At 70.8% G+C, this 57671-nt stretch carries 51 protein-coding genes and 2 tRNA genes (1 of these 53 cut by a window edge); 19 read left to right on the top strand and 34 right to left on the bottom strand.

Annotated features, from left to right (window positions below; translation table 11 throughout):
• The 6 genes from H9622_RS13080 to H9622_RS13055 all read left to right on the top strand — a co-directional run.
• Nucleotides 1–18 (top strand) — tRNA-Arg (locus H9622_RS13080) (it extends 55 nt beyond the left edge of the window).
• 65 nt (nucleotides 19–83) lie between these two features.
• Nucleotides 84–710 (top strand): oligoribonuclease, encoded by a 627-nt coding sequence (orn, locus tag H9622_RS13075; protein ID WP_191766846.1) that lies wholly within the window; start codon nucleotides 84–86, stop codon nucleotides 708–710.
• Between the two features lie 37 nt (nucleotides 711–747).
• Nucleotides 748–823: transfer RNA gene (locus tag H9622_RS13070), tRNA-His, on the top strand.
• A gap of 25 nt (nucleotides 824–848) precedes the next feature.
• Nucleotides 849–1190: a metallopeptidase family protein gene (locus tag H9622_RS13065; protein ID WP_191766845.1), complete on the top strand. Its 342-nt coding sequence runs from the start codon at nucleotides 849–851 to the stop codon at nucleotides 1188–1190.
• The gene (gene clpS / locus H9622_RS13060) at nucleotides 1181–1489 is read left to right on the top strand and encodes an ATP-dependent Clp protease adapter ClpS (RefSeq protein WP_318247118.1); all 309 of its coding nucleotides are present in this window, start codon (nucleotides 1181–1183) and stop codon (nucleotides 1487–1489) included. The genes H9622_RS13065 and clpS overlap by 10 nt, the downstream gene beginning before the upstream one ends.
• On the top strand, nucleotides 1486–1974 hold the full coding sequence (locus tag H9622_RS13055) for a DUF2017 family protein (protein WP_318247117.1): 489 nt from the start codon (nucleotides 1486–1488) through the stop codon (nucleotides 1972–1974). The genes clpS and H9622_RS13055 overlap by 4 nt, the downstream gene beginning before the upstream one ends.
• Here H9622_RS13055 and H9622_RS13050 read toward each other — a convergent pair whose 3' ends face one another.
• Genes H9622_RS13050 through gatC form a run of 6 tightly spaced genes read right to left on the bottom strand, consistent with a single transcriptional unit; the run spans nucleotide 1975 to nucleotide 7572 of the window.
• On the bottom strand, nucleotides 1975–2568 hold the full coding sequence (locus H9622_RS13050) for a nucleoside/nucleotide kinase family protein (RefSeq protein WP_318247116.1): 594 nt from the start codon (nucleotides 2566–2568) through the stop codon (nucleotides 1975–1977). It lies immediately after the preceding gene.
• Nucleotides 2543–2863 carry a hypothetical protein gene (locus H9622_RS13045; protein WP_191766842.1) on the bottom strand — a complete coding sequence of 107 codons (321 nt, stop codon included), beginning with the start codon at nucleotides 2861–2863 and terminating at the stop codon, nucleotides 2543–2545. The genes H9622_RS13050 and H9622_RS13045 overlap by 26 nt, the downstream gene beginning before the upstream one ends.
• 32 nt (nucleotides 2864–2895) lie before the next feature.
• On the bottom strand, nucleotides 2896–4161 hold the full coding sequence (locus H9622_RS13040) for a DNA polymerase IV (RefSeq protein WP_191766841.1): 1266 nt from the start codon (nucleotides 4159–4161) through the stop codon (nucleotides 2896–2898).
• A gap of 59 nt (nucleotides 4162–4220) precedes the next feature.
• Nucleotides 4221–5738: an Asp-tRNA(Asn)/Glu-tRNA(Gln) amidotransferase subunit GatB gene (gene gatB, locus H9622_RS13035; protein ID WP_191766840.1), complete on the bottom strand. Its 1518-nt coding sequence runs from the start codon at nucleotides 5736–5738 to the stop codon at nucleotides 4221–4223.
• Entirely contained in the window at nucleotides 5738–7264 is a 1527-nt protein-coding gene (gene gatA, locus H9622_RS13030) for an Asp-tRNA(Asn)/Glu-tRNA(Gln) amidotransferase subunit GatA (protein WP_191766839.1), read from the bottom strand. The genes gatB and gatA overlap by 1 nt, the downstream gene beginning before the upstream one ends.
• 8 nt (nucleotides 7265–7272) lie before the next feature.
• A complete protein-coding gene (gatC, locus tag H9622_RS13025) occupies nucleotides 7273–7572 on the bottom strand; it encodes an Asp-tRNA(Asn)/Glu-tRNA(Gln) amidotransferase subunit GatC (protein WP_191766838.1) in 300 nt (99 codons plus the stop codon).
• 68 nt (nucleotides 7573–7640) lie between these two features.
• Here gatC and H9622_RS13020 point away from each other — a divergent pair, with 68 nt between their 5' ends.
• Nucleotides 7641–9341, top strand: coding sequence for a long-chain-fatty-acid--CoA ligase (locus tag H9622_RS13020; protein WP_191766837.1), 1701 nt, complete (start codon nucleotides 7641–7643; stop codon nucleotides 9339–9341).
• Here the strand turns inward: H9622_RS13020 and H9622_RS16125 are convergent.
• On the bottom strand, nucleotides 9325–12186 hold the full coding sequence (locus H9622_RS16125; protein WP_191766836.1) for a helix-turn-helix transcriptional regulator: 2862 nt from the start codon (nucleotides 12184–12186) through the stop codon (nucleotides 9325–9327). The two genes, H9622_RS13020 and H9622_RS16125, sit on opposite strands and share 17 nt — an antisense overlap.
• A gap of 143 nt (nucleotides 12187–12329) precedes the next feature.
• On the opposite strand from H9622_RS16125, the gene H9622_RS13010 reads away from it, so the two are divergent.
• Nucleotides 12330–12563, top strand: a complete 234-nt coding sequence (locus H9622_RS13010) for a hypothetical protein (RefSeq protein ID WP_191766835.1) — start codon at nucleotides 12330–12332, stop codon at nucleotides 12561–12563.
• Between the two features lie 18 nt (nucleotides 12564–12581).
• Here the strand turns inward: H9622_RS13010 and ligA are convergent, their stop codons facing one another.
• From ligA to H9622_RS12995, 3 genes are all read right to left on the bottom strand, one after another.
• Nucleotides 12582–14852, bottom strand: a complete 2271-nt coding sequence (gene ligA, locus H9622_RS13005; protein WP_225222101.1) for an NAD-dependent DNA ligase LigA — start codon at nucleotides 14850–14852, stop codon at nucleotides 12582–12584.
• A 179-nt stretch (nucleotides 14853–15031) separates the two neighbouring features.
• Nucleotides 15032–16129 (bottom strand): tRNA 2-thiouridine(34) synthase MnmA, encoded by a 1098-nt coding sequence (gene mnmA, locus H9622_RS13000; RefSeq protein WP_191766833.1) that lies wholly within the window; start codon nucleotides 16127–16129, stop codon nucleotides 15032–15034.
• A gap of 10 nt (nucleotides 16130–16139) precedes the next feature.
• Nucleotides 16140–17327 (bottom strand): cysteine desulfurase family protein, encoded by a 1188-nt coding sequence (locus tag H9622_RS12995; RefSeq protein ID WP_191766832.1) that lies wholly within the window; start codon nucleotides 17325–17327, stop codon nucleotides 16140–16142.
• A 110-nt stretch (nucleotides 17328–17437) separates the two neighbouring features.
• Here H9622_RS12995 and glgX (H9622_RS12990) point away from each other — a divergent pair, with 110 nt between their 5' ends.
• The 3 genes from glgX (H9622_RS12990) to glgB all read left to right on the top strand — a co-directional run bounded on the left by glgX (H9622_RS12990) (nucleotide 17438) and on the right by glgB (nucleotide 23849).
• On the top strand, nucleotides 17438–19522 hold the full coding sequence (gene glgX, locus H9622_RS12990) for a glycogen debranching protein GlgX (RefSeq protein WP_191766831.1): 2085 nt from the start codon (nucleotides 17438–17440) through the stop codon (nucleotides 19520–19522).
• Between the two features lie 167 nt (nucleotides 19523–19689).
• Entirely contained in the window at nucleotides 19690–21675 is a 1986-nt protein-coding gene (locus tag H9622_RS12985; protein ID WP_191766943.1) for an alpha-1,4-glucan--maltose-1-phosphate maltosyltransferase, read from the top strand.
• Nucleotides 21672–23849 (top strand): 1,4-alpha-glucan branching protein GlgB, encoded by a 2178-nt coding sequence (gene glgB, locus H9622_RS12980; RefSeq protein ID WP_191766830.1) that lies wholly within the window; start codon nucleotides 21672–21674, stop codon nucleotides 23847–23849. The genes H9622_RS12985 and glgB overlap by 4 nt, the downstream gene beginning before the upstream one ends.
• Before the next feature lie 19 nt (nucleotides 23850–23868).
• Here the strand turns inward: glgB and H9622_RS12975 are convergent, their stop codons facing one another.
• Nucleotides 23869–24813 (bottom strand): tetratricopeptide repeat protein, encoded by a 945-nt coding sequence (locus tag H9622_RS12975; RefSeq protein WP_191766829.1) that lies wholly within the window; start codon nucleotides 24811–24813, stop codon nucleotides 23869–23871.
• Nucleotides 24810–26675 (bottom strand): glycosyl transferase, encoded by a 1866-nt coding sequence (locus tag H9622_RS12970; protein WP_191766828.1) that lies wholly within the window; start codon nucleotides 26673–26675, stop codon nucleotides 24810–24812. The genes H9622_RS12975 and H9622_RS12970 overlap by 4 nt, the downstream gene beginning before the upstream one ends.
• Before the next feature lie 178 nt (nucleotides 26676–26853).
• Here H9622_RS12970 and H9622_RS12965 point away from each other — a divergent pair, with 178 nt between their 5' ends.
• Entirely contained in the window at nucleotides 26854–27915 is a 1062-nt protein-coding gene (locus tag H9622_RS12965) for an AI-2E family transporter (RefSeq protein WP_191766827.1), read from the top strand.
• 36 nt (nucleotides 27916–27951) lie between these two features.
• On the opposite strand, the gene H9622_RS12960 is transcribed toward H9622_RS12965, so the two are convergent.
• The 9 genes from H9622_RS12960 to rpsB form a co-directional block, all read right to left on the bottom strand.
• Nucleotides 27952–28680 (bottom strand): alpha/beta hydrolase, encoded by a 729-nt coding sequence (locus H9622_RS12960; RefSeq protein ID WP_191766826.1) that lies wholly within the window; start codon nucleotides 28678–28680, stop codon nucleotides 27952–27954.
• A 26-nt stretch (nucleotides 28681–28706) separates the two neighbouring features.
• Nucleotides 28707–28991, bottom strand: a complete 285-nt coding sequence (locus H9622_RS12955) for a hypothetical protein (protein WP_191766825.1) — start codon at nucleotides 28989–28991, stop codon at nucleotides 28707–28709.
• 5 nt (nucleotides 28992–28996) lie between these two features.
• On the bottom strand, nucleotides 28997–29737 hold the full coding sequence (locus tag H9622_RS12950; protein WP_404802872.1) for an aggregation-promoting factor C-terminal-like domain-containing protein: 741 nt from the start codon (nucleotides 29735–29737) through the stop codon (nucleotides 28997–28999).
• A gap of 58 nt (nucleotides 29738–29795) precedes the next feature.
• Complete coding sequence (locus H9622_RS12945) at nucleotides 29796–30359, bottom strand: DivIVA domain-containing protein (protein WP_191766824.1); 564 nt, start codon at nucleotides 30357–30359, stop codon at nucleotides 29796–29798.
• Nucleotides 30356–31495, bottom strand: coding sequence for a phosphatidate cytidylyltransferase (locus H9622_RS12940; protein ID WP_191766823.1), 1140 nt, complete (start codon nucleotides 31493–31495; stop codon nucleotides 30356–30358). Before H9622_RS12940 ends, H9622_RS12945 begins: the two co-directional genes overlap by 4 nt.
• A gap of 5 nt (nucleotides 31496–31500) precedes the next feature.
• Nucleotides 31501–32055, bottom strand: coding sequence for a ribosome recycling factor (frr, locus tag H9622_RS12935; RefSeq protein ID WP_191766822.1), 555 nt, complete (start codon nucleotides 32053–32055; stop codon nucleotides 31501–31503).
• Between the two features lie 51 nt (nucleotides 32056–32106).
• Complete coding sequence (gene pyrH / locus H9622_RS12930) at nucleotides 32107–32826, bottom strand: UMP kinase (RefSeq protein ID WP_055965392.1); 720 nt, start codon at nucleotides 32824–32826, stop codon at nucleotides 32107–32109.
• 83 nt (nucleotides 32827–32909) lie between these two features.
• Entirely contained in the window at nucleotides 32910–33737 is an 828-nt protein-coding gene (tsf, locus tag H9622_RS12925; protein ID WP_191766821.1) for a translation elongation factor Ts, read from the bottom strand.
• A gap of 112 nt (nucleotides 33738–33849) precedes the next feature.
• Complete coding sequence (gene rpsB / locus H9622_RS12920) at nucleotides 33850–34794, bottom strand: 30S ribosomal protein S2 (protein ID WP_191766820.1); 945 nt, start codon at nucleotides 34792–34794, stop codon at nucleotides 33850–33852.
• Nucleotides 34795–35100: 306 nt separating this feature from the next.
• Between rpsB and H9622_RS12915 the strand changes: the two genes are divergently transcribed.
• Nucleotides 35101–35649, top strand: coding sequence for a murein hydrolase activator EnvC family protein (locus H9622_RS12915; protein ID WP_318247115.1), 549 nt, complete (start codon nucleotides 35101–35103; stop codon nucleotides 35647–35649).
• A 111-nt stretch (nucleotides 35650–35760) separates the two neighbouring features.
• On the opposite strand, the gene H9622_RS12910 is transcribed toward H9622_RS12915, so the two are convergent.
• From H9622_RS12910 to H9622_RS12870, 9 genes are all read right to left on the bottom strand, one after another.
• On the bottom strand, nucleotides 35761–36672 hold the full coding sequence (locus tag H9622_RS12910; RefSeq protein ID WP_191766819.1) for a tyrosine recombinase XerC: 912 nt from the start codon (nucleotides 36670–36672) through the stop codon (nucleotides 35761–35763).
• A 101-nt stretch (nucleotides 36673–36773) separates the two neighbouring features.
• A complete protein-coding gene (gene dprA / locus H9622_RS12905; RefSeq protein ID WP_191766818.1) occupies nucleotides 36774–37964 on the bottom strand; it encodes a DNA-processing protein DprA in 1191 nt (396 codons plus the stop codon).
• Complete coding sequence (locus tag H9622_RS12900) at nucleotides 37961–39487, bottom strand: YifB family Mg chelatase-like AAA ATPase (RefSeq protein ID WP_191766817.1); 1527 nt, start codon at nucleotides 39485–39487, stop codon at nucleotides 37961–37963. Before H9622_RS12900 ends, dprA begins: the two co-directional genes overlap by 4 nt.
• Nucleotides 39484–39852 carry a YraN family protein gene (locus tag H9622_RS12895; protein ID WP_191766816.1) on the bottom strand — a complete coding sequence of 123 codons (369 nt, stop codon included), beginning with the start codon at nucleotides 39850–39852 and terminating at the stop codon, nucleotides 39484–39486. The genes H9622_RS12900 and H9622_RS12895 overlap by 4 nt, the downstream gene beginning before the upstream one ends.
• A 101-nt stretch (nucleotides 39853–39953) precedes the next feature.
• Nucleotides 39954–40277 (bottom strand): DUF2469 family protein, encoded by a 324-nt coding sequence (locus tag H9622_RS12890; RefSeq protein ID WP_191766815.1) that lies wholly within the window; start codon nucleotides 40275–40277, stop codon nucleotides 39954–39956.
• A 65-nt stretch (nucleotides 40278–40342) separates the two neighbouring features.
• On the bottom strand, nucleotides 40343–41002 hold the full coding sequence (locus H9622_RS12885) for a ribonuclease HII (RefSeq protein WP_191766814.1): 660 nt from the start codon (nucleotides 41000–41002) through the stop codon (nucleotides 40343–40345).
• Nucleotides 40999–41781 (bottom strand): signal peptidase I, encoded by a 783-nt coding sequence (gene lepB, locus H9622_RS12880; protein ID WP_191766813.1) that lies wholly within the window; start codon nucleotides 41779–41781, stop codon nucleotides 40999–41001. The genes H9622_RS12885 and lepB overlap by 4 nt, the downstream gene beginning before the upstream one ends.
• Nucleotides 41782–41955: 174 nt before the next feature.
• Complete coding sequence (rplS, locus tag H9622_RS12875) at nucleotides 41956–42303, bottom strand: 50S ribosomal protein L19 (RefSeq protein ID WP_109210763.1); 348 nt, start codon at nucleotides 42301–42303, stop codon at nucleotides 41956–41958.
• Nucleotides 42304–42472: 169 nt separating this feature from the next.
• Nucleotides 42473–42964, bottom strand: a complete 492-nt coding sequence (locus tag H9622_RS12870; RefSeq protein WP_191766812.1) for an MFS transporter permease — start codon at nucleotides 42962–42964, stop codon at nucleotides 42473–42475.
• A gap of 118 nt (nucleotides 42965–43082) precedes the next feature.
• Here H9622_RS12870 and map point away from each other — a divergent pair, with 118 nt between their 5' ends.
• Complete coding sequence (gene map, locus H9622_RS12865; RefSeq protein WP_191766811.1) at nucleotides 43083–43865, top strand: type I methionyl aminopeptidase; 783 nt, start codon at nucleotides 43083–43085, stop codon at nucleotides 43863–43865.
• An 11-nt stretch (nucleotides 43866–43876) separates the two neighbouring features.
• Here map and treZ read toward each other — a convergent pair whose 3' ends face one another.
• Genes treZ through glgX (H9622_RS12850) form a run of 3 tightly spaced genes read right to left on the bottom strand, consistent with a single transcriptional unit; the run spans nucleotide 43877 to nucleotide 50170 of the window.
• Nucleotides 43877–45610: a malto-oligosyltrehalose trehalohydrolase gene (treZ, locus tag H9622_RS12860; protein WP_191766810.1), complete on the bottom strand. Its 1734-nt coding sequence runs from the start codon at nucleotides 45608–45610 to the stop codon at nucleotides 43877–43879.
• Nucleotides 45607–48000, bottom strand: coding sequence for a malto-oligosyltrehalose synthase (treY, locus tag H9622_RS12855; RefSeq protein WP_191766809.1), 2394 nt, complete (start codon nucleotides 47998–48000; stop codon nucleotides 45607–45609). The genes treZ and treY overlap by 4 nt, the downstream gene beginning before the upstream one ends.
• Complete coding sequence (gene glgX / locus H9622_RS12850) at nucleotides 47957–50170, bottom strand: glycogen debranching protein GlgX (RefSeq protein ID WP_191766808.1); 2214 nt, start codon at nucleotides 50168–50170, stop codon at nucleotides 47957–47959. The genes treY and glgX (H9622_RS12850) overlap by 44 nt, the downstream gene beginning before the upstream one ends.
• 332 nt (nucleotides 50171–50502) lie before the next feature.
• Here glgX (H9622_RS12850) and nirB point away from each other — a divergent pair, with 332 nt between their 5' ends.
• The 4 genes from nirB to H9622_RS12830 are packed head-to-tail and all read left to right on the top strand — an operon-like array spanning nucleotide 50503 to nucleotide 55363.
• Nucleotides 50503–53082: a nitrite reductase large subunit NirB gene (nirB, locus tag H9622_RS12845; RefSeq protein ID WP_225222057.1), complete on the top strand. Its 2580-nt coding sequence runs from the start codon at nucleotides 50503–50505 to the stop codon at nucleotides 53080–53082.
• Nucleotides 53079–53462: a nitrite reductase small subunit NirD gene (nirD, locus tag H9622_RS12840; RefSeq protein WP_191766806.1), complete on the top strand. Its 384-nt coding sequence runs from the start codon at nucleotides 53079–53081 to the stop codon at nucleotides 53460–53462. Before nirB ends, nirD begins: the two co-directional genes overlap by 4 nt.
• Nucleotides 53459–54214, top strand: coding sequence for a uroporphyrinogen-III C-methyltransferase (cobA, locus tag H9622_RS12835; protein WP_318247114.1), 756 nt, complete (start codon nucleotides 53459–53461; stop codon nucleotides 54212–54214). The genes nirD and cobA overlap by 4 nt, the downstream gene beginning before the upstream one ends.
• Before the next feature lie 3 nt (nucleotides 54215–54217).
• Complete coding sequence (locus H9622_RS12830; RefSeq protein WP_191766804.1) at nucleotides 54218–55363, top strand: uroporphyrinogen-III synthase; 1146 nt, start codon at nucleotides 54218–54220, stop codon at nucleotides 55361–55363.
• Between the two features lie 9 nt (nucleotides 55364–55372).
• Here H9622_RS12830 and trmD read toward each other — a convergent pair whose 3' ends face one another.
• The gene (gene trmD, locus H9622_RS12825; protein ID WP_191766803.1) at nucleotides 55373–56050 is read right to left on the bottom strand and encodes a tRNA (guanosine(37)-N1)-methyltransferase TrmD; all 678 of its coding nucleotides are present in this window, start codon (nucleotides 56048–56050) and stop codon (nucleotides 55373–55375) included.
• A 165-nt stretch (nucleotides 56051–56215) separates the two neighbouring features.
• Between trmD and H9622_RS12820 the strand changes: the two genes are divergently transcribed.
• Nucleotides 56216–57637 (top strand): MFS transporter, encoded by a 1422-nt coding sequence (locus H9622_RS12820; protein ID WP_191766802.1) that lies wholly within the window; start codon nucleotides 56216–56218, stop codon nucleotides 57635–57637.
• Nucleotides 57638–57671 lie beyond the last annotated feature (34 nt).

Here is a 57671-nt window from a genome sequence, read left to right as displayed (position 1 = left end):
CGAATCCTCCCGGAGGGGCGAGCACGGGCGTCGGCGCCGAGGCCCGTGCATCGGCGTCTGGGGCCGTCAATAGGATGGAGCGCATGGTGGGGGCATCCGAGAACGATCGACTTGTCTGGATCGACTGCGAGATGACAGGACTCGACCTCGCGGTCGACGAGCTCGTCGAGATCGCGGTCGTCGTGACCGACTTCGAGCTGCGACCGCTCGACGCCGGCTTCCAGGTGGTGATCAAGCCCGACGCCTCCGCGCTCGCCAACATGAGCGAGTTCGTCACAAAGATGCACGAGAAGTCCGGGCTGCTCGACGAGATCCCCAGCGGCCTGAGCGTCGCCGACGCCGAGTTCCAGGCGCTCGAGTACATCCAGCGGTTCGTCCCGCTCGAGGGCAAGGCGCCGCTCGCCGGCAACACCATCGGCACCGACCGCATGTTCCTGGCGAAGTACATGCCGCGCATCGACCACTGGCTGCACTACCGCAACGTAGACGTGTCCAGCATCAAAGAGCTCGCCCGCCGCTGGTACCCGCGTGCCTACATCCACGCGCCCGCGAAAGACGGCGGCCACCGTGCCCTCGCCGACATCCTCGAGTCCATCCGCGAACTCGCGTACTACCGCCAGGCGGTCTTCGTACCCGAGCCCGGACCGACCAGCGACGGGGCACGCGCCGCGGCTGCCGCCGCCGTGTCGCTGTTCGCCCCAGAGGTGTGAGAGAATCGTCTGGTTGCCCGCGCAGGCGGGAGACATGGTGGGTATAGCTCAGTTGGTAGAGCGCTGGCTTGTGGTGCCGGATGTCGCGGGTTCGAGTCCCGTTACTCACCCCACGCACATCGAGGCATCATGATGGAGATGGATGCCGCGACCTTCGAGCAGCTCGTCGTCGACGAGCTCGATCTCCTCCCCGACGACATGGTCGAGGGGCTCGACAACGTCGTGTTCGTCGTGGAAGACCGCGCCGAGGACGGCACTCTCGACCTGCTCGGACTCTACGACGGCTGGGCGCTGACCGAGCGGGATCGCTACGGCGTCGGCGAGCTCCCCGATCGGATCATCGTGTACCGCGAGGCGCATCTGGCCGTCTGCGACGACCTCGACGAACTGCGCGACGAGCTCCACACGACCCTCGTGCACGAGATCGCGCACTTCTATGGCATCGACGACGATCGCCTGCATGAACTGGGGTGGGCGTGATGACGCCGCTCTCGACACCCGACCTCGACGAGCGGGTCGACGTCGGTGAACACCTCGCCGCCGACCGGCCGTGGCAGACCGTCGTCTGGGACGACCCCGTGAACCTCATGAGCTATGTCACCCACGTGTTCCGCGAGTACTTCGGCTACCCCAAGTCGCAGGCGCACTCGCTCATGCTGGCGGTGCACACCAACGGCCATGCCGTCGTAGCGGAGGGCGCACGGGAGCAGATGGAGCTCCACACCCGCGCGATGCACGACTACGGCCTGTGGGCCACCGTTCGAAAGGCCCCGGAGTGACCCGTCGCCTGGTGATCCTCGAGCTCACCCGACTCGAGGCGGCGCACCTCGCCGGCCTCGTCACCCAGTTCGCCGAGCTCGTGGACGGCGCCGCGACCGACGACGGCGATCCCGCCATCGCGCGGCTCGCGCCCGACGCCTACGACGAACCGGGCGCGGCCGACGAGTTCCGACGGCTGACCGAGGCCGATCTCCTCGACCGGCGCCGTGACGACGCTCAGATCGTCCTCGCCTCGCTGGCCGACGCGGCGCAGATCCCCGACGACCCCGACGACCCGGCTCTGCTCGAGACGGTTCCCGTCGAACTCGCGCCCGAGGCGACCGGCGCGTGGCTGCGCACGCTCGCCGCGATCCGGCTGGTGCTGGCCACCCGGCTCGGAATCACGGAGGAGGATCACCACTCCCCCGAGGATCCGCGGTTCGGCATCTATGACTGGCTGGGCTACCGGCTCGACGGGCTCGTGTCGGCGGTCGAGGGGGACTGATCAGGGCACGGCGAACACATGCGTCGCCAGCCGGCTCGGCTGGTCGCGCGTGATGTGGCGGTCTTCCTGACGCGCCCAGCGCTCCCAGTGCGGGCGATACGCGTCGCCGTCGCGCTGGAGCGCGCGCGCCTTGCGCGACGACGCCGGCGAATCCACCCAGACGCGCACGTCACTCAACCGCGCCGTCACCGGGGTGAGGATGCCCGCCCCTTCGACGACGAGCGGCAGGGAGGGGTCCACGGCGTGGGCCTCCGCAGGGGCCCCGGCATCCCAATCCCATCTCTGCCACACGCCGATGAGGCCGCGCGCGTGCGGGACCAGGATCTGCTCGCGCGCCAGGTCGACGCCATCATCGAGCCCGTCCCAGCCGGGGTATACCGAGTCGAGCGCGACCAGCTGCACCCGGCCGGTGAGCGGCCAGCGCGCGACCAGGGACCTGGCGAGCGAGGTCTTGCCGGCTCCGCTGCATCCGTCGATGAGTACGACCGGGTTCGTCGCCGACAGCGCCGTGACGGCGTCGACGATCGCCGCCGTCGCAGCCTCGAGGGCGCGGGAGACCGAGTCGGAGCTACTTCTTGAGGGCGCGGATGACACGGCTGAGGGCGCGCCCGGCGAAGAACACGAACGGGATGGCGACAGCGAGGAGCGAGACGATGTTCGGCTCGAATCGCAGGTCGTCGCCCCGGCGGATGTACGCGCCGACCGGGACTGCCCAGCCACCGCCGCCCCCACCGCCGTTGCCGGACTCGTCGGAGCCGCCGCCGAAACCCGACCACGTCAGCGCGACCGGGATGACGCGGATGCCGTCGACATCCTGCTGCTCGCCGTAGGCGCTCTTGACGCCGAAGTTCGCGGATTGCTTGCCGAGCTCGAGTGCGATGTTGGGCATGACCCCACGCTACCGGCCGCGCGGCGCCGGTGTCAGCCCTGATCCGGCTTCGGCGGGAGCGGGCTCGAGGGAAGACTGCCGCCGCCGCGTGCCTTGCCGAGCAGCGTGCCGCGCGTGACTGCGCCGCGGCCGAACTTCGCCGCGGCTCCGTCCAGGGCGTCTTCGATGCGTCGCCACTCGGCGTCGTCGTCCCACAGTGCGAGCGGTGCCGAGCCTGCTGCGCGCAGCTTCTCGGCCCGAACCCCGATCAGCCGCACGGGCAGATGCCGCTCTACCGCGTCGAACAGCTCATGTGCCGCGTCGCCGATCCGCTGGCCGACCGCGGTGGGCTCGGGCAGGGTCTGCGAGCGGGAGATCGTGGTGAAGTCGGCGAAGCGCACCTTGATCGCGATCGTGGACGCCTCCCACCCGCCGCTGCGCAGGCGCGCACCCACGCGGTCGGCGAGCCGCCGCAGCTCGGTGCGCAGGATGCGCGGATCGGCGATGTCTTCGTGGAACGTCTCTTCGTGGCCGACGCTCTTCTCGACGCGTTCGGTGTCGACCGACCGCGCATCGATGCCCCGTGCGAGATACCAGACCCGCTCGCCCATGGCGGGCCCGAGAGCGCGATCGAGCACGTCGCGCGGGGTGTCGATGATGTCGCCGATCGTGCGGATGCCGCGCCCCTCGAGCGCCTCGGCGGCCTTCGGGCCGACTCCCCACAGCGCCCGCACCGACCGCGGCGCAAGGAACGCCGCCGTGTCGGCCTCGGCGACGACGAGCAGGCCGTCGGGCTTGCTGATGGTCGAGGCCATCTTCGCGACGTGCTTCGTCGCCGCGACCCCGATGCTGCACGTCAGACCGGTTTCGGCCCGGACGCGCGTCCGCAGCTCGCGCGCGATCATCGCAGGACTCCCCCACAGCCGTCGCACGCCGCGCACGTCGAGGAACGCCTCATCGATCGACAGCGGCTCGACCAGCGGGGTGACATCGCGGAAGATGCGCATGACCTGGCCCGACAGCGCGAGGTAGCGGTCGAAGTGGGGCGGCACGACGATCGCCGTGGGGCACAGCCGCAGCGCCTGCCCGACGGGCATCGCCGACCGCACGCCGAAGCGGCGTGCCTCGTACGAGGCGCTCGAGACCACCGAGCGGCTGTCGGGAGCGCCGATGATGATCGGCTTGCCCACCAGCGACGGGTCGTCGAGCTGCTCGACCGACGCGTAGAACGCATCCATGTCGACATGGAGGATGCCGGTGCCGCTGTCGTCGGCTCCGTCGGGCGACACGAGCCGCCCGGTGCCGTCGCCACGTCCCATGGTCCGATCCTCCCCCTTCCCTCCGACGTCGCGCCCGGCGACGCCGGAGGGTGCGGGTCTCAGTCTGCGGCGGCGCGCTCCAGCACCAGCTCGCGTACGCGGGCGGCGTCGGCCTGCCCCTTCATCGCCTTCATCACGGCGCCGATGACGGCGCCGGCGGCCTGCACCTTGCCGTCGCGGATCTTGGCGAGCACGTCGGGCTGCGACGCCAGCGCCTCGTCGATGGCGGCGATCAGCGCACCGTCGTCCGAGACGACGGCGAGTCCGCGCGCGTCGACGACCTCCTGCGGCGCGCCTTCGCCGGCGATGACGCCTTCCAGCACCTGGCGCGCGAGCTTGTCGTTGAGCGACCCTGCGTCGACGAGCGACTGCAGGGCGGCGACATCGGCCGGCGTCACGAGGTCGGAGGCCTCGCGCCCCTGGGCGTTGGCGACCCGGGTGATCTCACCTGTCCACCACTTGCGTGCGGCAGCCGGCGCGGCACCGGCGGCGACGGTGGCCTCGACCTCGGCGAGCAGGCCGCCGTTGACGACGTCCTGGAACTCGAGGTCGGTGAAGCCCCAGTCCGCCTTCAGGCGACGCCGGCGCGCGGCCGGCGGCTCGGGCAGTGCGGCCCGGAGCTCCTCGATCAGGGCCGACGCAGGTGCGACAGGCAGCAGGTCGGGCTCGGGGAAGTAGCGGTAGTCGTCAGCGTCCGACTTCGGCCGCCCCGGCGAGGTGGTGCCGGTGTCCTCGTGCCAGTGGCGCGTCTCCTGGATGATCGAGCCGCCGACGGCGAGGATGGCCGCCTGACGCTGGATCTCGTAGCGGACAGCGCGCTCGACCGACCGCATCGAGTTGACGTTCTTCGTCTCGGTGCGGGTGCCGAGCTTCTCCTGGCCGCGCGGGCGGAGCGAGACGTTCGCATCGCAGCGGAGGTTGCCCCGCTCCATGCGCGCCTCCGAGATGCCCAGCGAGATCACGATGTCACGGATCGTCTGCACGTAGGCCTTCGCGATCTCGGGCGCGCGGTGCTCGGCGCCGAAGATCGGCTTGGTGACGATCTCGACGAGGGGCACACCGGCGCGGTTGTAGTCGACGAGCGAGTACTCCGCCCCCTGGATGCGCCCGGTCGAGCCGCCGACGTGCGTGAGCTTGCCGGCATCCTCCTCCATGTGCGCGCGCTCGATCGGCACCGTGACGATCGACCCGTCGGAGAGCTCGACGTCGACCTGACCCTCGAAAGCGATGGGCTCGTCGTACTGCGAGATCTGGTAGTTCTTGCCGAGATCGGGGTAGAAGTAGTTCTTCCGTGCGAACCGGCTCGACGGCGCGATCGAGCAGCCCAGGGCGAGGCCCAGGCTGATCGAGTACTTCACGGCCTCGGCGTTCACCGTCGGCAGCGAGCCCGGCAGGCCCATGTCGACCGGCGCGACGAGCGTGTTCGGCTCGGCGCCGTGGTTGTCGGCGTGGGCCGGGTTGGCGGCGCCCGAGAACATCTTGGTCTTGGTGTTGAGCTCGACGTGCACCTCGAAGCCGAGCACCGGCTCGTACAGCTCGAGGGCCTCGTCGAAGTCCATCAGCGTGTCCTTGGCCATCAGAGTGCCCCTCCCTGCGTCGAGTCGCCGAGCTGCGGTGCGCGCTCCAGCAGCGACGCGCCCCACGAGTCCACCAGCAGCGCCTCGAGCGCCGCGCCGACGCGATAGAGGCGCGCGTCCTCGCGAGCCGGAGCGAGGAACTGGATGCCGACGGGCAGGCCGTCCTCGTCGGCGAGACCCGACGGGATCGAGATGCCGGGAACGCCTGCGAGGTTTGCGGGGATCGTCGTCACATCGTTGAGGTACATCTGCATCGGGTCGTCGATCTTCTCGCCCAGACGGAACGCCGTGGTCGGCGCGGACGGCGTGGCGATGACGTCGACCGACGCGAACGCCGAGTCGAAGTCCTGCTGGATGAGCGTGCGCACCTTCTGCGCCGAGCCGTAATAGGCGTCGTAGTAGCCCGCCGAGAGCGCGTACGTGCCCAGGATGATGCGGCGCTTGACCTCGTCGCCGAACCCGACGTCGCGCGTGCGCGCCATGACGTCCTCGACCGTGCCGCCCGGCACGTCGACGCGCAGGCCGAAGCGCACGGAGTCGAACTTGGCCAGATTGCTGGATGCCTCGGCGGGCAGGATCAGGTAGTACGCCGCGACCCCGTACTCGAAGTGCGGCGCGCTGATCTCGACGATCTCGGCGCCCTGCGCCTCCATCGCGGCGAGGGCGCTTCGGAAGGACGCCGAGACGCCCGGCTGGAAGCCGGCGTCGGGCAGCTCCTTGATCACGCCGACCTTGAGCCCCTTGAGGACATCGCCGCGTGCGCCCTCACGGGCGGCCTCGGCGAACGAGGGCCAGGCGTCGGACAGCGACGTCGAGTCGTGAGGGTCGTGGCCGCCGATCACGTCATGCAGCAGCCCCGCGTCGAGGACCGTGCGGGTGACGGGACCCACCTGGTCGAGGCTGGACGCCAGGGCGATCGCCCCGTAGCGGCTGACGCCGCCGTACGTCGGCTTGAGTCCGACGGTGCCGGTGACGTGCGCAGGCTGGCGGATCGAGCCGCCGGTGTCGGAGCCGAGGGCGAGCGGCGCCTCGAACGCGGCCACGGCAGCGGCGGACCCGCCGCCCGAACCGCCGGGGATGCGGTCGAGATCCCACGGGTTGCGTGTCGGGCCGTACGCCGAGTGCTCGGTGGACGATCCCATGGCGAACTCGTCCATGTTCGTCTTGCCGAGGGGCACCAGCCCGGCGGCGCGCGACCGCGCGACGACCGTGGCGTCGTAGGGCGACATGTAGCCCTCGAGGATCTTCGATCCGCTCGTGGACGGCATGTCCGTCGTCACGAGCACGTCCTTGATCGCGAGCGGGACGCCGGCGACCGGGCCGAGCGCCTCGCCTGCCGCGCGGCGGCGATCGATGCCGGCGGCCACCTCGAGCGCATGGTCGCTCACATGGAGGAAGGCGTGGACGTCGCCGTCGACGGCGGCGATCCGGTCGAGGTGCGCCCGCGTCGCCTCGACGCTGGAGATCTCGCCGGCGGTGAGCTTGTCAGCGAGCGCGGCGGCGCTCAGCTTGGTCAGATCGGTCACAGGGGTCCTTACTGCTCTTCGCCGAGGATCGCGGTCACGCGGAAACGGCCGTCCGCGGCATCCGGAGCATTCTGCAGAACCTCCGCCGGCGTGAGCTGGTCGCCCACGACGTCGGGGCGGAAGATGTTCTCCAGCGGGATCGGGTGGCTCGTCGCGGCCACCTCGGGGGTGGCGACCTCCGAGACCTTCGCGATGTTGTCGACGATCACGTCGAGCTGCCCGGTCAGGCGCTCGACCTCCTCATCGGACAGCTGGATCCGGGCGAGCACACCAAGATGGCGCACGAGATCGGGGGTGATTTCAGACACCACGACAGTCTAGTTCGACCGCAGCACCGGCCCGTGGTCACCCCAGCCCGGAGGCGTAGGCTGGCGACGTGACGACCTATGACCCGCCTCGCCCGTGGATCGCCAGCTACGCCGAAGGCGTGCCGCAGGACCTCGAACCCGTCAGCGGTTCGCTCGTCGACATCGTCGAGGAGTCCGCGAAGGACTATCCGGATGCCGCGGCCCTGCAGTTCTTCGGACGGGAGACTTCGTACCGGTCGCTGCACGAGCAGATCGAGCGCGCCGCCGCCGGACTGCGGGCGCTGGGCGTGCGGGCGGGGGATCCGGTGGCGATCGTGCTGCCGAACTGCCCCCAGCACATCGTCGCCTTCTACGCGATCCTGCGGCTGGGCGCCGTCGTCATCGAGCACAACCCGCTCTACACCCCGCGCGAGCTGCGCAAGCAGTTCGAGGATCACGGGGCGAAGCACGCGATCGTGTGGTCGAAGGTCGTCAAGACGGTGCAGGAGTTCCCCGCCGATCTCGCGGTCACGTCGGTGATCTCGGTCGACATCACCCGCGCCATGCCGTTCACGACGCGTCTCGCGCTGCGCCTTCCGCTGTCGAAGGCACGCGAGGCGCGCAGCGCGCTCACGGACCGCGTCAGCGGCGCCATCGCGTGGGAGGACGTCGTCGGCTCGGAGCCGCTGCCGGCGACGCATCCGAAGCCGGCTACGGACGACCTCGCGCTCATCCAGTACACGAGCGGCACGACCGGCTCGCCGAAGGGCGCGTCGCTGACGCACCGCAACCTGCTGTCGAACGCGGCGCAGTCCCGCGCGTGGGTGCCGTCGATCGTGCGCGGCGAGGGATGCGTGGTCTACGCCGTGCTGCCGATGTTCCACGCGTACGGGCTCACGCTCTGTCTCACATTCGCGATGTCGATGGGCGCCCGCCTCGTGCTCTTCCCGCGCTTCGACCCCGACATGGTGCTCGAGGTCACGAAGAAGCATCCGGCCACCTTCCTCCCGCTCGTGCCGCCGATCGCCGATCGGCTGCTCAAGGCCGCGCGCGAGAAGGGCGTGTCGCTCCAGGGGACGCAGGTGGCGATCTCGGGTGCCATGGCACTCCCCCACGAACTCGTCGTGCCGTTCGAGGCCGCCTCGGGCGGCTACCTGGTCGAGGGCTACGGTCTGAGCGAGTGCTCCCCTGTGCTGATGGCCAACCCGGTGGCCGACAACCGCGTGCCCGGAACGGTCGGGCTGCCGCTGCCGGGCACCGAGTGCCGCGTGGTCGACCCCGACGACCCGACCCAGGACGTGCCGAAGGGCGAACGCGGTGAGCTCATCGTGCGCGGGCCGCAGGTGTTCGGCGGCTACTACGGCAAGCCGGAGGAGACCGAGGCGGTCTTCACCGACGGCTGGTTCCGCACCGGCGACATCGTCATGATCGACGACGCCGGCTTCGTGAGGGTCGTCGATCGCATCAAGGAGCTCATCATCACGGGCGGGTTCAACGTCGCCCCGACCGAAGTCGAGAACGCCCTGCGTCAGCATCCCCAGGTCGAGGATGCCGCGGTCGTCGGCCTGCCGAGCGAGCACAGCGGCGAAGAGGTGGTCGCGGCGGTCGTGCTCGTCCCCGGCGAGGAGATCGACGTCGAGGCCGTGCGCGAGTTCGCGCGCGGCATCTTGACCCCGTACAAGGTGCCGCGGCGAATCTTCGTCGTGGACGAGCTGCCGAAGTCGCTCATCGGCAAGGTTCTCCGCCGTCAGGTGCGGGACCGCCTGCTCACGCTCACGACGGGGGCATGACTGCCGCGGCCCGGCGCGCCAGGTCGATGCGATTCGCCGCCCCGGTCTTTCGCAGCACGTTCGAGATATGCGAGCTGACGGTCTTCTCGCTCACGAACAGCTCTCCCGCGATCTCACGGTAGGTGCGTCCGGCGACCACGAGTCGGACGATCTCGATCTCGCGCGGAGTCAGGCCGTCGATGAAGAGCGGAAGAGGGCGAGCGGATGCCTCGTCCCCGGCGCCGGACCCGGGCAGCGGGATCCGCGCCGAAAGCGCGAGCTGCCGCAGCGATGCCCCCAACGGCCGCGCCCCGAGTCGGTCCGTGATGGCCAAACCTCGCCGCAGCGGCTCCGCGGCGCGGGCGCGATCCGGACGCACCGCGATGAGCAGCGCCTCCGCCGCCTTCTCACAGCAGTAGGCCTCTTCCCAGGGCAGGTCCGCACCGGCGCACGCCTCGGCTGCCTCCAGCCAGCGGTCCGCCGAATCGTCGACCGATCCGGCACGCGCGAGCTCCGCGCGCTGCAGCCGCTCCCAGACGGGCGCGTACTCGCGTCCGTCGATCATCGTGTCGGCGGTCCTGTCGGTCGGAAGCTCGCGCCGCGCCAGGTCGCGAACCGCGGCCGGCAGCGTCGCCTCCGGCGCGCCGGACCGCACATGATCGGCGAGGACGCGCGCGGCCACGGGCACCAGCTCCTTGGCCTCGCGCCGTGAGGAGGCCTCGTCGACCAGCCTCGCAGCCGCGCCGGTGTCGCCCAGGGCGAGCTCCAGCTCGGCCCTCGCGATCACGTCGTCCGGTGAGACGACGAGTTCTCCCTCGGCGATGAGCTCGTCCGCGCGGGCGAAGTGCGTCCGCGCGCGTTCCGCGCGTCCCTGCCGCACGGCCAGCCAGCCTGCGACAGCGCGGCTGGCGACGTCGACGGGGCGACCCGGATACTCGCTCAAGGTGGAGCGCAGCGCGGCCCTGCACCGGTCCCACCGCCCCAGCAGAAACCAATCTGTCGCCTCCCACATCCCCAGCCATCCGACGTAGGGGCTCGGAAGCGTCCCGGAAGCGGTGACCCTCGCGCGGTGGATCGCATCGGCGAATTCATCCGGCCTCCCCGGGTGCGACGCCGTGGCGGCGATGTTCACCGCCATGTTGTGGGCGAGTCCGTCGCGGATGCGCACAGCCGCCCGCAGCGCCTCCGGCGCGAGCCGGCGGATCTGCGCCGTGTCGCCGACGCGCTCCGCGCTGTGGACGGACGCGGTCAGCGACCATGCCAGGGCGACATCATGGTCGGTCGCGCGGGCCAGTCCGAGCGCGTCATGCGCGGTGACTGCTGCGTCGGCGGCGGGCATCCACAGCGACGCGACCGCCAGCGCGAACGCGTCCTCCCAGTCGGCATGCTCGGCGCGGACCCGCGCGCACAGCGCGCCGACCTCGTGCTCGGTCGGCTCGGAGAGCTGGCCGGCGGCGCGCAGCAGGAGGCGGCGCGCATCCAGTTCGAGGCGCAGCCGCCGCTCCTCGGGCTCGACACTGCGCAGCAGGCTCTCGACGGTCTCGAGTTCCGCCTCACCGTCGCCGGCATCGGCGGCGGCCCGCCGACGCAGCTCGAGCAGCTCCCGCTGCGACTCCGCGGGCGCATCCACGCGAGGGTGCCACTGCAGTGCGCGGTCCGCGAATCGGAGCGCCTGCGCGAAGCTGCCCCCGACCAGCGCGGCACGGCAGGCGGCCACCGTCCAGCGGTACGCGTCGTCGGCGTCGCCCGACTCCTCGGCGTGATCGGCGAGCCGGATGACGTCCTCGAACGACGCCCCCTCCGTCGATCGGACCTCCGCGCGGCGGACGAAGGCGGCGTGCCACGCGGTGCGCTCGCGCTCAGCCAGCTCCGCGGCGAGCATCTCCGCGGAGAGCGGATGCCGGAACCAATACGAGCCGTGTGCTCCGACGCCCACGATGCCCGCCTCCGCCGCAGTGGCCAGTGCGTTCTCGATATCGGCGGGACGGGGGCCCGGTGCCCGCTCCACCGCGGCGACGACCTCGTGAAGCTCGTTCGCCGTCAGCGGTCTGCCCCCGACTGCGAGCACGCGCAGCACCCCCGCGACAGCCTCGCCGAGCTCATGCGCGGGGGCCAGCACCGCTTCGGCCAGGCGTGAGGGCAGCGCCGGGGGAAGACGACGCGCATCGGGATCGATGCCCTCGACTGTCAGGGCGGTGAAGTAGGGAAAGCCCCTCGTGTGCGCCCACACCTCCTCGACGAGGGTCTGATGCGGGGAACGCCCCAGCAGGGCGGCGAGCTGCTCCGTCGTCCCGGCGCGGTCGAGCGGCTCCACCGCGACGACCTCGCACGACTCGACGTGGCGCGCGTTGGACAGCCAGCGGTCCACCGGTCGGGGCGCCGTCGTCGACTCGTCGCGAACCGTCGCGATGATGCTCAGCCTGCGCGCCGGCGGCCCGGACATCAGGTACAGCAACGCGTCGAGCATCGCGCTGTCGGCCCATTGCAGGTCGTCGACGAGCAGCACGACGCGCTGGTCAGCGGTCTGCTCGTCCAGCCAGGCATCCAGCTGAAGGAGCGCGCTCGCGGGTGCGGCATCGAAGTCCGCCACCGAGTCCGCACCGACCAGCCGGAACATCGAGCGGAACGCCAGCATCGGAACCGAAACGGTGGACAGCGGAAGGCAGGAGCCTGCGAACACGGCGGCGTCGGCGAGCCTCGCGACCGCGTCCTTGGCGAGGGTCGTCTTTCCTACGCCCGGCTCACCCGTGAGGATCACCGAGCCGCACCCGCCCGGTCCCGGTGGAGCCAGGCGCGCGAGGACCCGCCGCCGGACGTCGTCCCGCCCGACGATCTGAGGGGTTGCGCCCGCCTCGCCTGGGCCCACCTCTCCAGTGTGACAGCGTCTGGCGCATCACGCCGCGGATCTGAGGGTGGAGGACGCCGATCCGAGGGGTCGTCCCCGATGTGCGGATGAGCGCGGTGGACGCACCGTGGAGGCATCCATCCGCAACAACGAAAGGTCAGTTCATGGACAGCGCACTCCGCACCTCGCGCAACGCGATCGTGCTGCTCGCCGCGGGAGCCGTCGGCGCCCTGCTGGGTTCCTCCTCGGTGGCGATCGCCGCCCCCGGGGGGCCGTTGAAAGACCCTCCCACGTCGACGTGCGTGTTCACGCCCGAGACGGACGTCGTCACCGACCCGCTTACGGCGCCGTCGGACTTCCTGCGCGGCGCGGGGCGTCTCGCGCCGACCCCCCACTGACCGTCGGCCTGGACGCGCTCACCCGGCGTCGGGTGCGAGCGCGTCGAGCGCCGCCGGACCCTCGGTGACCAGGATGCGGAACTGCGCCGCGTCGAGGATCCGCACGCCCAGTTCCTCGGCCTTGGCCAGCTTGGACCCCGCGCCCGGCCCCGCGGCGACGAAGTCGGTCTTCTTGGAGACGCTCGACGCCGCCTTGCCGCCGGCCTGGATGATCGCCTCCTGAGCGCCCTCGCGGGTGTATCCATCGAGAGCGCCGGTGGCGACGACGGTGAGGCCGTCGAGCACCCCGCCGGCAGCCTGCGCCGCTCCGGGCCCGGGATGTCCTGGAGTGGCGAGCTGTGCTCCTGCGGTGGCCCACTTCTCGACGATCTCCTGGTGCCAGTCCACGGCGAACCACTCGTCGAGCGAGTCGGCGATGATCCCGCCCACGCCTTCGACCGCGGCGAGCTCGTCTCGAGAGGCCGCCCGGATCGCTTCGACGGAACCGAACCACTGCGCGAGGGCGCGCGCGGCGACCGGACCGACGTGGCGGATGTTGAGCGCGACGAGGAAGCGCCAGAGCTCTTTCGTCTTCGCGCGCTCGAGCTGATCGATCAGCGTGAGCGCCTGCGCCGACGGCTGCGGACCAGTGGCCCCGGACTTCTTCTCGGCGGCGCTCGGGTTGCGCCGGAACGGCGCCCGTCGCACCGGTTCGCCCGTCTTCTCGTCGATGCGGGGCTCGCCCGTCTCGGCGTCGCGCACGACGACCTCGATCGGCACCAGCTGGTCGATCGTGAGGTCGAACAGCGTCGCCTCCGTCTGCAGCGGCGGGACCTCGGGCACCGACGGCTGCGTCAATGCAGCGGCGGTCACCTCGCCGAGCGCCTCGATGTCGAGTGCGCCGCGCGAGCCGATGTGCTCGACGCGACCCCGCACCTGCGCCGGGCAGGCGCGCGTGTTGGGGCACCGGAGGTCGATGTCGCCTTCCTTCGCCGGTGCGAGCGGGAAGCCGCACTCGGGACATTCCGCCGGCATCACGAACTCGCGCTCCGTACCGTCGCGCAGCTCGACGACCGGGCCGAGGACCTCGGGGATGACATCGCCCGCTTTGCGCAGCACGACGGTGTCGCCGATGAGCACGCCCTTCGCGCGCACGACGTCTTGGTTGTGCAGGGTCGCCTGGCGCACGACCGAGCCCGCCACCCGTGCGGGGGCCATCACCGCGAACGGGGTCGCGCGCCCGGTGCGGCCCACCGAGACCACGATGTCGAGCAGCTTCGTGTTCACCTGCTCGGGCGGGTACTTGTAGGCGATCGCCCAGCGCGGCGCGCGGCTGGTCGCTCCGAGCTCGTCATGCAGCGCGAGCTCGTCGACCTTGACCACGACGCCGTCGATCTCGTGCTCGACGTCGTGCCGGTGATCGCCGTAGTGCGCGACGAAGTCGAGCACGCCGTCGATGTCGTCGGAGGTGCGGAAGTACGGGCTCGCGGGCAGACCCCACTCGGCGAGGAGGCCGTAGATCTCGCTCTGCGACTCGACCGGCGGCCGCTCCCAGGCGCCGATGCCGTGCACGAAGAGCCGCAGCGAATCGAGACGCGCCTGGCCCGCCTCGCGCTCGAGCCCGTCTTTCTTGTCGAGCTGCTGGCGCAGACCGCCCGACGCCGCGTTGCGCGGGTTCGCGAACGACGGGAACCGCCGCTCGGCGCTCGCCCGCGCCTTCGCCTCGTCGAACGCGCGGCCGCGTGCACGGCTCCCGGCGACGGCGCGGTCGCGCATGTCGGCCTGGAGCTCGTTGAGCTTCGCGAACGCCGCAACCGGGATGAACACCTCGCCGCGCACCTCGACGATGTCGGGGTGGCCCGTGCCGCTGAGCCTCTGCGGGATGCCCGGCACCCGCACCGCATTCACCGTGACGTCTTCGCCGGTGCGCCCGTCGCCGCGCGTCGCCGCGGAGGTCAGCAGACCGCGCTCGTAGCGGAGGCTGATGGCGAGGCCGTCGATCTTGAGCTCGGTGAGCCAGCGCACCGTGCGTCCGGCTCCGGCCTCGGCTTTCGCACACCATTCGCGAAGCTCGTCGAGGCTGAACACGTTGTCGAGGCTGAGCATGCGCTCGGCGTGCTCGACGGGAGCGAACATCGAGCTCTCGGCCGCGCCGACCGTCTGGGTGGGCGAATCCTGCCCCTGCAGCTCGGGGTGCAGCCTCTCGAGCTCTTCGAGCCGATGCATCCAGCCGTCGTAGGTGGCGTCATCGACGATCTCGGCGTTGCGGCCGTAGTACGCGTCGCGTGCGCCGAGAATCTGCTCCGTCAGGTCCGCGGCCTCGGCGCGGGCGGCGTGGAGGCCGGGATCGGCGGGGAGAGCGGCCGTGGCATCGCTCGAAGTGGAGGCGGGCGTAGCGAGCTCAGCGTCATCCGTCACGCCGCCAGTCTAGGAGCGGCCACGGACAGCAGAAGGGGCTGGACGCTCGGCGCCGGGGTGCGGCATCCGCTCTACGCGTCGACCGGAACGGCGGACACGGTGCGGTCGATCGTGAACTGGCCGATGACCCGCGTGCCGTCGTAGAGGACCGCCGTCTGCCCCGGCGCGACGCCGTCGAAGGGCGTCTCGGGCACGACGGTCAGACGCCCATCGGCGAGCGTCGCCCGGGCGGGGACCGGATCGGCGTGCGCGCGGATCTGCACATCGCAGCCGAACTCGCCGGGCGCCTGCGGGCGCCCGGCCCAGGAGTGGCGCTCCCCCGAGATCTCGGCGGTCGCGAGCGCCTCCTTGGGGCCGACGACCACGGTGTTCGTGACAGGCCGCACCTCGAGCACGAAGCGAGGCTTGCCGTCGGGTGCGGGGACGCCGAGCGACAGCCCGCGCCGCTGACCGACGGTAAAGGCGTGCGCGCCCTCGTGGCGGCCCACCACCGCACCCGTGCGGTCGACGACGTCGCCCTGCGCTGTGCCCACCTTCTCGGCGAGCCAGCCGCGTGTGTCGCCGTCGGGGATGAAGCAGATGTCGTGGCTGTCGGGCTTGTGCGCGACCGTCAGTCCGCGAGCCTCGGCCTCTGCCCGCACGACCGCCTTCGACGGTGTCGAGCCGAGCGGGAAGTACGTGTGCGCGAGCTGCTCGGCCGTGAGCACGCCGAGCACGTAGGACTGGTCCTTCGCGGCATCGGAGGCCCGGTGCAGCTCCAGCCCCTCGCCGGTCTCGACCAGCGTGGCGTAGTGGCCCGTGCAGACGGCATCGAAACCGAGCTCGATCGCGCGCTCGAGCAGGGCGGCGAACTTGATCTTCTCGTTGCACCGCATGCAGGGGTTCGGCGTGCGTCCCGCGCGGTACTCCGACACGAAGTCCTCGATCACGTCGTCGCGGAAGCGCTCCGAGAAGTCCCACACGTAGAACGGGATTCCGATCAGATCGGCGGCCCGGCGCGCGTCCATCGCGTCCTCGATCGTGCAGCAGCCCCGGCTGCCGGTCCGCAGCGTGCCGCCGGCCCGCGAGAGCGCCAGGTGCACGCCGACGACGTCGTGCCCGGCCTCCGCGGCCCGCGCCGCCGCGACGGCGGAATCGACGCCACCGCTCATCGCCGCAAGGATCCGCATGGACTCCAGTCTACGAGCGGGCGCCTGAGGACGACCCGGATGCCGCCCGCGCACGCTCCACCGCAGCCGGGAGCGCCGCGAGCACCCGATCGACGTCGGCGTCGACCGTCGTGCGCCCGAGAGTGAGCCGCAGCACCTGGCGGGCTTCGGCATCCGACCGCCCGAGCGCCTGCACGACGTGCGACGGCTCGGGGATGCCGGCCTGGCATGCCGACCCCGTCGACACCGCGATACCCGCCTGATCCAGCAGGAACAGCAGGGTCTCGCCCGAGGCGCCCGGGAACAGCACGTGGGCGTTCCCGGGGATGCGGTCGTCCGGATCGCCGAGCAGCTCGGCCTCGGCGACGGTGGACAGGATGCCGCGCACCAGCCGTTCGCGAAGCGCGGCGAGCCGCTCCGCCTCGGCCTCGCGCTCGGCTTCGGCCAGCTCCGCCGCCACCGCGAACGCCGCGGCGCCCGCGACGTCCTGGGTTCCCGCGCGCAGGCCACGCTGCTGTCCGCCGCCGTGGACGAGCGGAGCCAGGCGCGCGTGCCGCGATACGACCAGGGCGCCGACCCCGGCCGGCCCGCCGACCTTGTGCGCCGACACGCTCATCGCACACAGGCCCGTGTGGCCCGCGGCATCCGCTCGCCATCCTCGGAAGCTCACCGGGAGGTGCCCGAACGCGGCCACGGCGTCGACGTGCAGGGGAACACGGGCCTCCCGCGCCGCCGCGGCGAGCCGGAGGACGTCGTTCACGGTGCCGACCTCGTTGTTCGCGGCCAGAGCCGTCGCGAACGCGGCACCGTCGAGGCTGGCGGCGAAGGCCGCCGGCGGGATCGCGCCGCGGGCATCGAGCGCGACGTGGCGTACCGTCGCGCCCTCGGTCGCGTGAAGCCACTCGATCGCGTCGAGGGTCGCGTGGTGCTCACCGTCGGGCAGGACGACCGCGTCGGCTGCGGCGTCCCGCGCCCACCACAGCCCCTTGACCGCGAGGTTGACCGCCTCCGTGCCGCCCGACGTGAAGACCACCTCGATCGGGTCGCAGTCGAGCACCTGCGACAGCCGCTCGCGCGATTCCTCCAGGAGCCTCCGCGCGGACTGGCCGTAGCCGTGGATCGAGGACGCGTTGCCGACGTCGGCGGTCGCACGCAGCCATGCATCGCGCGCTTCCGGCCGCAGCGGCGTCGTCGCGGCGTGGTCGAGGTAGACCTGCATCGTCCGCCCCTTCCTGCGCCGGCGGAGCGACCCGGCGCGACTGCGTCTCAAGCTCGCGGGAACCGGGTGCCGTAACACCGTCGACTCACGCGCTTACTACTGTAGGTCGCATGTCTTCCCCTCCGTCCGCCGGGCCGGCCCTGTCCGCAGGTCTGCACAGCACCGACTTCGACGACCTCGGCGTCACGCTCGGGCCCGACGGCGGGCGGCTGCGCATCTGGTCGGGCGCAGCGGAGGCGATGGAGCTCGTCGTGTTCGACGACACCGACCTCGACTGGGCCACCGACATCCTTCCGCTCGAGCCTGTCGGGGACGGTGTGTGGGAGGTCACCACCCACCTGCTGCGCGCGGGTACGCGCTACGCCGTGCGCGTCGACGGGCCGCATGCCCCGGGAAACACCTTCAACCGCGGCACCCTGCTGGTCGAGCCCTACTCGCGCGGGCTCGCTCGCGGTGGGTACGACGATTGGCGCTCGGTCGTCGTGGACGGTTCGTTCGACTGGGGCGGCGTGGACAAGCCGGGAGTCCCGCTCGACCGCACGGTGCTGTACGAGGGCCATGTGAAGGGCCTCTCGAAGCGGCATCCGGGAGTCCCGCCCGCCCTTCACGGCACGTACGCCGGGCTCGCGCACCCTGCCATGATCGAGCACTTCCTCGCGCTCGGCGTGACCAGCATCGAACTGCTCCCCGTACACGCGTTCGCCACCGAGCCGCGCCTGCTGCAGCACGGCCTGTCGAACTACTGGGGCTACAACAGTCTCAACTTCTTCACACCGCACGCGCCGTATGCGACCGAGCAGTCGCGGCGCGAAGGTCCTGAAGCCGTCCTGCGCGAGTTCAAGGGCATGGTGCGCCTGCTCCACGAGGCGGGCCTCGAGGTGATCCTGGACGTGGTGTACAACCACACCGCGGAGGAGGGCATCGGCGGTCCGCGGTCGAGCCTGCGCGGCATCGACAACCGCGCCTACTACCGGCAGCAGGACGACGGGGCCTACATCGATGTCACCGGCTGCGGCAACTCGGTGAACACGTCGACGGATGCCGGGGCCCGGCTGATCCTGGATTCGCTGCGCTACTGGGCGAACGACGTGCAGATCGACGGCTTCCGCTTCGACCTGGCTGCGACGCTCGGCCGCGACGCCGACCACCATTTCACCCCCGACCACCCGCTGCTGCGCGCGATCATCGACGACCCGGCCCTCGCCCGCGTCAAGAAGATCTCGGAGCCGTGGGATGTCGGGATGGGGGGCTGGCAGACGGGGAACTTCGGCGAGGGCTGGAGCGAGTGGAACGACCGCTACCGCGACCGCGTGCGCAACTTCTGGCTGAGCGACGTCGACTACGCCCGGCGCGCGTCCGCCGCCCCGGTCGGCATCGGCGGCTTCGCGACGCGGCTCGCCGGGTCGGCGAACACCTTCTCGCAGGAGCGCGGGCCGCTGGCGAGCGTGAACTTCGTGACCGCGCACGACGGCTTCACGCTGCGCGACCTGGTGTCGTACGACGTCAAGCACAACCTGGGCAACGGCGAGCAGAATCGCGACGGCGCCGACACCAACCGCTCGTTCAACCACGGCGCGGAGGGCCCCACCGACGACGAGGGCATCCTCGCCACACGCCGCAAGGCGATGCGGAATCTGCTCGGGACGCTGCTGCTCTCCGCTGGCATCCCGATGCTGACAGCCGGTGACGAATTCGGCCGCACCCAGCGCGGGAACAACAACGCGTACTGCCACGACTCGCCCCTGACGTGGCTCTCGTGGGAGCACGCCGACTGGCAGCGCGACCTGTTCACCCACGTGCAGCGCCTCACCGCGCTCCGCCGCGAGAACCCGGCGCTGCGCCCCATCCGGTTCGCGCGGCTCGACGAGCACACGCCGTCCGCTTCGGTCATGGAGTGGTTCGACGAGCACGGCGAGACGATGTCGGGCGAACGCTGGACGAGCCCCTCGCACCGCACCCTCCAGTACGTGGCGGCCTCCACGCCCGAGGTGGAGGAGTTCAACCGCATCCTCCTCATCGTGCACGGCACCGAGCGCGACACCGAGGTCACGCTTCCCGAGATCGACGGCGTCACGCGGTATGTCTCGCTGTGGTCGAGCGTCGAGGAGACCCCCGCCGACGATCGCGACGACCACGCGCCGGGCGACGTCGTCGCGGTGCCGGGAACCTCGATGCATCTCTTCCGCGCGGAGTGAGCATCCACGGAATGCGACCCGGGCGCAAGCTCCTATCGAGCCGTCATCACGGCCGGTAGGTTCGAATCGTGGCATCACCAACGCGTCCGACTCCCCCACGTCCGTGGCGGAGCCTCTCCGCCCTTCCCGTCCGTCCCGCGCCGGTGGGCGAATCGCACGTCGCGACGATGACCGGGCGCATCCCTCTCACCAAGCCTTCGCCGTCGATCCCCGGCGAGCCGTACCGGGCGAAAGCCTTCAACGGAGAGGCCGTGCCGTTCGGGGTGACCGCCTTCCGCGAGGGCCACGACCGGATCGGCGTCCACCTGCGGCTCTTCTCACCGTCGGGCGACGAGTCGCTACACGGCGTGACGCCGCTCGAGAACGGCCTGGACCGCTGGATGACCACCGTGGCTCTGCTCGAGGACGGCCTGTGGACGTTCCGGTTCGAGGCCTTCGGCGACGACTTCCTCACGTGGCAGCACGCCGCCGACGTCAAGATCGCCGCGGGCGTCGACGTGGAGCTGATGCGTGAGATGGGCGCCCTGCTCTTCGACCGTGCGCGCATCGAGGAGGACCGCTCCCCCGCCGAGCGCAAGGCGCTCGCCGGCGCCGCAGCCGTCCTCCGCGACCCGAAGATCGACAGCGACGGAGCGCTCGCCGTCGTGCGGGATGCCGCCATCACCGGCTTCTTCGCCCAGCGTCCGCTGATGTCGATCGCGTCGAGCGGACCCATCCTCGAGCTGCTCGTCGAGCGCGAGCGCGCCGGCGTGGGCGCCTGGTACGAGTTCTTCCCCCGCTCCGAGGGCGCGAAGCGCCTGAAGGACGGGCGCGTGAAACCCGGCAACCTGCGCACCGCCCGTGCCCGCATGCCCGCGGTGCGCGACATGGGCTTCGATGTGCTGTACATCCCGCCGGTGCATCCGATCGGCACCACCAACCGCAAGGGCCGCAACAACACCCTCACGGCCGAACCGGGAGACCCGGGCTCGCCATACGGGATCGGATCCGCCGACGGCGGCCACGACGCGGTCAGCCCCGAGCTCGGCTCGATGGCGGACTTCCGCGCCTTCGTGCGGGCGGCCCGTGAGAACGGGCTGGAGGTCGCGCTCGACCTCGCGCTCAACGCCTCCCCCGACCACCCCTGGGTCATCGAGCACCCGGAGTGGTTCGTCACCCTCCCGGACGGCACCATCGCCTACGCGGAGAACCCGCCGAAGAAGTACCAGGACATCTACCCGGTCTACTTCGACAACGACCCAGAGGGCATCTACGCCGAGGTGCTGCGCGTGGTGCGCCACTGGATCGCCCAGGGCGTGACGATCTTCCGCGTCGACAACCCGCACACCAAGCCGCTGGAGTTCTGGGAGTGGCTCATCGCAACGGTGAACGCGGATCGCCCCGACGTCATCTTCCTCGCAGAGGCTTTCTCGCGTCCGGAGGTCATGCAGACTCTCGCGAAGGCCGGCTTCCAGCAGAGCTACTCGTATTACACGTGGCGCAACACCAAGCAGGAGCTCGAGGAGTTCTTCACGTCGATCGCCACCGAGACGGCCGACTTCATGCGGCCGAACCTGTTCGTGAACACCCACGACATCCTGACGGAGTACCTCCAGTTCGGCGGACGTCCGGCCTACGTCATCCGGGCGGCGCTCGCGGCCACGGCCGCGCCGACGTGGGGCGTGTACGCGGGCTACGAGCTGTTCGAGAACGTGGCCCGGCCCGGGTCCGAGGAGAACATCGACAACGAGAAGTACGAGATCAAGGTGCGCGACTGGGAGGGCGCCGAAGCGCGCGGCGACTCGCTCGCCCCGTGGCTCCGGCGGCTCAACGAGATCCGCCGCGATCACCCGGCGCTGCGCCAGCTCCGCAACATCACCATCCACTGGAGCGACGACGATGCGATCCTCGTCTACGCGAAGCACCTGCCGGCGGCCCTGTCGCCGACCGGCGCGAGCGACACGATCATCGTCGTGGTCAACACCGATCCGCACTCGGTGCGCCAGACGATGATCCACCTCGACACCCGCGTGTGGGGCGTGCAGCCCGGTGACCCGTACGAGGTCGAGGACCTCGTCACAGGCGCGCGCTGGACCTGGTCCGACCACAACTTCGTCCAGCTGGACGCCTTCCGCGAGCCCGTTCACATCCTGCACGTCAAGGAGACGCGATGACGACGACCGATGAGGTGCTCGACGCGATCGCCGGGGGCGCCCACCACGACCCGCACAGCGTGCTCGGCATCCACCCCGGCCAGGACGCCGAGGGCGGCACCCTCTGGACCGTCCGTGCACGCCGTCCGCTCGCCCGCAGCGTGACCGCGGTGTTCGTCGACGGCACCCGCGTGCCGCTCGAGCACGTTCGCGCGGGGATCTGGGAGGGCACCCGATCCGGCCCCCTGCGTCGCTACGAGCTCGTGACCGCGTACGACGACGGTCCCGACTACGTCGCCGACGACCCCTATCGCTTCCCGCCGTCGATCGGCGAGCTCGACCTCCACCTCGTCGGCGAGGGCCGCCATGAGGAGCTCTGGCGCGTCCTCGGCGCTCACGTTCGCGAGTTCGAGGGCACGAGCGGCACCGCCTTCGCGGTGTGGGCGCCGAACGCGCGCGCCGTGCGGATCGTCGGCTCGTTCAACGACTGGGACGGCCAGGGCCATGCCATGCGCTCCATGGGAGGCAGCGGGGTGTGGGAGCTGTTCGTGCCCGGCGTGGGCGCCGGGGAGACCTACAAGTTCGAGCTGCTGAGCCGTGCAGGCGGATGGGTCACCAAGGCCGACCCGATGGCCCGCTTCGCCGAGGTTCCGCCGGCCACCGCGTCGGTCGTGACGCAGTCGTCGTACCGCTGGGCGGACGACGAGTGGATGAAGCGCCGGGCGAAGTCGACCCCTGTCTCATCGCCCATGTCGGTCTACGAGCTCCACCTCGGCTCCTGGCGACCGGGTCTGTCCTATCGCGAGGCCGCCGACCAGATCATCGAGTACGTCGGCGCGCAGGGCTTCACACACGTCGAGTTCCTGCCGCTGTCCGAGCATCCCTTCGGCGGCTCGTGGGGCTACCAGGTCACCGGGTACTACGCGCCGACGAGCAGGTTCGGCCATCCCGACGACCTCCGCTACCTGATCGACCGCCTGCACGGCGCAGGCATCGGCGTGATCATGGACTGGGTTCCGGGGCATTTTCCGAAGGATGCCTTCGCCCTCGCCCGCTTCGACGGCGAGGCGCTGTACGAGCACCCCGACCCGCGACGCGGCGAGCACCGCGACTGGGGCACGTACATCTTCGACTACGGGCGCAACGAGGTGCGCAACTTCCTCGTCGCGAACGCGCTGTACTGGTTCGAGGAGTTCCACGTCGACGGCCTGCGGGTCGACGCCGTGGCGTCGATGCTGTACCTCGACTACTCGCGCGAAGACGGCGAGTGGGTCCCCAACGTGCACGGCGGCAGGGAGAACCTCGAGGCCATCCGCTTCCTCCAGGAGGTCAACGCCACCGCCTACAAGCGCTACCCGGGCATCGCGATGATCGCCGAGGAGTCCACGAGCTTCCCCGGGGTCACCGCTCCGACGAGTCAGGCCGGCCTGGGCTTCGGGTTCAAGTGGAACATGGGCTGGATGAACGACTCGCTGCAGTACATCAAGCGCGACCCGATGTACCGCTCCCACCACGAGGGCGAGCTGTCGTTCTCGTTCGTCTACGCGTTCAGCGAGAACTTCGTGCTGCCGATCAGCCACGACGAGGTCGTGCACGGCAAGGGCAGTCTCATCGGGCGCATGCCGGGCGACCACTGGCAGCAGCTCGCGAACATGCGCGCGTTCCTCGCCTACATGTGGGGTCACCCGGGCAAGCAGCTGCTGTTCATGGGCCAGGAGTTCGGCCAGCTCTCCGAGTGGTCGGAGGGACGCTCGCTGGACTGGTGGCTGCTCGATCAGCCCTCGCACGCGCAGCTGCACTCGTTCGTCGCGACCCTCAACCGCGTGTACCGCGATCATTCCGCCCTGTGGGCGCGCGACAGCGACGGCGCAGCTTTCGTGCGGCTGGGGGCGCCGATGTGGAACCCCAACGTCATCGCCTTCGCGCGCCGCGACTGGCACGGCAACTCCATCGCCGTCGTCTGCAACTTCTCCGGCGAGCCGATCACGTCCTACGAGCTGGATCTGCCCGAGCGCGGCGTCTGGCATGAAGTGCTCAACACGGATGCCGCGGCCTTCGGCGGCTCGGGCGTCGGGAACCTCGGCGTGGTCCATGCCGGCGAGGGCGGACGCGCGAAGCTCGTGCTGCCGCCGCTCGGCGTGCTGTGGCTCCGGCACGATCCGCAGGCGCACATCCCCTCACCCACGCAGGGATGACGGGCGCTGCGGGAGATCTCTAGAAGAGAAGCGAGGCGAGCCGCGCGCGAGCGTGCGTGACACGCGGGTCGGCGTCGCCGACGAGCGCGAACAGCTCGAGCAGGCGCTCGCGCACCGGCGCGCGCTGGTCGGACGGGAGCTGGGCGAACAGGTCGAGCAGACGGTCGAACGCGTCGTCGACGTGTCCGCCGGCGATGTCGAGGTCGGCCACGGCGAACTGCGCCTCGACGTCGGTCGGCGCGGCAGCGGCCGCGGCGCGGGCGGCCTGCAGGTCGGCACCCTGCACACGGTCCAGCAGACGGACCTGACCCAGCCCGGCGCGGGCATCCGCGTCACGCGGGTTCTCTGTCAGCGCCTTCTCGTACGCGGCGATCGCGCGCGGATAGTCGCCCGCCTCGATGGCCTCGAACGCCTCGGCGTGCAGCGGCGGCAGCGGAGGCTCGACAGGTTCGGGAGCCTCGGCCGCGGCATCCTCCGACACGCTCACCGTGCCGGTCACGCCGTTCTGCGCCGCGAGCTGGAGCAGCTGGGCGAAGACCTCCCGCACCTGCTGCTCGGGAACCGCGCCGGTGAACATCGGCACGGGCTGGCCGGCCACCAGGGCGACCACCATCGGGATCGACTGCGCCCGGAAGGCCTGCGACAGCTGCGGGTTCGCGTCGACGTCGACCTTCGCCAGCACCAGGCGGCCGCCGAGCTCGGTGACCACGCGCTCGAGCACCGGGCTGAGCTGCTTGCAGGGTCCGCACCACTCGGCCCACAGGTCGATGACGACCGGGACGGTGCGCGAGAGCTCGAGCACCTGCGCGAAGGTGTCGTCCGTGACGTCCATCACCAGCGACGGCACCGAGCCGCCCGGAGCCGCCGGCGCCTCCTGCCCCGCGGGCGGGGTGGCGGGACGATTGCGCAGAGCCGAAAGGTCCACAGCGCCGCGCAGCGCGGCGCCCGAGGTGGGGTCAGTCACTTGATCACCTTCGCGTCGAGGATGTCGGAGGAGTAGCCGAGCAGACGGATCTTGTCGGTCGAGCCCTGCCCGGGAACGTAGAAGAACACCTGGTCGGTGAACGTGGTCGTGAAGCCGCTCGCCGACTGATCGGCGCCGGCGAGGGTCTTCACCGTCGGGTTGTCGGGCAGCTTGATGACCGCGCCCGGGTCCGTCGGCTTCACCGTATCGACCTCGATGAGGCTCACCGCGACGATCGCCCCGCTCTCCACCGTGGCGAGGGCGAGCGGTCCGAACTGGCCGGGGCCCGACGAGAACGTGAGGCTGCCGGTCTTGGATGCCGTCTCGTTGAAGGACTCGAGGCGACGCTGGCGGTCGGCGGCGATGCTCGCGCGGAGCTGGTCGCCCTCCGCCTCGAACATGTCGTAGTGCACGCTCTCTTCGCCCTTGTTGATGATGTCGGCATAGGCCGCGGCGAGGTCTTCGGGTGCCATGATCAGGAACGGCGAGTCGGCGGCGGGCTCGACCGCGCCGATGTAGTACGGCGCGAGATCGGGCATCTCCGTCGACGCCTCGAGCCCGGCCGAGTACGACAGCTTGTAGGGAGACCAGGCGTCCTGCTGGGTGAGCACCATGATGCTCGACGTCTTGCTCTCCTGGTCGTCGACGACGGCCATGACCGATCGCGGCCACGCGTCGTTCGACTCGGGCAGCACGATTTCGAGCGGCTTCGTGAGGATCGGGGCGGGAGCCGCGTAGTCGGCGATGGCGGCGCGCAGCGTGTAGTTGGTCGTGCGCGCCGCGAGGGCGGCCCCGTCGAGACGTGTGGCCGCGAGATCCTTGTCCTTCGACTCGTCCGCCTCCGCCACGGTGGCGGCGATGCGGGAGAGGATGCGCTCGGCCTGCGGCTTGGTGACGGCGGGCGCCTGCTGGCCCTCCTGCTCGATCACCGTAGCGGTCGGCGTCGGGGTCGGCGTTGCCCCGAACTGCGGCCAGGCGTCGGCGGAGCAGCCGCTGAACATCAGGGCCGACACGGCGACCACTGGCAGCACCGCGAACGCGCGACGGCCGCGGGTCACGGCGCGGCGCGTGGGGGGCGTCGAGCTGATGACGCCCTTGTCGGCGCCGTCGATCGCGAGATCGATGGGCTCGGTGACGGGCATCGGGAGGCCCTTGCGGCGGGGGCCGCGCGACCGGCGCGCATGGCGGATGCCCAGGATGTACAGGAACACGCCGACGGCCATCAGGATGCCGCCGCCCACGATGAGCGGTCCGGCCCACGGCGTCGAGTTGGTGATCGGCCACGAGACCGACACGTTCGAGGGGGCCGGCAGGGTTCCGTCCGTCGCGACCAGCACACTCATCTCTGACGGCAGCTGGAGGGGCGCGATCAGGATGTCGCTCTGCTGGAACTCGTCGAGCCACAGGTCGGAGCCGACGGGAGAGCGCCCGGGAACCTCGGTAGCCGTCTCCTCGGCGGCGGCCTCGCCCTCGGTGGCGGCGTCGTCCTCGGTCGCCGCCTCGCCCTCGGCAGGCGCCTCGTTCTCGGCCGCAGGAGCCTCGGGCTCCACCAGCTCGGTCACGATCTCGCCCTCGTCATCGAGGGTCGCGACGTTGTAGGAGGTGTCGGCGAGCCACGCCTGCATGTCGGCGGTGCGCCCGTAGGCGGCGAAGATGTTGCCGTCGCCCTGGGCGCGCAGCGTCTGCGCGCCGGGGATCTCGTTGAGGACCGTGCCGTCGATGACGAGGTACGGGGCGTCGTCGTCGACCGAGATGGCGGCGATGTCGTTCTCGGGTCCCTGGAAGATCGTTCGCTGCGCGATGCCGGCCCCGATCATCACGGCTGCGAGCACGAAAGCCGCGACGGCCCAAACGAAACGCACGAATAACACCTCTCCCAGGCCCGCCCGGACGGCGGAGGCCCTCGATTCGACATTTCAGACTAGCGAAGTCGACCTGAAAGGGGCCCGGGAGGGGCCAATCGCGGGGCTGGGCGTCGGCAGTGCGTATCCTGACGGAACGGAAGTCCGGCGACCGCGCCGGCTGCGTCGGGAGGGCCGCATGAAGGTGCACAATCCGTTCCGGGTGGCGTTCGTCGCAACCCTGGGCGTCGGACTCGGGCTGGTGCTGATCGGCAGCATCCAGACCCTGTCGACGATCCTCCTCTACGTCGGGACGGCGCTGTTCCTCTCACTGGGCCTGGACCCCATCGTGGCGTGGCTCGAGCGCCGCAAGCTCCCCCGGTGGGCGGCGGTGCTCATCACGATCCTGGCGGTCCTGGGCGTCTTCGCAGGCATCCTCGTCATGATCGTCCCGATCATCGTCGGCCAGATCACTCAGCTGGTCTCCGACATCCAGGACCTCATCGAGAAGGGGTGGAACCCGGTCGCCGAGGCGAAGACCTGGATGACGGAGACGTTCCCGAACCTCAACGTCGACGACGTCTTCACCTACCTCAACGACTGGTTCGAGTCGCTCGACGTCGGGGCCATCGGCGAGCAGATCGGCGGCGGTCTCATCGTGATCGGCGGCGCGGTGCTCGCCGGCTTCGCGGGCGCCTTCATCGTGCTGATCCTCACGATCTACTTCACGGCCTCCACGCCGAACCTGAAGCGTGCGGTGTACCAGCTGGTCCCGGCGTCGAAGCGGGCGCGGTTCATCGACCTCGGCGAGCAGATCACCGACTCCGTGGGCTACTACGTCATCGGGCAGCTCAGCCTCGGCGTGATCAACGGTGTGCTCAGCGCGATCTTCCTGTCGATCATCGAGGCGCCGTTCCCCGCCGTGCTCGCGGTGATCGCGTTCTTCTTCTCGCTCATCCCGCTGGTCGGAACGCTCACCGGCTCGACGATCATCGTGCTGTTCTGCCTCGGACTGGGCTCGCCCACGACCGCCCTCATCGCGGCGATCTACTACCTGATCTACATGCAGATCGAGGCGTACGTGATCTCGCCGCGCATCATGGGCCGTGCCGTCTCGGTGCCGGGCGCCGTCGTCGTGATCGCCGCCCTCGCGGGCGGTGCACTGCTCGGCCTGCTCGGCGCCCTCGTCGCGATCCCGGTCGCGGCGAGCATCCTGATCATCTACCGCCAGGTGGTCATCCCACGTCAGAACGAGCGGTGAGCGGATGCCGCGTCCCGCCGGCCGTCGGGTGCGGCGTCAGGACTCGCCGACCAGCGCGCCGTCCCACTCGGTCGGGAGCGGGAGCGCGTCGGGATTGACGGCGGCCACGATCTCGGTGAGCACCCGGCGCGTCTGGTTCTCGCCGACCCACAGGTGCTTGCCCCCCTCGACGGGAATCAGCACCGCGTGCGGCACACTCGCGAAGCGCTCTGCCGCGGCATCCGGTCGCAGATAGTCGTCGAACTCGGGAACGAGCACCACCATTCGCCGGCCGTCGGCGGCCCACGCCGCCACCTCGGCGTCGGTGGCGCGGTGCAGCGGCGGCGAGAGGAGCACGACCCCCTCGACGTCGTGGTCGCGGCCGTACTTGAGCGCGAGCTCGGTGCCGAACGACCAGCCGACGAGCCAGGGTGTGGGCAGGCCGCGCTCGCGCACGAAATCCATCGCCGCGGCGACGTCGAACGCCTCGGCCCGTCCGCCATCGAACGCGCCGTCGCTCGTGCCGCGCTGCGACGTCGTGCCGCGCGTGTTGAACCGGAGGACGGCCAGGTCGGCGAGGGCGGGCAGCCGGCCCGCCGCTTTGCGGAAGATGTGCGAGTCCATGAACCCGCCTGCCGTCGGCAGCGGGTGCAGCGTCACGAGGGTGGCGACGGGATCGCGGCCCTCGGGCAGGGCGAGTTCGCCGACGAGCGTCAGCCCGTCGAGCGTCTCGAATTCGATGTCTTCCCGACGAGCGGGCAGGATCACGGGTCCACGGATCTCCATCTCAACCGATCCTCACGCGTGGGCCGTCAGGCCACTTTCCAACAATGCTGATGCCAGTGCCGGCGCGCGGCGAGATCGGCGCTGTCGCCGAGCACCCCGTCGGCGCGCCACGCCACCAGGTGGGCGACGCCGGCGTCGATCAACCGACCGCATCCGGGGCACACGTAGCTCTTCTGCGCCTGTGCGGCCGAGACCGGCTGCACCGTCCATTCCACGCCCCGACGCACCTCGGTGCGCTTCCAGCCGGCGAGCAGGCGCTCGAAGGACTCGTCGCCGCTCGATCCGGGGCGACGCCTGTTGGACCGCGGCATCGCGGTCAGTACCACCCGACGCGCTGCGAGTGGCCCCACGCGCCGCAGGGCGTGCCGTAACGGCCGCCGATGTAGCCCAGGCCCCACGAGATCTGCGTGGCGGGGTTGGTCTCCCAGTCGGCGCCGGCGCTGCCCATCTTGCTGCCGGGGAGAGCCTGCGGGATGCCGTAGGCGCCGCTCGAGGCATTGTAGGCGTTGACCCGCCAGCCGGACTCCTTGTTCCACAGCGCCACCAGGCACGAGAACTCGCCGTCGCCCCAGCCGCGGGCCGTGACCATGGTGTACGCGATGGCCTGCGCACTGCCGGGGTCCGGCGTCACGAAAGGCGGGGCCCAGCCGGTGGACGAGGTCGATCCGGTAGCCGTCTCGACGGGCTTGGGCTTCGGCTTGGGCTTGACGTAGACCGTGTAGCCGCCGCGATCGAGCGAGCGGGGCTCTTCCTCGGCGTCGTCCGTCTCGACGACGGCCCGGGTCTGGATGTCGCCCAGCGAGCTCGCGTAGAGGGTGATGGGCGCGGCTTCCTGCGCGTTCGCCTGCGACATCGCCATGCCGGTGGGTCCGATGTAGGCCACCACGAACCCGATCGCCGCGAAGCCGGCGAACACTCCGAGGACGCCGCGACGGCGCGACCAGCGCGGCGTCGGAGCCGCCGGACGACGGGGCGCGACGACGCGTGCTTCCGCGACGGTCGACACGGACTGACGACGGGAGCGCCGAGTCGGGATCAGGTCGTTTCCGGAAGTCACAGTTCCCCGAGTCTAGCGATCGTCATCGGCAGGTGCCATCCGAGATCGGTGCGCGGCGTCACGTCACCGCGAGCATGATCTCGACGACGGAGTCGAGCACGGCATCGACCTGCGTCTCGCGGTAGCCGCCGCGCTGCATGCGGAACGCCACCGATCGCACCTGCTCGACCGTCACCGACTCCCCCGACTCGATGAAGCGCGACACCTTGTCGGCGACGAGATCCACCTCGTCGACACGGTAGCCGTAGCGCAGCATCGACACACGATCGAAGCGTCGACCGCGAGGGCGGGACAGCCGGTCGAGGACGACCTGTGCGGTCTCGCGGGTCTTGCCGACCCAGGCGTGAGCGCCGAGGTCGGACACCGCCGTCTCGCGCTCGCGGGCGGCGAACGCGTCTTCGATGCGCCCGAGGGCGGCGTCGACCGACGAGATCACGTAGCCGCGACGGACGAGCGGGAAGGCGACACGGCGCACGTCGGCCGCGGTGAGCGGCTCTCCCCCGGCCTCGAATGCCGTGCGGGCGCGGGCGAGGAATTCGTCGACGGCCTTCTTGTCGTACCCCTTCTCGCGTCCACGCGCCTCCGGGAACGCCGCCGGAGGGCCGGCAGGCTCTGTCGTCATGATGCCACCAGGGGGGAGAAGAGGTAATAGAGGGCCAGCGCGGCGGCCGCCGACGGCAGGATCGAGTCGAGTCGATCGAGCACACCGCCGTGACCGGGCAGCCAGGAGCTCATGTCCTTGATGCCGAGGTCGCGCTTGATCATCGATTCTCCCAGGTCGCCGGCGGTGGCCGTTCCCAGGATGACGACGCCGATGATGATGCCCGCCCACCAGTTGAGCCCGAGCATGAAGATGCCCAGCAGCACACCGGCGATGATGACGGCGACGACCGCACCGGCGAAGCCCTCCCAGGTCTTCTTGGGGCTGATGCGCGGCGCCATCGGGTGCTTGCCGAACATGATGCCGGCGGCGTAGGCGCCCGTGTCGGCGGCGACCACGACCGCGATGAACGCCAGCACCCACCACTCTCCGCCGTCCTGGGCGAGAAGCACCACGCAGAGGCTCGCCAGGAACGGGACGTAGAGCTGGATGAATCCGCCGATCAGCACATCGCCCAGCACCGCGCCGTACGTGCGGCCGTCGCGCGCGGTCATCTGAGCGAGGAGCCGCCACACGACGACGAGCGCGATCGCGACGAAGACGACGACCCAGTGCAGCCACAGCTCGAGGAAGTAGCCCGACACCACGATGATCCCGCCCGCGACGAGCTGCGGGACCAGATCGATCTTGCGGCCGGCCGCGACGAGCGCCCGCGAGAACTCGAAGACGCCCAGAAGCACGGCGGCGAGGGCGAACACCACGAACAGCTGCTTCACGAAGATCAGCGAGCCGATGAGCACGGCTCCCGCAGCCACGCCGATGAGCGTGGCCAGGATGAGATCGCGGCCGGTGCGCGCCTTGATGCGCTCGTTGGCCTCTTCGAACTCGGCGCGCGCATGCGCTACCTGTGTCTCGAACTCGGCCCTCGCGTGGGCCACCTGCGTCTCGAACTCCGAGCGCTTGGCGCGGGGGTGCGACGGGGAGACAGGCCCGGACTCGGCGGACTCGGACGCAACCGCCTCGCCCGGCGCTGGGGCGGCCGGTGCGGCGACGTCGGTTTCGGTGTCTCGGCGGGCCTCAGCCGCCTCGCGACGGGTCAGCGGAGCCGCGGGCAGTGACGAGTCACCCCCCGCGGGCCCTCCGGGTGCATCGGACATCGGGTTCAGACCTCGAGCAGCTCGGCTTCTTTGCGCTTGAGCGCCTCGTCGATGGCGTCGACGTGCGCCCGCGTGATGACGTCGAGCTCCTTCTCGGCGCGATTGAGCTCGTCCTCGCCGAACTCGCTCTTGAGGGCGTCGATATCATCCTTCGACTTGCGACGGATGCCGCGCAGGTGCACCTTGTGGTCTTCACCCTTCGAGCGCACGAGCTTGACGTATTCCTTGCGGCGCTCCTCGGTGAGCTCGGGCATCGTGACGCGCACGAGGTTGCCGTCGTTCGTGGGGTTCACGCCGAGGTTCGGGATGTCGCGGATGGCCTGCTCGATCGCCTTCAGCGCGGACTTGTCGTACGGCGTGATGATGAGCGAGCGCGCTTCGGGGTTGTTGATCGACGCCAGCTGCGCGAGCGGCGTCGGGGTGCCGTAGTAGTCCACCAGCACCTTCTGGAAGAGCTGAGGGTTCGCACGTCCGGTTCGAACCGTGGCGAAGTCATCCTTCGCGGCTTCGACGGCACGGTCCATGCGTGCTCCGGCATCGGCCAAGACGTCCGCGATCACTGTGTCTCCTTCATCGGGGTGGGGCCTGATCAGTCTACTCAGCGGCGGGATTCACGCCGTGACGAGCGTGCCGATGGACTCACCGAGCAGCGCGCGTGTGACATTGCCTGCAGGCTCCATGCCGAAGACCCGCATGTCCATCTTGTTGTCCATGCACAGGCTGAACGCGGTCGAGTCGACCACCTTGAGGCCGCGCTGGAGCGCGTCGAGGTAGGTGATGCGGTCGATCTTGGTGGCCGAGGCATCCTTCTTCGGATCTGCCGTGTAGACGCCGTCGACGCCGTTCTTGGCGACCAGCACCTCCTGGGCGTCGATCTCGAGGGCACGCTGGGCGGCGACGGTGTCGGTGGAGAAGTAGGGCAGGCCCGCGCCGGCCCCGAAGATCACGACGCGGCCCTTCTCCATGTGACGCTCCGCACGCCGCGGGATGTAGGGCTCGGCGACCTGGGTCATCGAGATCGCCGATTGCACGCGGGTGGCGGCACCCGCCTGCTCGAGGAAGTCCTGCAGCGCGAGGGCGTTCATCACCGTGCCGAGCATGCCCATGTAGTCGGCCCGGCCGCGGTCCATGCCGCGCTGGCTCAGCTCCGCGCCGCGGAAGAAGTTCCCGCCGCCGACGACGACGGCGATCTCGACGCGGTCGACGGCTGCGGCGATCTCACGGGCCATCTGGCTGACGACGTCGGGGTTCACGCCCAGCTGCCCGCCGCCGAAGGCCTCTCCGGACAGCTTCAGGAGGACGCGGCGGCGCCCGGTGGTCTCAGTGATCACGACGATCCTCTCGTTGGGGACAAACTACCGAAGGGCATGAGAAAAGGCCCGCATCGGTGTTCGATGCGGGCCTTCTCGAGATGTTACGCGCCGACCTTGAAGCGGGCGAAGCCCGTGAGGGTCAGACCGGCGTCCTTGGCGACCTGGGCCACGGACAGCTTGTTGTCCTTGGCGTAGTCCTGGTCGAGCAGGGAGACCTGCTTGAAGAACGCGTTCACGCGGCCTTCGACGATCTTCGGGAGGGCGGCCTCGGGCTTGCCCTCGTTGCGGGAGATCTCGGTGACGATCTCGCGCTCCTTCTCGACGTCGGCCTCGGGGACCTCGTCGCGCGAGAGGTACGACGGGTTCGCGAACGAGATGTGCTGCGCCAGGCTGCGCGCGGTCTCCGCGTCGTCGCCCGAGTACGCCAGCACCACGCCGACCTGCGGGGGCAGGTCCTTGCTGGTCTTGTGCAGGTAGACCTCGAACTTGTCGCCGGTCAGCGTGCGCACGCGGCGCAGTTCGACCTTCTCGCCGATGATCGCGGCCTCGTCGTCGATGAGCTCGGCGACGGTCTGCGAGCCGGCGGGCGCCGCCAGAGCGGCCTCGACCGAGTCGGCGGACGCGGCGGCAGCAGCATCGGCGACCTTGTCGGCCAGTGCGATGAAGCGGTCGTTCTTCGCCACGAAGTCGGTCTCGCACGCGAGCTCGATCAGGGTGACCTTGCCGTCCTGCTCGCGAGCGGTGACGAGACCCTCGCTGGTGGAACGGTCGGCGCGCTTGGCGTTGCCCTTCGCGCCCTTGAGACGCAGGATCTCGACGGCCTTCTCGACGTCGCCGTCGGCCTCTTCGAGAGCCTTCTTCGTGTCGACCATGCCCGTGCCGAGCTGGTCGCGCAGCGCCTTGATGTCGGCGATCGTGAAGTTTGCCATGGGTGGCGGCTCCTTGATTGTGGTGGGTGCTGAGGATGCCTCGGCGGGACCGGCCTGAGCGCGGTGGCTCAGTCCGATCCCGCCGTGGCGGAGTTCATGCGGCGGTGCCGAATTACTTGGCGGCCTCGGCGTCGGCCTCGGCGCCCTCGGCGTCGGCTGCGCCCTCGGCGTCGGCGGCGGACTCGGTCGCGGCCTCGCCCTCGACGGCCTGCTCGGCCTCGACGGCCTCAGCCAGGTCGGCGGCGGCGATCGTCTCGTCGGCGACCTTCTCGGTCTCGGCGGACGACTGCTCCGGCGCGCCCTGCTCGAGCAGCTCGCGCTCCCAGTCGGCGAGGGGCTCGGCGTCGGCCGACTCGTCGGTCGGCTGGTGACGCTGAATGAGGCCCTCGGCGGCGGCGTCGGCGATGATGCGCGTGAGCAGGCTCACTGAGCGGATCGCGTCGTCGTTGCCGGGGATCGGGTACTGGAACTCGTCCGGGTCGGCGTTCGTGTCGAGGATGCCGATGACCGGGATGCCGAGCTTCGTGGCCTCGTCGACCGCGAGGTGCTCGCGCTTGGCGTCGATGACCCAGATGGCCGACGGGGTCTTCTGGAGGTTGCGGATGCCGCCGAGCGACTTGTGGAGCTTGTCGAGCTCGCGCTTCTTGATCAGCAGCTCCTTCTTGGTGAAGCCGCTCGCAGCCGGGTCGTCGAAGTTGAGCTCTTCGAGCTCCTTCATCCGCGCGAGGCGCTTGGACACCGTCTGGAAGTTGGTGAGGAGGCCACCGAGCCAGCGCTGGTTCACGTAGGGCTGGCCGACGCGGGTCGCCTGCTCGGCGACGATCTCCTGAGCCTGCTTCTTCGTGCCGACGAAGAGGATGGTGCCGCCGTGGGCGACGGTCTCCTTGACGAAGTCGTACGCCTTGTCGATGTACGTCAGCGACTGCTGCAGGTCGATGATGTGAATGCCCGAGCGCTCCGTGAGGATGAAGCGCTTGACCTTCGGATTCCACCGGCGGGTCTGGTGTCCGAAGTGGACGCCGCTGTCGAGCAGCTGGCGAATGGTGACGACGGCCATGGCCGTTCTCCTGTTCTGGCGCTCACGCGCCTCTTGCGGTTGTGTTCTGCCGGCGGAAGCCGGCGAGCCTGGTGCCCGGCACACGCCCGCTCGCAGAAGCTCTGTGAGACCGTTGGGAGTGGATGCCGCGCCGCGGGATCGGGTGGATCGCCGCCGCGCTCTGGGCACGCGGAGTCATCCCGACAAGCGGGATGCAGGGTCCAGTGTAACAGCAGCCCCTTCTCCCCCGCGCGCGTGAGACCCGCCCTCTCCACCGGCATGTCCGACGGTCATCACGCCCGTCGCTGCGCGCGCCATCGTCGAGGGGTGCGCACCCCGACCTCCGCTCCGTTCCGCCGACGACGTGCGGTCGCCGTGCTCGCCGTCGCGATCGCGCTGACGTCGCCCGCCGTCTCCGCGCAGGCGGTGCCCGATGCCGTGGCTGCCCGGCACGCCGTGGCGCTCGCGGACCGCGGGTGGGTGTGGCCCAGCACGCCGCTCCGCCTCGTCCGGCCGTTCCATGCGCCGGCCCACGCCTACGGCGCGGGACACCGCGGGATCGACCTCGAGGCCGTGCACTCGCTCGAGTTGCGGTCGCCCGCCGCGGGCACGGTGGCCTTCGTCGGCCCGGTCGCCGGGCGTGGCATTCTGACCATCGACCACGGCGACGGGCTGGCGACGACGCTCGAGCCCATCGACACCGACCTGCGACCGGGCGCAATGCTCAGGGCAGGCGACGCCGTCGGCACGGTCGCGCTCGGCGGGCACGCCGCGGCGGGCGTCGTGCACTTCGGGGTGCGGCTGCACGGCGAGTACATCAACCCGATGCTGCTCCTCGGCGGCGTGCCGCGCGCGGTCCTCCTCCCCTGCTGCTGATGCCGGGCCAACCCACGGTTCGTGCGTCGCACCGTCGGGCGCGCACGCCGTCCCTGCCGTCACGCTGCGCGAGCGGGTCCGGACCGTCAGACGCGCCGGCAGGTCCTGCGGTCAGGCGCGGGGGTGCGCGAGCCGATAGGTCGCCGACAGCCGCTCGCTCGAGACGTGCGTGTAGATCTGCGTCGTGCCGAGGCTGGCGTGGCCGAGGATCTCCTGCACCGCGCGCAGATCCGCGCCGCCGTCGAGGAGGTGCGTCGCGGCGGAGTGCCGGAGCGCGTGTGGCCCGACGGCGGCGCCGAGCTCGGGGCCGAGCACGCGCGAGACGACGTCGTAGACGGCGCGCGTGCCCAAGCGCCCGCCCCGCACCCCGAGGAACACCGCGGCGGTCGCCGGTGCACGGCCGTCCGCCGCACGAGCGAGCAGCGCGGGGCGAGCGCGGACGAGATACGCGTCGAGAGCGCGACCGGCGGGGCCGCCGAATGGCACCACCCGCTCCTTCGAGCCCTTGCCCAGCACGCGGACCGTGCGTCGCTGCGCGTCGATGTCGTCGAGGTCGAGCCCGCACAGCTCGGAGACGCGCACGGCCGCTCCGTACAGCAGCTCGAGCAGCGCGTGGTCGCGAAGGGCAACCGGGTCCCCGTCCGCCGCGGACTCGCGCAGCAGGTCGAGCAGAGCGGTGAGCGAATCGGATGCCGCGACCTTCGGCAGCGTGCGCCCACGCTTGGGGGCGACCAGGCGCAGGCTGGGATCGGTCTCGAGGAGGTGCTCCTCGACCGCCCACGCGAAGAACCCGCGCGCCGTCGACGTGCGGCGTGCGATCGTCGACCGAGCGTCGCCGCGCTGCGTCGCCCGCCACAGCCAGTCCCGGAGCTGCTCGAGGTCGATGTCGGCCAGCTCCACATCCTCACTGGCCGCCCTGAGGTCGGCGAGGTCGGCGCCGTACGCGCGAACGGTCGCGGGCGCGAGCCGACGCACGTCGGCGAGGTGCGTGACGTACGCCTCGGCTGCCCCGCTGATCCTCACTCGTCCAGCTTGCCCCGACCCGCGCCGACCGGCGCCGCGGCGCACCGCGCCGGCGTCGAGCGCCGGTGCGAGGTGCACGCACGAGGCGTCAGCGCGGGGCGTCACACACGGGGGCCGGCGTGGCGCCAGCCGCCGGGACCCCGGGTGACGCTCCCCTCGAGGTTCAGCAGCCCGAGAATCGCTTCGACCTCCTCGGGCACCATTCCGGCCCGCCGCGCCACGTCGTCCGTCTCGCGCCATGCCCGAGCGCTGAGCGCGTCGCGGACCCGGGTGGTGTCGTCGGTGCGCCCGCGTACGTCGAGCACTCCGCCGACCGTCGCAGGACCATCGAGGCCGATCATCTCGCGGACGTCGGCGGCGCTCGTGATGCAGTGGGCGCCGTACTCGCGCAGCAGCCGGTGCGTGCCCGCCGACGCCGCCGAGGTGATCGGTCCGGGAACCGCCCCCAACGGGCGTGACAGGGCCGCCGCATGGCCCGCCGTGTTCAGCGAGCCGCTGCGCCACCCGGCCTCGACGACCACCGTGGCGTCGGCGAGAGCCGCGATGAGCCGATTGCGCTGAAGGAACCGCCACTTCGTCGGCGCCGAGCCGCAGGGGACTTCGCTCACTACGACACCGGACCCTGCGATGCGATCGATCAGACCCGCGTTCCCCGCGGGGTAGGCACGGTCGACGCCGCCCGCGAGCAAGGCGACCGTCATCCCGCCGACGCTCAGCGTCGCCCGGTGTGCGGCACCGTCTATGCCGTACGCGCCGCCCGAGACGACCGCGATCCCACTGCCGGCCAGGTCGGCGGCGAGCTCGATCGCGACATGCTCACCGTACGATGTCGCCGCCCGGGCGCCCACGACGGCGACGGAGGGACGCAGCCCGCTGAGCCGGCCCGCCGCGCCGCGCACCCACAGGCAGACCGGAGCGTGCACGCCGAGGTCGTCGACCTGATCCGGCCATTCGGGATCGCCTCGAGTGACCAGCTGCACCCCTGCCTTCGCCGCGCTGCGAAGCCCATCGTGGATGCGATCGAGGGAGAGCCGCGGCATCCAGCGCTTCCGAGCCGTCGCGAGCTCCGCCTCGGTGATGAGCGCGGTGGTGCGGTCGTCGACTGCGAGTCGCAGCGACTCCGACGGGCCGAGGCCCGCGATGAGCCGCCCGGCGACCGAGTCGCCCGGCTCGAGAAGGTGGCACCACACGACGGTCGCCCAACGGTCCACCACCGCCGCATCGTCGCCGGCGCCCGCGAACGGCCCGAGCAGTGCGCGAGCCGTCGCCGGCGTGAGATCGAGCGCGGTCACAGGGCGATCCCCTTCTTCAGGTACAGCGCACGGCCGATGTGCTCGGTGCCGAGCTGCGGGCTCGCGTCGAGGTCGGCCAACGACCACGCGATCCGCAAGACCCTGTCGTAGCCGCGCAGGGTGAGGGCACCGCGATGGAGCGCCGCGTCGAGCGGCCGACGCACCGCCGGCGGAGGTGCCAGCGGGCCATCGCGCAGCCAGGCTCCAGACACCTCCGCGTTGAGCCGCCATGGCGTGCCGGCCAGCCGGCGCCCTGTGCGGTCGCGGGCCTCGGCCACCCGCTGTCGCGCGGTCGCCGTGGTGAGCGCGCCCGTCGACTGCTCGCGCTGCGCCACCGACACCCGGGCGAGCGTCAGCTCGATGTCGATGCGGTCGAGCAGCGGGCCGGAGAGTCGCCCGAGGTAGCGGCGGATGGCTGCGGGCGGGCAGGTGCATGTTCCGCCGCGGATGCCGTAGTCGCCGCAGGGACACGGATTGGTCGCCATCACGAGCTGGAACCGGGCGGGGAACTCGGCAGTCGCGCTCGCGCGATGGATCGTGATGGACCCGTTCTCGAGGGGCTGCCGGAGCGCATCGAGTGCGCTGGCCTGGAACTCCCCCGCCTCGTCGAGGAACAGGATGCCCTCGGTCGCGCGGGCGATCGCCCCGGGCCTCACGGTGCGGGTTCCGCCGCCGACCAGCGCAGCGACGCTCGCGCTGTGGTGCGGCGCCTCGAACGGAGGCGTACGCGAGAGCTCCACGACACGCGCCCCGGACAGGCTCCGGATCGACGCGCTGGTGAGCGCCGCCCGGTCGTCGAGCTCCGGGAGGATCCCCGGCAGCCGCCGCGCGAGCATCGTCTTGCCCGCCCCTGGCGGCCCGCACATGAGCAGATGGTGTCCGCCCGCCGCCGCGACCACCAGCGCGTCGACCGCCTCCCGCTGGCCGATGACGTCGGCGAGGTCGGGCTGTTCGGTTTCGGACACCTCATCGTCGGGCAGTTCGACAGGCTCCTCGTCGGGCACGATCACGTCTGCGCCGTGCCACGACGCCACCTGCGCGAGGTTCACGGCGGCGATGACCTCGATCCCCTCGACCAGGCCCGCTTCGTCGCGGTTCGCCCACGGCACGATCACGGTGCGATGCCCGGCACGGGCGGCGGCCAGGACCGCCGGCAGGACGCCGGGGATGGGGCGCAGGCGGCCGTCGAGCCCGAGCTCTCCCAGGTGCACCGTCGAGGCGACGGACGCGGCATCCATCGGCACCTCCGTCGCCAAGGCGGCCACCGCGATCGCGAGATCGAACCCCGACCCCTGCTTTGGCAGGCTCGCCGGCGAGAGGTTCACGGTCAGCCGCCGGCGCGGCAGCGGGATGCCGCTGTTGGCGCACGCGTTGTGCACGCGCTGCACCGCTTCGGCCAGCGCCTTGTCGGGGAGTCCGATGATCTTGAACTCCGGTGTCTGCTTCGACAGATCCGCCTCGACCTCGACCCGCTCGCCCGCGGCGCCGACGAGCGCGACCGCCCACGTGCGCGCGACGCTCACGGCACCTCGACGTCGACGAGGTGCTCCAAGCGCGCCGTGCGCGGATCGGCGCCCGTCAGGCCGATCGCGTCGATGCGCAGCCGACGGCCCTGCACGCTGTCGCGATGGGCCGCCGTCCAGGCGACCGCCAGCCGCCACAGCCGCGCCCGCTTGCGGGCATCGATCGCCTCGAACGGGTGCCCGAACCCCTCGCCGCGGCGGGTCTTGACCTCGACCACGACGATGTCGCCGCCGCGGGCGACGACGAGATCGATCTCGCCTTCGCGGCACCGCCAGTTGCGTGCGAGGACGGCGTAGCCATGCTCTTCGAAGTAGCGGGCGGCGCGGTCCTCGCCCGCCCGGCCCAGGACGTCCTTCTCTGCCATGAAGGGATCGTCGCGCGCGAGGCGATCCGCCTCACGCCGGCGCGGAGCATCCGTTCACTGCTGCCAGCCGATCATGGCTGGGGAGGAACCGGCGCAGCCGATCAGGTGTCGAGCGACAGCTCTTCCGGGAGATGGAAGTCGCGGCGCTGGAGCTCTTCGACGTTGACGTCTTTGAACGTCAGCACGCGGACTGCCTTGACGAAGCGGTCGGCGCGGTAGATGTCCCACACCCAGACGTCGGCCATCGAGATCTCGAAGTAGAAATCGTGCTCGGTGTCTCGGCGCACGACATTGACCTCGTTGGCGAGATAGAAGCGCCGCTCGGTCTCGATCACATACTGGAACTGCGAGACGACGTCGCGGTACTCGCGGTAAAGGGCGAGTTCCAGCTCACGGTCGTAGTCCTCGAAGACTTCGTCATCCATGGTGAGTCCATCCTATGGGCGAGAGCGGATGCCGCGCCCCGCGTCCGCCGGTGGCGGACGCCCGGTCAGAAGAGAGTCGGGGCGTCTGCGATCGACCAGGACGCCCGATGGTGCGCGCTGATCCCGTGCTCGCGGATCGCCTCGCGGTGATCGGGGCTCGCGTAGCCCTTGTTGCGTGCCCAGTTGTAGGCGGGCAGCTGATCGTGCAGCTGCGTCATGAGCGCGTCGCGGGCGACCTTGGCGATGACGGATGCCGCGGCCGCCGACGCGCAGTCGCGGTCGGCCTTGATGACCGGTGTCACCCGCAGGCCGTTCGCGCCTGCCGCTGTGATGTAGTCGTAGTTGCCGTCGAGGAGGACGATGGCGTCCTCGGGGACGACGCCGTGCGCGCGCAGATCTGCCAGGGCGCGGATCGACGCGAGGCCGAGGGCGCGCATGATGCCGATCTCGTCGATCTCGGCGGAGCTCGCCCAGCCGACGGCGCTCGCCGACACCCAGGAAGCGGCGCGAGCGGCCACCTCGGCTCGCCGCGGCTCGGGAACGAGCTTGGAGTCGCGCAGCCCCTGCGGGATGCGCTTGCGCGACCGGGGTGCGTCGATCACGGCCGCGCCGACCGCGACGGGCCCGGCGAGAGCGCCGCGGCCGACCTCGTCGCAGGCGATGACGAGCGCGTGTTCACGCAGGAGCCGCCGCTCGAGCGTAAGGCGCGGCTGGGCCACCGTCATGGCGCGGGCTCCTCCTCGGAGGGCGCGGGGACACCGGCGAAGTCGTCGTGGTGGAAGTCGAGCGTCCCGAAGCGGTCGAGCGGCCAGGTCACCAGGAACGCGCGCCCCACGACGTTGTCGATGGGGACGAACCCGTCGCCCGGCTGGTCCTGGTTGTAGCGCGAGTCCTTCGACTGGTACCGGTTGTCGCCGAGCACCCACAGGCTGTCGGCCGGCACGGTGATGTCGAAGGTGTCGCCGGACGCCGCCGACTCCCCCGTCGGCACGGCGATGTAGTCGGTCTCGTCGATGGGCACGCCGTTGACGGTGATCTGGCCGAGGGCATTGCAGCACACGACGTGGTCGCCCGGCATCCCGATGATGCGCTTGACGAGGTGGTCGTCGCTGTCGGGCGCCGAGAGCCCGACGAGGGCCAGCACCCAGTCGAGCGCCTCGACGACGGGCGGGCGGGCGGGGTCGGTGCTCGGCGGGAGCCAGCCGCCCGGGTCCTGGAACACGACGACGTCGCCGCGTGCGTAGCCGCCGAAACGGGGCGTGATCTCGTCGACCAGGATGCGGTCGTCGATGTGCAGAGTCTCCTTCATCGATCCCGAGGGGATGTAGAACGAGCGCACCAGGAACGTCTTGACGAGGAACGAGACCAGCACCGCGATCAGGATGATCACGACGACATCGCGCATGAACGTCAGCCAGCCGCGCCGGCGAGGGTGGATAGCGGCGTCGCCTCCCGACCCGGAAGAGGGGGCCGGTTCGGCCTCAGCCGTCTTCTCGGTGGTCATGCACGTTCCTTCACCCGGCACGCCGTGGATCGGAGGGCCTCCATAAAGGTTCCCACATTCCGCGGCGCACGACATGCCGGGGTCGACGCTTCGGGGGACGTTTCCAGGCAAGCAGGACGCCCCGGAAGACGACGAAGCCCCGGACCGCAGGTCCGGGGCTTCGTGACGGAGAACTCAGTTCTCGCGCTTCTCCTTGATCTTGGCCTTCTTGCCACGGAGGTTGCGCAGGTAGTAGAGCTTCGCGCGGCGGACGTCACCGCGGGTGACGACCTCGATGTGGTCGATCACCGGGCTGTGGACGGGGAACGTGCGCTCGACGCCGACCTGGAAGCTGATCTTGCGGACCGTGAAGGTCTCGCGGACACCATCGCCCGAGCGGCCGATGACGACGCCCTGGAAGACCTGGATACGCGAGCGGTTGCCCTCGGTGATGTTGACGTGCACCTTGACGGTGTCACCGGGAGCGAAGGCGGGGATGTCGGAGCGGAGCGAGGCCGCGTCGACGGCGTCGAGGATCTGCATGATCGTTTCTCTCTGCGGCCGCCACAGGTCGACCGCGGGAAGTGTTGGAAAGGATGTCGTGTGCCCGAGGCCACCGACTGAGAGCCGAACGGCGGATTCCCCTGAGGCAGAACCTGGTCAGGGCACAAACAGCCATTCTGCCATGAATGCGACGCCCCACCAAAACGGATCAGGGCACCGGGGGCCGCTGCTTCTCGGCGACGACGATGATGTCCTGCACGGATGCCTCGGCGCGCTCCTCCGCGGGCGGGATGTACGCCATGCCCTCCGAGGTGCGCAGGATCATCCGCGACGGCTTCGCCTCGCTCCACAGCTGCCACAGCGCGAGCCAGAACAGCGCCACTCCGACGAGGACCGTGAGGATCATCAGCGGCGTCCACCACGCCTGGTTGTAGAAGCCGAGCGAGATGATCATCAGGTGCCACACCGTGAGGCCGAGCACGTCCCACCACGACACGGCCCGGTGGGCGCGCACCGTGCCCCGCGCGCGCACGAGCAGAGAGATGAGCAGCTGCCAGAGGAAGACGCCGGGAATCGCGAAGATCATCCACAGGAAGGCCCACCCGCCGGCGCCCGCGATGAGCCAGCCGACGAACAGCCACAGCGGCAGGACGAAGGCGGCGGGGATGAGCCAGCCGAAGAAACCGCGTCGCAGCCACATGCTCTGAATGGTACGCCGCTCGAGCGCGGCGCGGCACGGGGTCGCCGAGGTGCGGAGCATCCTCCCAGCCCCGTGCGTCCAGGTCAGACAGAATGGATGCAGACGAAAGGGAACACGGATGATCGAGCTGCGCACACCCGCCGAGATCGAGGCGATGAGGCCGGCAGGGCGATTCGTCGCCGAGACGCTGGCGACGCTGCGCGACGAGACGAAGGTCGGCACGAACCTGCTCTCGATCGATCGCCGCGCGCACGACATGATCCGGCGCGCCGGGGCCGAGTCCTGCTACATCGACTACCACCCGTCGTTCGGCGCGAGCCCGTTCGGCAAAGTGATCTGCACCTCCGTGAACGACGCCGTCCTGCACGGCCTCCCCTTCGACTACGTGCTGCGCGACGGCGACCTGGTGTCGCTCGACTTCGCGGTGTCGGTCGACGGCTGGGTGGCCGACTCGGCGGTGTCGTTCGTGGTCGGCACGCCCCGTGACGAAGACCTCGCGCTGATCGACACGACGGAGCGGGCATTGGATGCCGCGATCCGGGCCGCGACGGTCGACCACCGCATCGGCGACATCTCCGCCGCGATCGCGGCCGTCGCCCACGCCGACGGCTACTCGATCAACACCGACTTCGGTGGCCACGGCGTCGGACGCATCATGCACGGCGACCCCCACGTGCCCAACGACGGCAAGCCCGGCCGTGGCTACCCGCTGCGCGCGGGTCTCGTCGTGGCGCTCGAGCCCTGGTTCCTCCAGACGACCGACCGACTGGTGACCGACCCCGACGGGTGGACGCTCCGCTCGGTCGACGGCTCACGCGGCGCGCACTCCGAGCACACCATCGCGATCACCGAGGACGGCCCGATCGTGCTCACCGACCGGTCCTGGCTCGGCGTGGCCTGATCGCGCGGGAATCACCCTCCGGAGGGCACGAGCACGGCCGCCGATCGTGCCGGCAGGCGCACGACCCCGCCGGTCGCGACTGTCCTGCCGTCCGTCGCGAGCGCGATCTCAGCCGACGCGTCGATCGGAAAGACGACGTCCGCCGACGCGAAGTTCACGACGATCTCCGACGACGCGCGCCGCAGCCGGAACCACCGCCGCTCCTCGTCGGCGTCCGCGCTCAGCGACCGGAAGTCGGGGTCGGTGAAGTCGGCGACCCTCCGGCGCAGCGCGAGGAGATCGCGGTAAAGCGCCAGCAGGCCGGCGTGGGGCGCAGCATCCCGCTCCTCCCATCGCAGGACGGACCGCTCGAACGTCGCCGGATCCTGGGGGTCGGGCACGACGGACTCGTCCCAGCCCATCCGGGCGAACTCGGCCTTGCGGCCACGCGCAGTGGCCTCGCCCAGCTCCTGCTCGGGGTGCGACGTGAAGAACTGCCACGGCGTGGACGCTGCCCACTCCTCCCCCATGAAGAGCATCGGCGTGAACGGCGCGAGCACCGTGAGCACCGCGGCGATCGCGAGGCCGCCCGCATCGAGGGACTGCGAGAGGCGGTCCCCGGCGGCGCGGTTGCCGATCTGATCGTGGTCCTGTGCGAACGCCACGAGCCGCCAGGTCGGAAGGCGCGGGTCGATGGGGCTCCCGTGTCGACGGCCGCGGAACGACGAGAAGGTTCCGTCGTGGAAGAACCCCTGCGTCGAGGCTTTGACGAGCGCCGACAACGGGGCGAAATCCGCGTAGTACCCGTCCGTCTCCCCCGTGAGCGCGACGTGGAGCGCATGATGGTAGTCGTCGCTCCACTGCGCGGTGAGCCCGAAGCCGCCGGCCTCCCGGGCGCTGACGAGGCGGGCGTCGTTCAGATCGCTCTCTGCGATGAGCGTCAGCGGCCGGCCCACGTGCGCGCTCAGCGCGTCGACCGATTCGGCCAGTTCCTGCAGGATGTGCGTCGCTGACCGGTCGTGGAGCGCGTGGACGGCGTCGAGCCGCAGACCGTCCACGTGGAGATCGCGCAGCCACATGAGGGCGTTGTCGACGATGTAGCGCCGCACCTCGGTCTCGTCGAGGTCGACCGACGAGCCCCACGCGGTGGCCTCGGCGTCACGCAGGTACGGCCCGAACTCGGGCAGGTAGTTGCCACTCGGTCCGAGGTGGTTGTAGACCACGTCCTGGATCACGCCGAGCCCTGCGCGATGGCACGCGTCGACGAAGCGCTGGTACGCGGCGGGTCCGCCGTACGGCTCGTGCACCGCGTACCAGAGCACCCCGTCGTACCCCCAGTTGTGCACGCCGTTGAACGCGTTGACGGGAAGAAGCTCCACGAAGTCCACCCCGAGGTCGACGAGGTGATCGAGGCGCCGGGCCGCGGCATCCAGAGTCCCCTCCTTCGTGAAGGTGCCCACGTGGAGCTCGTAGACGACCCCGCCGGCCAGCTGGCGTCCCGTCCAGTCGCTGTCCTGCCACGCATGGCGGGAGGGATCGAAGGCCGCACTCAGGTCATGGACGCCGCGCGGCTGCCACCGCGAGCGTGGATCGGGCCGGGCCGAATCGGAGTCGCCCAGCACGAAGCCGTACTCCTCGCCGTGGTCGAGCGACAGCGGCGCGTGCCACCACCCGTCGTCGCCGCGTCGCATCCTCACGTCGGCTCCTCGCGCGGGCACGCGGAGTGCGACGTGCTCCGCGCGCGGCGCCCACACCGAAGGGGTCATGGCGTGTCCGCCGTCAGGAGCGCGACCGGATACACGGCGAGGAGCTCCGCCAGCGGGATCTCCCCGCCCTGGTAGGTGCGGCCGGTGAAGACGTCGGTCGTGGGGCCGGCGTGGCGCAGCAGCGCGGTGTCGTCCCAGGGGGATCCGGATGCAGCGCCCCGGCGCGCGAGCGCGACGGGGAGGCGCGTCGCGACCGAGAGGGCGCCGCCGCGATCGGCTGCGACGACGTGGTCCGCGGCGGGTCCGACGACGGTCGCAGGCGTGTACCGCGTGAACAGGTCGGGTCGATCCCTGCGCAGGCGCAGAGTGCGAGAGGTCACGAGGAGCTTCACCGCGCCGGACCGGTCCACGAGGGGCTGGAGGCCGGCGTCGAGGTCGGCGAGGAGGCGGCGGCGCTGGGCGAAGTCGACCGGCCGCCGGTTGTCGGGGTCGACGAGGCTCTGCTCCCACAGCTCGCTCCCCTGGTACACGTCGGGCACGCCCGGGCCGGAGAGCTGGAGCAGCTTCGCCGAGAGTGCGTTCGACCAGCCGGCGGCCTCGATCTCGGCGACGAAGGACTCCACGCGCGCCCCGACGCGGGCGTCGTCGAAGACCGCATCGACGAGGGCGCGCACGCGCGACTCGAATGCGGCATCAGGGGCGAGCCACGACGTCGCCTCCCCCGCCTCACGTGCAGCCTTCTCCGCGTACGCGCGCAGTCGCTCGCGCGACGCGGGCCACGCGCCGACGACGGCCTGCCAGAGCAGGGCGTCGAGGGGGCCGTGTCCCGTGGACGCGGCATCCCGCAGCTCTTCGAGCACCTCCGCCCAGCGCTCGGGGATCTCCGCGAGCACCGCCAGCCGCGCGCGCACATCCTCGCCGCGCTTCGTGTCATGGGTCGACAGCGTCGTCATGCTGTTCGGCCACGAGGCCTGGCGGCGCGCCTGCGCAGCATGGAAGTCGTCGACCGACAGCGCGAACTGCGACGGGTCGGCGCCGACCTCCGTCAGCGTGCCCAGACGGGTCGAGCGGTAGAACGCGGTGTCCTCGACACCCTTCGCCATCACCATGCCGCTCGTCTGCGAGAACCGCTGGGCGGCGGGATGCCGCGGATCGGCGAGCAGCGGCAGGAGACCGTCGAGGACGCCGGCGAGTTCGGGACGTGCGGCCCGAGCGGCCCGGTGCGCGTGGTCGAGGTGCTCGCGCCCGGCCGGCAGGTACGAGCGGTACACGGGGAACCACGCGAGCAGCTCGGCGAGGGCGTCCTCCGTCGGCGGATCGTCGTGGCGTCCGAGGTCGCGAGCGAGGCGCCGGACCTCGGAGTGCAGGATGCCGTCGGCCACCGCACGCTTGGTCCCGGCGATGAGCTCTGGCCAGGGCTCTGCGGCGGGCAGGCCCGTCGCGCTGCGCAGCGCCGCGTCGAGGGCGTCGAGGCGCGCCTCGCCCGAGGGGTCGACGAGCACCCGGTCGATCTCGGCGAGCGCGTCATACCCCGTCGTCCCGTCCGCGGCGAAGAACTGCGGCAGTGCTTCGCCGCGCTCGAGGATCTTCTCGGCGACGACGTAGGCGCCCGCAGTGACGCGATCCAGCCGATCGAGGTAGCCGACCGGGTCGCGCAGACCGTCGGGATGATCCACCCGCAGCCCGTCGACGAGCCCGTCGGAGAACCATCGCGCGACCTCGACGTGCGTGCGGTCGAACACGTCGGCGTCCTCCACGCGGACGGCGGCGAGGCTCGAGACGGCGAAGAAGCGCCGGTAGTTCAGGTCGTCCGCCTCTCGTCGCCAGTCCATCAGCTCGTAGTGCTGGCGCGCGAGGATCGTGGCGACGTCGTCACCGTCGGACCAGGATCCGGGAGCGAGCGGGAAGCGGTGCTCGTGGTAGCGCAGTTCTCCGTCTTCGACCCGCAGAGCGCCGGAGGCAGCGGCATCCGTCGTCGTCTCCCCCAGCACCGGAAGCCGCACCTTCCCGTCACCGAAGTCCCAATCGATGTCGAACGTGCTCGCCCACGCGGACTCCCGGCCGTGCGCGAGCACATCCCACCACCACGCGTTCTCCGCCGGGCGGGCGACGCCGACGTGGTTCGGCACGATGTCGACGAGAACGCCCAGGCCCGCCGCGTGGAAGGTGCCGCTCGCCCGAGTGAGAGCGTCCGCACCGCCGCGCGCGGAGTCCACCGTCGTCGGGTCGACGACGTCGTAGCCGTGGTCAGACCCCTCCGACGAGGTCAGGATGGGCGAGAGGTAGACCCAGCCGACCCCGAGCTGGACGAGGTAGTCCGCCAGCGCCGCCGCGTCGTCGAGGGTGAACGACGGTGTGATCTGCAGTCGATAGGTCGAGACCGGCACCTTCGAGGGCACGCTCGGCTCACCCGCCCAGCTCAGCTCGCGGCGCCGCGTGGGGCACCTCATCCGGTCCGCCGACCGATGTGACGGCGAGGGATGCTGCGACGGTGTGGCCGACCGCAGGCTCGGGTACCTCGTGCTCGCGCAGCACCATCAGCGACCGGCCCTGCACCGGCAGTCCGGCGCCCGGCTCGAGGGGCTCGGTGTCGGCGTGCTCGCCGGCCGTGTCGACCACGACGTCCCACTTGGGACTGAACTCCACGTCGGGCACCACGAAGTCCACGACGTCGTCACCCGCGTTGAAGAGCACCATGAAGTGACGGTCCGAGATCGGCTCGCCCCGGCGATCGCGCTCGCGGATGCCGTCGCCGTTGAGGAACACCCCGACGGCGCGACCGAAGCCGGAGTCCCAGTCCTCGGGCTGCATCTGCGTGCCGTCCGGCCGCAGCCAGGCGATGTCGGGGATCGGCGCGCCCTCTTCGCGGCGCACCGGTCGCCCGTTGAAGAACCGGCGCCGGCGGAACGTCGGGTGCTCGCGTCTCAGCCGCGCGAGAGCCGCCGTGAACTCGACGAGCGGCTGGTCGGCGGTGGACCAGTCGACCCACGTGATCTCGTTGTCCTGCGCGTAGCCGTTGTTGTTGCCGCGCTGGGTGCGGCCGAGCTCGTCGCCGTGCAGCAGCATGGGGACCCCCTGCGACAGCATCAGCGTCGCGATGAAGTTGCGCTGCTGGCGGGCGCGGAGCGTGAGCACCGCGGGATCGTCCGTCGGTCCCTCCACTCCCCCGTTCCACGAGCGGTTGTCGTCGGCCCCGTCGCGGTTGTCCTCTCCATTGGCCTCGTTGTGCTTGTCGTTGTACGAGACCAGGTCGCGAAGGGTGAAACCGTCGTGGGCGGTGACGAAGTTGATGGATGCCACGGGCCGGCGGCCGGAGTGCTCGTAGAGGTCGGCCGAACCGGTGAGCCGCGAGGCGAACTCGCCGAGCGTCGCCGGCTCACCGCGCCAGAAGTCGCGCACCGTGTCGCGGTACTTCCCGTTCCACTCCGTCCACTGCGGCGGGAAGTTCCCGACCTGGTAGCCGCCCGGCCCGACATCCCACGGCTCGGCGATGAGCTTCACCTGCGACACCACCGGATCCTGCTGCACGAGCTCGAAGAACGTCGCCAGCCGGTCGACCTCGTAGAACTCGCGCGCGAGCGTCGAGGCGAGATCGAACCGGAAGCCGTCGACGTGCATCTCGAGCACCCAGTACCGCAGCGAGTCCATGATGAGCTGCAGGGTGTGCGGGTTGCCGACGTTCAGACTGTTCCCGGTGCCGGTGTAGTCGGTGTAGTAGCGCTTGTCGTCGTCCTCGAGCCGGTAGTAGGCCTCGTTGTCGATGCCGCGCATGGAGAGGGTCGGCCCCAGGTGGTTGCCTTCGGCGGTGTGGTTGTAGACGACGTCGAGGATCACCTCGATCCCCGCGGCGTGCAGGGCCTTCACCATCCCCTTGAACTCCTGCACCTGCTGACCGCGCTGGCCGCTGGAGGCGTAGGTGTTCTGCGGGGCGAAGAACGCGATGGTGTTGTAGCCCCAGTAGTTCGACAGGCCGTTCTCCTCGAGCACCGAGTCGTTGACGAACTGGTGGACGGGCATGAGTTCGATCGCCGTCACGCCCAGCTTCTGCAGGTGCTCGATGATCGCAGGGTGCGCGATGGCGCTGTACGTGCCGCGGATCTCCTCTGGCACGGCGGGATGCAGCTCGGTGAGTCCGCGCACGTGCGCTTCGTACACGAACGACTCCGAGTACGGCGTCTTCGGCTGGCGGTCGCCGCTCCAGTCGAAGTACGGGTTCACGACCACGCCCATCATCTGGTGCGACGCCGAGTCCTCGTCGTTGCGCGAGTCGGGGTCGTCGAAGTCGTACCCGAACACCGGCTGCCCCCACATCACCTGTCCTTCGACGGCTTTGGCGTACGGGTCGAGCAGGAGCTTGTGGGGATTGAACCGCTTGCCCGAGGAGGGGTCGTGCGGGCCGTGCACGCGATAGCCGTAGCGCTGCCCGGGCTGGACCGCCGGAAGGTATCCGTGGTGGACGAACGCGTCGACGTCGCGCAGCTCGACGCGGGTCTCGGCGCCGGCGTCGTCGAACAGGCAGAGTTCGACGCGCTCGGCACCCTCGCTGAACAGCGCGAAGTTGGTGCCATTGCCGTCGAACGTCGCTCCGAGCGGGTAAGCGGAGCCTGGCCAGGTGTGCATTGGACCTCCATGTCGGCGGGTCTTCACGATATCGACCACGACCTCCGGAAGTCCGCCCTGGCGTGGAAGGGCGCAGTGAGGTAAGCCGTCGCGGTTCTCACATCCGATGCGGCGGCGGTGTGAGGGAAACGTTCGCCGGAGGTAACCGGCGCCCGCCGAACGGCGAAACACCGCGCTCCTAACGTGGCGGGCACCGACAGCCGTCCCGTCGAGCAGGAGACGCCATGACCGAGGAAGCCCCCCGCACCGCACCGGAAGACGCACGCCCCACCGTCAAGAGCCGGAAACACGGCGCTGACTCGCCTGCAACATCGCACGCGTACCGTGACGGGATGAGCTCCACCGGGTCGGCTGTCACGCACGTCGTCGTGGTGGGCGCCGGCATGGTGGCGCACCGGTTCGTCGAGAGCCTGCTCAGCCGCGCCGATGCGTCGTGGCGCATCACGCTGCTCGGCGAAGAGGGACGGCATCCCTACGACCGCGTCGGTCTCACCGGCTTCTTCGGCGGCGCGACTCCCGACGACCTGACCCTCGATCGTGCCGTGCTCGACGACGAGCGCGTGCGCTTCGTCGGCGGGGACCCCGTGGCGCGCATCGACCGCACGGCACGGCGGGTGACCACGAGAAGCGGTCTCAGCGTCGCCTACGACAGGCTCGTCCTCGCAACCGGCTCGTACGCCGCGCGACTGGCCGTGGACGGCTTCGGGCTCGAGGGATGCTTCGTCTACCGCACTCTCGACGACGTCGAGCGCCTGCGCGCGTTCGTCGAGAAGCGCTCGGCGGAACTCGGCCGCCCCCTCACCGGGACGGTGATCGGCGGCGGTCTGCTCGGTCTGGAGGCGGCCGGAGCTCTGCAGGGTGTGGACGTGGCGTGCACGGTCGTGCAGTCCTCCGACAGGCTGATGTCGGCGCAGCTCGATCTGCCCGGCGGGGACGCCCTTCGCCGCATCATCGAGTCGCGCGGCATCCGCGTCCTGACCGGCACGAGCACCACGCGGCTCGACCCGGATCGCACCGGGCAGGTGACCGGCCTCGAGTTCCGCGACGGCAGCTACGAGCGCACCGACGTCGTCGTCTTCACCGTCGGTGTGCGTCCGCGCGACGAGCTCGCTCGGGGCGCCGACCTGGCCGTGCACCCGCGCGGCGGCGTGCTCATCGACGCCGGCTGCGAGACCTCCGATGCACGCATCCTTGCCATCGGCGAGGTCGCCAACTTCGACGGCGCGTGCGTGGGGCTGGTGGCCCCCGGCTATGCGATGGCGGAGGTCGCGGCCACCCGGCTGCTCGGGGGCGACGCATCCTTCCCGGGCTACGATCTGTCGACCAAGCTCAAGCTCTCCGGTGTGGACGTCGCCAGCTTCGGCGACGCGTTCGCCGAGACTCCCGGAGCGCTCGACGTCGTCTATGCCGACCCGGTCGCCGGCGTCTACAAGAAGCTGGTGCTCTCGGACGACGCCAAGACCCTCCTCGGCGGCATCCTCGTCGGCGACGCATCAGCGTACGGATCGCTGCGGCCGCTGGTGGGCGGCGCGCTCGGCGGCGACCCGGCGGCCTACCTCATGCCCGAGGGCGGCGTCGCCGCCCCGACCGGGGACCTCCCCGACGCAGCCCTCGTGTGCTCGTGCAACAGCGTCACCGCCGGCGCCATCCGCCACGCCGTGCACGAGGACGGGTGCACCGATGTCGCCGCGATCAAGGCGTGCACCAAGGCCGGGGCCGCGTGCGGCTCGTGCGTGACGATGGTCAAGAAGATCGTCGGCGCCGAGCTCGCGAAGTCCGGCGCGGCCCTGAGCAACGCCCTGTGCGAGCACTTCGACATGTCGCGCCGACAGCTCTTCGACGCGGTGCGCGTGTCGGGCCTGCGCACCTTCAGCGCCGTGATCGATCGTTTCGGCGCGGGCCGCGGCTGCGACATCTGCAAGCCGGCGCTCGCGAGCATCCTGTCAACCCTCGTCCGCGCGCACGTCCTCGAAGGCGAGAATGCGACCCTGCAGGACACCAACGACCACGTGATGGCCAACCTTCAGAAAGACGGCAGCTACTCGGTCGTCCCGCGCATCCCCGGCGGCGAGATCACACCGGAGGGTCTCGTCGTCATCGGCGAGGTGGCGCGCGACTTCGGCCTGTACACGAAGATCACGGGCGGTCAGCGCATCGACATGTTCGGCGCGCGGCTGGAGCAGCTGCCCGAGATCTGGAAGCGGCTCGTCGACGCCGGCTTCGAGTCGGGCCACGCGTACGGCAAGTCGCTGCGCACCGTGAAGTCGTGCGTGGGCTCGACCTGGTGCCGGTACGGCGTGCAGGACTCGGTCGGCATGGCGGTGCGCCTCGAACTGCGCTATCGCGGCCTGCGCTCGCCGCACAAGCTCAAGCTCGGCGTCTCGGGCTGCGCGCGCGAGTGCGCCGAGGCGCGGGGAAAGGACGTCGGCGTGATCGCGACCGAAGCCGGCTGGAACATGTACGTGGGCGGCAATGGAGGGTTCACGCCACGGCACGCTGTGCTGCTCGCCGAGGGCCTGAGCGACGCCGAGCTCCTCACGGCGATCGACCGGTTCCTGATGTACTACATCTTCACCGCCGATCGACTGCAGCGGACCGCTCCGTGGTTCGAGGAGCTCGAGGGCGGGATCGACGGGCTGCGCGCCGTCATCTTCGACGACAGCCTCGGCATCTGCGCCGACCTCGATGCGGCCATGGCGACCCATGTCGGCTCGTACGAGGACGAGTGGAAGGCCACGCTCGACGACCCGGAGAAGCTGCGGCGGTTCGCGTCGTTCGTCAATGCCCCGACGACCCCGGACCCGTCGCTCGCCTACACCCCCGAGCGCGGTCAGGGCCGGCCCGCCACCGAGGCCGAGCGCGAGAGCGGGGGCGTCCTCATCGCCGGAACGATCCTGGAGGTGCGCCGATGACGCTCGTCGACCCGCAGCCCACCGCAACCGCGGCCCCCGAGGGGTGGGTGCGCGTGTGCGCGGTCGCCGATCTGGAGGTCGAGCGCGGGCGCGCCGCCCTCCTCGGCGGTACGCAGATCGCGCTCTTCCTGCTGCACAGCGGGCGGGTGCACGCCGTGTCGAACTTCGACCCGTACAGCCGCGCGAACGTGATCTCGCGCGGCATCGTCGGAAGCCGGCAGGATGCCCCGACCGTCGCCTCTCCGATGTACAAGCAGGTGTTCGACCTGCGCACCGGCGCGTGCCTCGACACGCAGGGAAAGGAACCCGCGTCGCTGCACGTCTGGCCCGCCGCCGTCAGCGACGGGGACGTGCTCGTGCGATGGGAGGCGCAGTCGTGACCGGCCGTGTGGACCTGGTGGGCGGCGGCCCCGGCCCGATCGACCTCATGACCGTCCGCGCCTGGCGCCTGCTCGTGCAGGCCGACGTCGTCGTGATGGATCGCCTGGGTCCGACCGAGATCAGGGCGCACCTGCGCCCGGACGCCGAGGTCATCGACGTCGGCAAGCTCCCGGGACACCACCCTGTGCCACAGCACGAGATCAACGAGATCCTCGTCGACCGCGCCCGCGCCGGCAAGCGCGTCGTTCGGCTCAAGGGAGGCGACCCGTTCGTCTTCGGCCGCGGCGGCGAGGAGGTGATCGCCTGCGTCGTCGCCGGTGTGCCGGTCGACGTGGTGCCGGGGGTGACGAGCGCGGTCGCCGTGCCCGAGGCCGCCGGCATCCCGGTCACGCACCGCGGAATCGCGTCGGCCGTGCACATCGTCAACGGCCAGTCCGAGATCACCGCCGCGACCCTCGCCGCCCTCGGCGACGACGATGTCACCACCGTGATCCTCATGGGCGTGGGCGCGCTGCCGCGTCTCGTCGCCGAGGCGCTGCGCGCCGGCGTCTCGCGCGAGCGCCCCGTCGCGATCGTCGAGCGCGGTCACCATCCCGATCAGCGCACCACCCACAGCACGCTGGGCGGGATCGTGCTCGACGCCGGCCGCATCGGCGTGCGCAACCCTGCCGTCATCGTCGTCGGCGAGGTCGCCCGCGCCGGCATGCTCGTGCCGCAGCTGGTCGCCGCGCACTCCGGAGCCGGCGGCTGATCCGTGTCGCTCCCCCGCCCCGCCCTCTCCGCCGCGCTCGACGGCTGCGCCATCGTGATCGCCGTCGATCGACGCTCGCTCGAGCTCGCAGCCGCGCTGGAGCGTCACGGCGCGACGGTCCGCCATGCTCCTGCGCTGACCATCGTGCCCCACATCGACGACGACGCGCTGATCGCGGCCACCCGCGAGCTCGTCGCGCACCCACCCGAGATCGTGGTCGCCAGCACGGGCGTCGGCTTCCGGGGCTGGATGGAGGCCGCCGACGAGGCGGGGATGCTCGACGAGCTCCATGCCGCCCTGGCCGGGGCGCAGATCGTCGCGCGCGGCCCCAAGGCGCGCGGTGCGATCCAGCAGGCGGGGCTCACGGCCGACTGGGTCGCCGAGTCCGAGACCTCCGCCGAGCTGGGCGAGTACCTGCTCGCCGAGGGCGTCACCGGCCGGCGCATCGCGGTGCAGCACCACGGCTCGGGCGCCGACGGGCTCGACGAACTCTTCGAGCAGGCAGGCGCGGACGTCGTGAGCCTCACTGTGTATCGGTGGGGTCCACCACCGGATGCCGCGGCCGTGAGCCGTTCAGTGGTGGCCACCGCCCAGGGCGAAGTCGATGCCGTGCTCTTCACGTCCGCTCCGGGAGCCGCCGAGTGGCTGGCCGCGGCCGCGCGCGAAGGCGTGCTCGACGACATCGCCGATCTCGCCGGCAGCGGGCGCGTGCTGATGGCGGCGGTCGGACCGATCACCGCCGCACCGCTGGTCGACGTCGGCATCACGCCCCTCATCGCCGAGCGGGGCCGGCTGGGCTCGCTCGTGCGGGCGGTCGTCACGCACTTCGGCGGCGGTCACGTGGCATCTCTCGCCACGACCGCCGGACGCCTCGAGCTGCGCAGCACGGGGGCCGTGCTGTCCGGCGTGCACGTGCCGCTGTCGCGGACGGGCACCGACATCCTCGCCTCTCTCTTCGACGCCGCCGGCGGCGTCGTGTCCCGTCAGCGCCTCCAGAACGCGCTTCCCCGCTCGGGCGCGAACACCCACGCCGTCGAGATGGCGGTCGCCCGGGTGCGCGAAGCCCTGGGCGTGCCCGATCTCATCAAGACCGTCGTCAAGCGCGGCTACCGGCTCAACGTCCTCGACCCGGCAGAGGCGTCGGCCTGAGCCCGGCACTCAGGCGAGGAGGTCGGGCCGGTTCGTCCGCGTGCGCTCGAGGCTCTGCTCACGTCGCCATGCGGCGATCGCGCCGTGGTTGCCGCTGAGCAGAACCGGCGGCACCTCGTGGCCGCGCCAGACGGCGGGCTTGGTGTAGCTCGGGTACTCGAGCAGGCCCTCCTCGTGCGACTCCTCGACGAGGCTGTCGGGATTGCCGACGACTCCCGGGATCAGCCGAGAGACCGCCTCCACCACGGCCATCGCCGCGACCTCACCGCCGTTGAGCACGTAGTCGCCCAGGCTCACCAGGCGCACCCGCCCCCGCTCGGCGTAGTGATCGACGACGCGCTGGTCGATCCCCTCGTACCGGCCGCATGCGAACACCAGGTGCGTCTCCTCGGCGAGCTCGCGGGCCATCGCCTGCGAGAACTGCTCACCGGCCGGAGACGGCACGAGCAGTACGGCGTCGTCGGACAGCAGCGTGTCGAGGGCCTCGCCCCACGGCTCGGGCTTCATGACCATGCCGGCGCCGCCGCCGTAGGGAGTGTCGTCGACCGTACGGTGGCGGTCGTGGGTCCACGCCCGCAGATCGTGGACATGCATGTCGAGGATGCCGCGATCCCGGGCCTTGCCGATCAGCGAGACGTCGAGCACGTCGAAGAACGCCGGGAAGATCGTGACGATGTCGACGCGCATGGTGTCGAGTCTAGGCATCCGCTCATGTTTCCGACGTGTGACCGGACCCTAACCGCGTCCCTCCGGGCGCGGTGACGGAACCTTGACGGAGAAGTAACCGCAGCGGTCGCAGGACGGAAACACCCCCTTCATACGGTGAAGGCACACTTCACCTGAGGAGGCGTCATGACCACGACCGTCACCCCGTCGACGACGGAGGTCTCAGCTTCACCCCCGGCCCTCGCGCCGGTCTCGCTCACCCACCGCCCGGGCCGCTGGATCGACGGCTGGAACCCCGAGCACCCGGGCTTCTGGCAGTCGACCGGCCGGGCGATCTCCCGTCGCAACCTCGGCTGGTCGATCTTCGCCGAATTCCTCGGCTTCATCATCTGGCAGCTGTGGTCGATCGTCGTCGTGATGCTGCCCGCGGCCGGGTTCGACCTGTCGAGCTCGCAGCTGTTCTGGCTCATCTCGCTCCCGAGCCTCGTGGGAGCGACGCTCCGCTTCCCCTACACGTTCATGGTCGGCATCTTCGGCGGCCGCAACTGGACCATCGTCTCGGCCGCCCTCCTCCTGATCCCCGCCGTGCTGCTGGGCTTCGTCGTGACGCAGCCCGACACCCCGTTCGGCGTCCTGTTGCTCGTCGCTGCGCTCGGCGGCGTGGGCGGCGGCAACTTCGCCAGCTCGATGGCGAACATCACCTACTTCTTCCCGCAGAAGGAGAAGGGCTGGGCGCTCGGCCTGAACGCCGCGGGCGGCAACCTCGGCACCGCGGTCGCCCAGTTCGCCGTGCCGATCGCGGTCACCATCGGCGCCGGCGCCACGCTCAACATCGCGCTCGCCGGATGGATGTGGATCCCGCTGATCCTCGTCGCGATCTGGGGCGCGTGGCGCTACATGGACAACCTGTCGTCGGCGAAGGCGGACTTCGCCGGCTCCGCCGCGGCGCTGCGCGAACCGCACCTGTGGCTCATGGCGCTGCTCTACATCGGCACGTTCGGCTCGTTCATCGGCTTCGCCAGCGTCTTCCCCAAGCTCATCGCCGATCAGTTCCCCGCGTTCTCGACGTTGCAGGTCGGGCAGACCGCGGTGTCGCTGGCGTTCCTCGGCGCCCTGGTCGGATCACTGGCCCGGCCGTACGGCGGCCGGCTCGCCGACCGCTTCGGGGGTGCTCGCGTCACCGTCGGCGCGTTCGCGGTGATGGCGCTGGGTGCGCTCTCGCTCATCTGGACGCTCCCGCTGCAGAGCTTCTGGGTCTTCCTCGCCTGCTTCCTGCTGCTCTTCGCCGCCACCGGCATGGGCAACGGCTCGACGTACCGCATGATCCCGAACATCTTCGCGGCACGGGGCCTGGCCACCGGAGCGGTTCCCGGCACGCCCGGCGGCGAGCAGGTGCAGCGCAAGGCGGCCGCCGCCCTCGGGCTGATCTCGGCGATCGGCGCCTACGGCGGCTTCCTGGTGCCGCAGGTGCTCAACGCGTCGCAGCTCACCACCGGCGGGTACACGGCGGCCTTCTACGGCTTCGTCGCCGCCTACGTCGCGCTCATGGTCGTGACCGTGCTCGTGTACGTCATCCCCCGTCGAGCGCTCGCCGGTCAGCGCATCTGACGGATCCCCCGGACAGGCGGGCCGCACCTTCGGG

Origin of the sequence: Microbacterium gallinarum, from assembly GCF_014837165.1 — a bacterium.
Lineage (GTDB): Bacteria > Actinomycetota > Actinomycetes > Actinomycetales > Microbacteriaceae > Microbacterium > Microbacterium gallinarum.
This window is presented reverse-complemented; position numbering and strand designations above follow the sequence as displayed.

Coding starts and splice junctions, on each gene's coding strand:
- H9622_RS12995 (WP_191766832.1), bottom strand. CDS start 17,327: ATGCAGGTCTACCTCGACCACGCCGCGACGACGCCGCTGCGGCCGGAA.
- H9622_RS12890 (WP_191766815.1), bottom strand. CDS start 40,277: ATGGATGACGAAGTCTTCGAGGACTACGACCGTGAGCTGGAACTCGCC.
- treZ (WP_191766810.1), bottom strand. CDS start 45,610: ATGACCCCTTCGGTGTGGGCGCCGCGCGCGGAGCACGTCGCACTCCGC.
- H9622_RS12870 (WP_191766812.1), bottom strand. CDS start 42,964: ATGTGGCTGCGACGCGGTTTCTTCGGCTGGCTCATCCCCGCCGCCTTC.
- H9622_RS12885 (WP_191766814.1), bottom strand. CDS start 41,002: ATGACGGTGGCCCAGCCGCGCCTTACGCTCGAGCGGCGGCTCCTGCGT.
- H9622_RS12945 (WP_191766824.1), bottom strand. CDS start 30,359: ATGACGACAGAGCCTGCCGGCCCTCCGGCGGCGTTCCCGGAGGCGCGT.
- H9622_RS12965 (WP_191766827.1), top strand. CDS start 26,854: ATGAAGGTGCACAATCCGTTCCGGGTGGCGTTCGTCGCAACCCTGGGC.
- trmD (WP_191766803.1), bottom strand. CDS start 56,050: ATGCGCGTCGACATCGTCACGATCTTCCCGGCGTTCTTCGACGTGCTC.
- gatB (WP_191766840.1), bottom strand. CDS start 5,738: ATGGCCAAGGACACGCTGATGGACTTCGACGAGGCCCTCGAGCTGTAC.
- H9622_RS12820 (WP_191766802.1), top strand. CDS start 56,216: ATGACCACGACCGTCACCCCGTCGACGACGGAGGTCTCAGCTTCACCC.
- glgX (WP_191766831.1), top strand. CDS start 17,438: ATGTCTTCCCCTCCGTCCGCCGGGCCGGCCCTGTCCGCAGGTCTGCAC.
- rpsB (WP_191766820.1), bottom strand. CDS start 34,794: ATGGCCGTCGTCACCATTCGCCAGCTGCTCGACAGCGGCGTCCACTTC.
- mnmA (WP_191766833.1), bottom strand. CDS start 16,129: ATGCGGATCCTTGCGGCGATGAGCGGTGGCGTCGATTCCGCCGTCGCG.
- H9622_RS12955 (WP_191766825.1), bottom strand. CDS start 28,991: ATGCCGCGGTCCAACAGGCGTCGCCCCGGATCGAGCGGCGACGAGTCC.
- nirD (WP_191766806.1), top strand. CDS start 53,079: ATGACGCTCGTCGACCCGCAGCCCACCGCAACCGCGGCCCCCGAGGGG.
- H9622_RS13040 (WP_191766841.1), bottom strand. CDS start 4,161: ATGGGACGTGGCGACGGCACCGGGCGGCTCGTGTCGCCCGACGGAGCC.
- H9622_RS13045 (WP_191766842.1), bottom strand. CDS start 2,863: ATGCCCAACATCGCACTCGAGCTCGGCAAGCAATCCGCGAACTTCGGC.
- nirB (WP_225222057.1), top strand. CDS start 50,503: ATGAGCTCCACCGGGTCGGCTGTCACGCACGTCGTCGTGGTGGGCGCC.
- rplS (WP_109210763.1), bottom strand. CDS start 42,303: ATGCAGATCCTCGACGCCGTCGACGCGGCCTCGCTCCGCTCCGACATC.
- H9622_RS12960 (WP_191766826.1), bottom strand. CDS start 28,680: ATGGAGATCCGTGGACCCGTGATCCTGCCCGCTCGTCGGGAAGACATC.
- H9622_RS12940 (WP_191766823.1), bottom strand. CDS start 31,495: ATGTCCGATGCACCCGGAGGGCCCGCGGGGGGTGACTCGTCACTGCCC.
- orn (WP_191766846.1), top strand. CDS start 84: ATGGTGGGGGCATCCGAGAACGATCGACTTGTCTGGATCGACTGCGAG.
- H9622_RS13065 (WP_191766845.1), top strand. CDS start 849: ATGGATGCCGCGACCTTCGAGCAGCTCGTCGTCGACGAGCTCGATCTC.
- glgX (WP_191766808.1), bottom strand. CDS start 50,170: ATGCACACCTGGCCAGGCTCCGCTTACCCGCTCGGAGCGACGTTCGAC.
- H9622_RS12895 (WP_191766816.1), bottom strand. CDS start 39,852: ATGGCAGAGAAGGACGTCCTGGGCCGGGCGGGCGAGGACCGCGCCGCC.
- H9622_RS12985 (WP_191766943.1), top strand. CDS start 19,690: ATGACCGGGCGCATCCCTCTCACCAAGCCTTCGCCGTCGATCCCCGGC.
- glgB (WP_191766830.1), top strand. CDS start 21,672: ATGACGACGACCGATGAGGTGCTCGACGCGATCGCCGGGGGCGCCCAC.
- H9622_RS13010 (WP_191766835.1), top strand. CDS start 12,330: ATGGACAGCGCACTCCGCACCTCGCGCAACGCGATCGTGCTGCTCGCC.
- map (WP_191766811.1), top strand. CDS start 43,083: ATGATCGAGCTGCGCACACCCGCCGAGATCGAGGCGATGAGGCCGGCA.
- tsf (WP_191766821.1), bottom strand. CDS start 33,737: ATGGCAAACTTCACGATCGCCGACATCAAGGCGCTGCGCGACCAGCTC.
- lepB (WP_191766813.1), bottom strand. CDS start 41,781: ATGACCACCGAGAAGACGGCTGAGGCCGAACCGGCCCCCTCTTCCGGG.
- treY (WP_191766809.1), bottom strand. CDS start 48,000: ATGAGGTGCCCCACGCGGCGCCGCGAGCTGAGCTGGGCGGGTGAGCCG.